Below are 57671 nucleotides of genomic sequence, written 5' to 3' on the forward strand. Positions count from 1 at the left end.
GACCTAGGAGGTCACCGGCCCTCGCGTACGACAGAACACGGCAAGAAGGGCACGGCCTCGTGGCACGGTTTCGGACCTGGGTGGGCATCGCGGTGGCGGGGGCGCTCTGCGCGTCCCTCGCCGGGTGCAGCAGCACCGGCGGCAAACGGGCGGAGGACGCCCGCAAGGCCGCGGCGGCCCAGGGCAGGGCGGCGGTGGACACGCCCCGCTGGACCTTCGCGATGATCACGCACTCGGGCGACGGCGACACCTTCTGGGACATCGTCCAGAGCGGCGCCGAGCAGGCCGCCGTCAAGGACAACATCAACTTCCTCTACTCGCACGACGACGAGGCGCAGCAGCAGGCCCAGCTCGTGGACGCGGCCGTCGACAAGAAGGTCGACGGGATCATCGTCACGCTCGCCAAGCCCGACGCGATGAAGGCCGCCGTGGCCCGCGCCCGCGAGGCCGGCATCCCGGTGGTCACGGTCAACTCCGGCTCGGCCGAGTCCAAGGACTTCGGCGCGCTGACCCACATCGGCCAGGACGAGACGATCGCCGGCGAGGCGGTCGGCGAGGAGCTGAACGAGCGGGGCAGGAAGAAGGTCCTGTGCGTCCTGCACGAGCAGGGCAACGTCGGCCACGAGCAGCGCTGCGACGGCCTGGCCGAGACCTTCGACGGCACGGTCGCCCGGCTCTACGTCAACGGCACGAGCATGCCGGACGTGCAGTCCGCGCTGGAGGCGAGGCTCCAGTCGGACCGAACCGTCGACGCGGTCGTCACGCTCGGCGCCCCGTACGCCGACACGGCCGTCAAGGCCCGCGAGGGCGCCGGCAGCGACGCCGAGATCGACACCTTCGACCTCAACGCCAAGGTGGCCGCCGGACTGAAGGACGGCACCCTGGGCTTCGCCGTCGACCAGCAGCCCTACCTCCAGGGCTACCAGGCCGTCGACCTGCTGTGGCTCTACCGGTACAACGCCGACGTCCTCGGCGGCGGCCGGCCGGTGCTCACCGGGCCGCAGATCATCACCAAGGCCGACGCGGCCGCGCTGGAGGAGTACACGAAGCGGGGCACCCGATGAGCGCGACCACCGACACCACCTTTGACGAAAGGTTTCTGCGGAGCTCTCCGCTCCGGACCCTGCTGAGCCGTCCCGAGCTGGGCTCGGTGGTCGGCGCGCTCGCGGTCTTCGTCTTCTTCGCGCTCGCCGCCGACAGCTTCCTGCGCGCCTCCAGCCTCGGCACCGTCCTGTACGCGTCCTCCACGATCGGCATCATGGCCGTCCCGGTGGCGCTGCTGATGATCGGCGGCGAGTTCGACCTGTCGGCGGGCGTCCTGGTGACGTCCTCCGCGCTGGTCTCGTCGATGTTCAGCTACCAGATGACCGCGAACGTCTGGGTCGGCGTGGCCGTGTCCCTGCTGGTCACCCTGGCGATCGGCGCCTTCAACGGCTTCGTGCTGACCCGCACCAAACTGCCGAGCTTCATCGTCACCCTCGGCACGTTCCTGATGCTGACCGGCATGAACCTCGGCCTCACCAAGCTGATCGGCGGCACCGTCTCCACCAAGACGATCGCCGACATGGAGGGCTTCCCGAGCGCCCGGGCGCTGTTCGCCTCGACGCTCACCCTCGGCGGCGTCGACATCAAGATCACCGTCGTGTGGTGGCTCGCCCTGGTCGCCCTCGCCAGCTGGATCCTGCTGCGCACCCGCGCGGGCAACTGGATCTTCGCCGTCGGCGGCAACCAGGCCGCGGCCCGCGCGGTCGGCGTCCCCGTCGCGAAGACCAGGATCGGCCTGTACATGGGCGTGGCGCTGGGCGCCTGGATCTCCGGCCAGCACCTGCTCTTCAGCTACGACGTCGTCCAGTCCGGCGAGGGCGTCGGCAACGAGCTGATCTACATCATCGCGGCCGTCATCGGCGGCTGCCTGATCACCGGCGGGTACGGCAGCGCCGTCGGCTCGGCGGTCGGCGCCCTGCTGTTCGGCATGACCAGCAAGGGCATCGTCTTCGCCGAGTGGAACCCCGACTGGTTCAAGTTCTTCCTCGGAGCGATGCTGCTCCTCGCGACCCTGCTCAACGCCTGGGTCCGCAAGCGGGCGGAGGCCGCCGAGTGACCGGTACGCAGGAACGCACGGCGCTCGTGGAGCTCTCCGGCGTCGGCAAGCACTACGGGCGGGTCCGCGCCCTGGAGGGCGTCTCCCTGGAGGTCCACGCCGGGGAGATCACCTGCGTCCTCGGGGACAACGGCGCCGGCAAGTCCACCCTCATCAAGATCATCGCCGGTCTGCACGGGCACGACGGCGGCACCCTGCGCATCGACGGCGAGGAGACCCGCCTGACGTCCCCGCGCGAGGCCCTGGACCGCGGCATCGCGACGGTCCACCAGGACCTGGCCGTCGTCCCGCTCATGCCGGTGTGGCGGAACTTCTTCCTCGGCTCCGAACCCCGCAAGGGCGTCCTCAAGCGCCTGGACGTCGACTTCATGCGCCGGACCACGCGCGAGGAACTCCTGCGCATGGGCATCGACCTGCGCGACGTCGACCAGCCCATCGGCACGCTCTCCGGCGGCGAACGGCAGTGCGTGGCGATCGCGCGGGCGGTGTACTTCGGCGCGAAGGTGCTCGTCCTGGACGAGCCGACGGCGGCGCTGGGCGTCAAGCAGTCCGGCGTGGTCCTGAAGTACGTGGCGGCGGCCCGTGACCGAGGGCTGGGCGTGGTCCTCATCACCCACAACCCGCATCACGCGTACCTGGTCGGCGACCGCTTCGTGCTGCTGAAACGGGGCACGATGGCCGGCAGCCACACCCGCGCCGACATCACCCTCGAGGAACTGACCCGCCAGATGGCAGGCGGAAACGAACTGGACGACCTCCGCCACGAACTGGAACGAACCGAAACCCACTGACCGACCGAGGGACAACGAGCCCGCGCGGGGGCGCGGGGAACTGCGCGAACGACGTCCGGCGTGCTCTGGGGGCGCGGGGAACTGCGCGAACGACGCCCGGCGTGCTCCGGGGGCGCGGGGAACCGCGCAATAACCCCCCACGCTCCCGCACCCGGCTATGTTCCGCACACGGCCGGGGGCGCGGGGAACTGCGCGATAACCCCCACGCTCCCGCACCCGGCAACGCTCCGCACACGGCCGGGGGCGCGGGGAACTGCGCGAACGACGCCCGGCGTGCTCCGGGGCCGCGGGGAACCGCGCGATCACCCCACCCCCGCCCCCGGCGACGAACGGCACACCCCGCTTCCCCATTCGGCACCCACCCCACCCGTGCGGCACAATCGGCGGCGATGAGCACCTACCGCGACCTCACCGCCCCCATCGGCTCCCGCAGGGCTCCCGTGCTCCGCACGGTGGGCACCCGGGAGCGCCGTTCCCACCTCACGGCACCCCGCGTGCCCACCGTGGGCATCGACATCGGCGGCACCAAGGTGATGGCGGGCGTCGTGGACGCCGACGGCAACATCCTGGAGAAGCTCCGCACGGAGACCCCGGACAAGTCCAAGAGCCCGAAGGTCGTCGAGGACACCATCGTCGAACTCGTCCTGGACCTCTCCGACCGGCACGACGTGCACGCGGTCGGCATCGGCGCGGCCGGCTGGGTCGACGCCGACCGCAACCGGGTGCTGTTCGCCCCGCACCTGTCCTGGCGCAACGAACCCCTGCGGGACCGCCTCGCGAGCCGCCTGTCGGTCCCCGTCCTGGTGGACAACGACGCCAACACCGCTGCCTGGGCCGAGTGGCGCTTCGGCGCCGGCCGCGGCGAGGACCACCTGGTCATGATCACGCTCGGCACCGGCATCGGCGGCGCCATCCTGGAGGACGGCCAGGTCAAGCGCGGCAAGTACGGCGTCGCCGGTGAGTTCGGCCACATGCAGGTGGTGCCCGGCGGCCACCGCTGCCCGTGCGGCAACCGCGGCTGCTGGGAGCAGTACAGCTCCGGCAACGCCCTGGTCCGCGAGGCCCGCGAGCTCGCCGCGGCCGACTCGCCGGTGGCGTACGGGATCATCGAGCACGTCAAGGGCAACATCTCCGACATCAGCGGCCCGATGATCACCGAGCTGGCCCGCGAGGGCGACGCCATGTGCGTCGAACTGCTCCAGGACATCGGCCAGTGGCTCGGCGTCGGCATCGCCAACCTCGCCGCCGCCCTGGACCCCTCCTGCTTCGTCATCGGCGGCGGCGTCTCGGCCGCCGACGACCTGCTCATCGGCCCCGCACGGGACGCCTTCAAACGCCACCTGACCGGCCGGGGCTACCGCCCCGAGGCGCGCCTGGTCCGCGCCCAGCTCGGTCCCGAGGCCGGCATGGTCGGCGCCGCCGACCTCGCCCGGCTGGTCGCCCGCCGCTTCCGCCGCGCCAAGCGCCGCCGGGTGGAGCGGTACGAGCGCTACGAACGGTTCACCCAAGCCCGCCGCAGCACCCAGGAGACCCTGTGACGGACGCCCTGTCAGGACAGCCCCGGCCCTCCGGGCCGCAGCCGCCCGCCGAGGACCGCGGCCACATGATCCGCCGCAGGGCGCTCACCCTGCTGATCATCGTGCTGCTCATCGGCATCCCTGCCGGCTACCTGGTGATCTCCGCCAACCAGAGCCGCGCCAGCGGCAAGGACAAGGAGGCGAAGTACTCGGCGACCGGCCTGACCGAGGGCTGGCCGTCGAAGCTGCAACGCCGCCTGTACCAGGTGCCCGTCCCGCACCCGGCCTGGCACCTGGCGTACTACGAGACCAACAACTGGAAGACCAGCCGCCTCTACGTCCAGTTCGAGACCAACGCGGCGGGCCTGGACGCCTTCCTGGCGGGCGTGGGCACGAGCCGGCAGGAGCTGAGGAAGGACCACATCACGATCGGCGCCCGCGACCGGCGGGTCAGCGGCTGGACGTTCTCCGGCGCGGGCGACTGGCGGGGCCTGGTGCACCGGCAGGAGAACCCGGCACCCACCCACGACATCGTGGTGAACCTGGCCGACCCCGCCTATCCGATGGTGTACCTGGTCTCCCGCACGGTGCCCTGACGCCCCGACCGGACGGCGGACCGGCCGCCGGAGCCGATTGTCAGACCCCGCCCGTAGAGTCGAAGACGTCTGATCCGACAGGCGGGCGGGAGGTGACAGGACGCATGAGCGAGACGGCCGCGGCGGCCGGGGCGACGGAGCGCGGGGCGGGCGAGGCGGCGGGGGACACCCCGGTCCCCGTACGCCTCGCCGCCGTCTTCCTGCCCGCCCCCCTCCCGCGCCACGGGCGGATCGCCTTCTGGGACCCCGAGGGCGGGGACCCGCCCGCCGGGGACACCGAGCTCACCGTCGTACGGCGGCACGGCTCCGGCGTACGGCGGCGCACCGCCCCGGCGCTGTCGCTCCCGCTCGACGAGGCCCTGCCGGTGCTGGTGCGGGCCCGGCACGACCCTGCGGCCCACCCCGCCACCGCCTGCTGGGGCGCCGCCGCCCTGCACGCGCTGCGGCTGACCGCCCGCGGCCGGCTGCTGCCCGGCCTCACGGCCACCGGCCACGACGCGTGGCGCGCGGGCCCGCTGGAGCCGGCCGACATCGCGCACCTGCGCGCGGTGGCCGCCGCCCTGCCGTACGAGGGCCACGCCGTCCCGCTGCCCGGCCCCGGCCCCCTCCGGCTGCCCGAGCCGGAAGCACTGGTGCGCGCCTTCCTCGACGCGGTCGCCGACACCCTGCCCCGCACCCCGGCCGCGCCGCACGCCTCGGGCCGGCCCTTCGCCGCACGCGAGGCGCAGCGGCTGCCCGGCGCCCACGACTGGGCCGCCGAGGTCGCCGCCGGCATGGACGCGGGGGTGCGGATCTCCCTGCGCCTGGACCTGTCGGCGTACGACCTGTTCGACGGCTCCGGCGAGGACCTGCGCAGCGCGGGCGCGGCGGTCGTCCAGGTGCACAGCCTCGCCGACCCCACCCTCGTCGCCGACGCGGCGGCCCTGTGGGCGGGGGAGGCGGACGACGCGTTCGGCCCCCGCGCGCGCGTGGACGCCGCCCTCGCGGTGCGCCGCGCGGCCCGCGTCTGGCCGCCGCTGGAGCGGCTCGGCGACCAGGACGTGCCCGACGTCCTGGCGCTGTCCGAGGACGAGCTGGGCGACCTGCTCGGCGTCGCGGCCACCCGCCTCGCGTCGGCCGGGGTCGCCGTGCACTGGCCCAGGGACCTCGCCCAGGACCTCTCCGCCCGGGCGGAGGTGCGCCCGGCCCCCGGCTCGGCGACCGACGGCAGCGGCTTCTTCGAGAGCGAGGACCTGCTGCAGTTCCGCTGGCGGCTGGCGCTGGGCGGCGACCCGCTCACCGAGGCCGAGATGGACGCCCTCGCCGAGGCCCACCGCCCGGTCGTCCGGCTGCGCGACCAGTGGGTGCTGGTCGACCCGGCCCTCGTCCGCAAGGCCCGCAAACGCGACCTCGGCCTGCTCGACCCGGTCGACGCGCTGTCCGTCGCGCTCACCGGCACCGCGGAGGTCGACGGCGAGACCGTCGAGGCCGTGCCGGCCGGCGCGCTGGCCGTCCTGCGCGACCGCCTGACCGCCGGGGTGCGCCCCGCCGACCCCCCGCCGGGCCTGCGCGCCACCCTGCGCGACTACCAGCTGCGGGGCCTGGCCTGGCTCGACCTCATGACCTCCCTCGGCCTCGGCGGCTGCCTCGCCGACGACATGGGCCTCGGCAAGACCGTCACCGTCATCGCCCTGCACCTCAAGCGCGCCCGCCCCGAGCCGACCCTGGTGGTCTGCCCGGCCTCCCTGCTCGGCAACTGGCAGCGGGAGATCACCCGGTTCGCGCCCGGCGTGCCCGTCCGCCGCTTCCACGGACCCGACCGCGGCCTGGACGACCTGGACGGCGGTTTCGTCCTCACCACCTACGGCACCATGCGCTCGGCCGCCCCGGCCCTGGCCGCACAGTCCTGGGGCATGGTCGTCGCCGACGAGGCCCAGCACGTGAAGAACCCGTACTCGACCACCGCCAAGGCCCTGCGCACGATCCCGTCGCCCGCGCGCGTGGCCCTGACCGGCACACCGGTCGAGAACAACCTCTCCGAACTCTGGGCGCTCCTCGACTGGACGACCCCCGGACTGCTCGGCCCGCTGAAGTCCTTCCGCGCCCGGCACGCCCGCGCGGTGGAGAACGGCGAGGACGAGGAGGCGGTGCAGCGCCTCGCCCGCCTGGTCCGGCCCTTCCTGCTGCGCCGCAAGAAGTCCGACCCGGGCATCGTGCCCGAGCTGCCGCCCAAGACGGAGACCGACCACCCGGTCCCGCTCACCCGCGAGCAGACCGCGCTGTACGAGGCGGTGGTGCGCGAGTCGATGCTCGCCATCGAGACCTCGCGGGGCATGGCCCGCAGGGGCCTGGTGCTCAAGCTCCTCACCTCGCTGAAGCAGATCTGCGACCACCCGGCGCTGTTCCTCAAGGAGGAGCACCCGCGCGGCGCGGGCGACCGGCTGGCCGCCCGCTCCGGCAAACTCGCCCTGCTGGACGAGCTGTTGGACACCCTGCTGGCCGAGGACGGCTCCGCCCTGGTCTTCACGCAGTACGTCGGCATGGCCCGCCTGATCACCGGGCACCTCGCCGCCCGCGCGGTGCCGGCCGACCTGCTGCACGGCGGCACCCCGGTCCCGGAGCGCGAGCGCATGGTCGACCGCTTCCAGGACGGTGCCGTGCCGGTCCTGGTGCTGTCCCTGAAGGCCGCCGGGACCGGCCTCAACCTCACCCGCGCGGGCCACGTGGTCCACTTCGACCGCTGGTGGAACCCGGCCGTCGAGGAGCAGGCCACCGACCGGGCCTACCGCATCGGCCAGACCCAGCCCGTCCAGGTCCACCGCCTCATCACCGAGGGCACGGTCGAGGACCGCATCGCCGAGATGCTCCAGGCCAAGCGCGCCCTGGCCGACGCCGTCCTCGGCTCCGGCGAGGCGGCCCTCACCGAGCTGACCGACCGCGAGCTGTCCGACCTGGTCTCCCTGCGGAGGACGTCATGACCCCCCGCCCCGCCGACGAGGCACGCCGCGCCCTGCGGGAGGCACGGGAGCGGGCCGGCCGCGAGACCGACCCGGCGGACACCCGCCAGGCCGTGCGATCCGCCGAGCCGGACACGGACACGCGGGCCCCCGAGCCCTCCGAAGCCGGGTCCCCCCACCCGCACACCCGCCCCGCCGACGTGGCCCGCGAGGCCCTGCGCAGGGCGGTCGCGGCGCGGCGCGCGGCGGGGGCGCCGGAGGACGCCTCCGCTGGTCTTCCGCCCGGGGCGGCCGCCGACGGGGCTACGGATGACGTGCCGCAGGAGGACGCGGCCGCTCACGGCGCTCCCGGCGGTGGGCCGGCGGACGCGGGCGTGGACCGTGTCGCCGACGGTGGGCCGGTGGACGTTTCCGGCGACGCGCCGCGGACCGGCGCAGCCGGTGCGGAAGCAGTGCCGGCCGACGGGTCCCGCCGCGTGCCGGACCGGCCCGATGACCGGCCCGTACGGCGGCCGGCGACCGGCCCGGGCAGCAGGGGCGCGACCGCTGCGACCACTGCGACCGTGACCGCCACGGACCGGCCTGCCGCGGGCCCTGCGGACGAGGACGCCGAGGACCCGCCCCACAGCGACACGCGGAACGCGACCCGGAGGGAGGAGACCCCCGGCGACGCGGCCTCCCAGGATCCGGCCCCGGCCGCCCCGGCCCCGGCCGCCCCGACCCCTTCGACCCTCGCCGACCCCACACCCAGCGGCACCCCCGGCGCACCCGACACCCCCGGCACCTCCCACCCCGCCAAGCCCCGCCCCGCGGACCTCGCGCGTGAGGCGCTGCGCGCGGCGCGCCGGGCCCGTACGGACCTCGCGGGGCAGGACGACGGGGCGGCCGCCGCTGCGCGACCGCCCGCGGGACCGGTGACGCCGGCCACCGCCGCCCCGGCCGGAGGACGGACCGAGCACGATCTCCCGGCCGGGCTCCCCGGCACCGGGGACAAGGCGCCGCCTTCCACCGCGGCCGCTGCCCGGTCCGCCGTGGCCGCGACGCGGTCCGGCCGCGGCTCCCGGGACCGCGTGGCCGGCCCCCGCGCGCGGGACGTACGCGCGTTGCTCGCCGACGCGTTCCGCATGCCCGCCTCGGCGGACGAGCCGGAGGAGGCACCCGCCGGCCGCGACGGGTCGGGACGGGGAAGCGTGCCGGAGCGCACGCCCCGCTCCGCGTCCCCAGCCACGGCAGCCCCCGGAGACCCCGCGTTCACCGGCACGCACCCGCACCCGCACTCGCGCCCGCACCCCGCGGCCCACGACGCACGCGAGACCGCCACCCCGGGCACGACGGGGGCCTCCCACCGTCCCGCTCCGGCCGAACCGGGCCCGCCCCCACCGGCGACCCCCCGGATGCCCCGCACCATGGCCACCCCCGACCGCGACAACGACCTGCGCCGCACCTTCCCCGCCTTCCCGCCCCGCGCCTCGGACGACCGCGGCTTCGCGGAGACCTGGTGGGGGAACGCGTGGGTCGCCGCGCTGGAGGAGGGCGCGCTGGACGCCAAGCGCCTGGCCCGCGGACGCGGCTATGCCGAGCAGGGCAACGTCGACGCCATCACCGTGACGCCGGGGCTGGTCCTGGCGTACGTCAAGGGCAGCCGCCCGCGGCCGTACCGCGTGCAGGTGCGGCTGCGCACGCTCGACGACACCGACTGGGAGCGGTTCCTGGACGCCGCCGCCGACCGGCCGGGGGACATCGCCGCCCTGCTGGACAAGGAGATGCCGCAGTCCCTCGCGGACTGCGGTGTCCCGCTGCTGCCCGGCCCCGGCGACCTCGCCCCGCGGTGCAGCTGCCCGGACTCCGGCCACCCCTGCAAGCACGCCGCCGCCCTCTGCTACCAGGCCGCCCGCCTGCTCGACGCCGACCCGTTCGTGCTGTTCCTGCTGCGCGGCCGCGGCGAACGCGAGGTGCTCGACACCCTGTCCCGCCGCAGCGCCGCCCGCGCGGCCCGTGCCGCGCGGGAGAGGGAACCCGCGCCGCTGCCCGGCGTCCGGGCCACCGAGGTCCTGGCCCGTGGCGCGCTGCCGCCCCTGCCGGCGCCGCTGCCCGTGCCGCCGCACCCGGAACAGCCCCCGGTGTACCCGGCGGCCCCCGGCGGCCCGGACCCCTTCGCGCTGGACCAGCTCGCCACCGACGCCGCCGCCCGGGCGCACGCCCTGCTCACCACCGGCCGCGACCCGGTGGGGCGGTTCACACTCTGGCAGGACGCGGTCCGCCTGGCCGCGGGCCGCCCCGGCTCGGGGCTCACCGCCGCGACACGCGCCCTGTACGCCTCCCTGGCCTCCGCCGCCGGCCGCACCCCGGCCGAGCTGGCGCGCGCGGTCGCGGCCTGGCGGCAGGGCGGGCCCGAGGGCCTGACCGTCCTGGAGGAGGCCTGGGACCCGCCGGCCGGGCGTTTCGACCGCGCCCGCCCGCTGCTGCTCGCCGCGGACCTGCCCGCCTTCCGGCCCTGGCGCAACCGCCTCACCCATCCCCGGGGCCACCTCCAGCTCCGCCTCGGCCGCGACGGCCTGTGGTACGCGTACGAGTCCGAGCCGGGCCACGACGACTGGTGGCCCCGCGGCACCCCCGACCTCGACCCGGTGGGCGCCCTGACCGGCCTCGGCGTCACCGGCGACCTCTGAGGCCCGCCGCACCCGCGAGGCTGGACGTCCGGGGATCAACTCCCTTGTGTGCGCCCGTCGTTGGTCCGCGCCGTACCTGGGCGGTGCCGGCAACGGCCGGGGGCGACCCCATGACACGCGTCGCCGTCCCCACCGCGCCGAACACCGGACACGGCAGCACGGGGCACGCTGACCGTCGACCCGGCGTTCGAGTCGCGGCGCCGGCGCGCGGGCACCACGACGACGCCACCCGGTGCGCGCCGCACCCGCCACGGACCGTGCCCCGCGCGCGGGACGCACGGCACCGGCCCGCCGTTCCGGCGGACCCCGGATCGCCCTCGCCGCCGAGCCGCACATCGTGCGCGATCCCCTCGCCCGGGGCGCGGCAGCCGGCACGGCCGCGGCCCTTGGGCAACCGCACCGGTTCACCTCCCTCGGGCAGTCACGCCAGGGCCGGTCTGGCATGGGGCGTGGCACCGCTGATCGGAGTCCGAGGACTCCGCGGCGACATCGCGGAGCGCGGGTCACCGGTGTCCGGGCGTCACCGGCGGCGCCGGGATTCAGGGGCAGCGGCCGGTGGTGCCGGCGTGGTCGGGCGCCGCGAAGGTGGTCCAGGCGGTGCGGGCGGGCAGCGGATGGACGGTGCGGCCGGCGACGGCGTTGAGGATCACGGCGGCCCGGTGGGCACCGAGGCCGAGGTCGGGCGTGCCGACGCCGTGGGTGTGCAGCTCGGCGTTCTGCACGTACAGGCCGCCGGTGAGGGCGGGCCGGGTGGCGACCCGGTGGTCCAGGTCGACTCGGTAGCGGCCCCGCTCGTCCCAGTCGATCAGGTGGGCGATCGGATCGAGGACCGCGGGGCGGACCGCGCGGTAGCCGGTGGCGAGGACCACCGCGCCGGTGCGCAGGACGCTTTCGGTCCCGGAGTCGATGTGCCGGCAGTGCAGTTCGACGGTGTCGCCCGGACCGGCGGTGGCGGCCACCACCGCCGTGCCGGGAACGATCTCGACCGGCTCGGCGTCGACCGGCCGCCCGACGGTGGCCTGGTAGAGGTGGTCGTGGATCTCGGCGAGGGTCTCGGCGCTGGCCGCCTTGTACAGCTGCCACTGCTCGCCGACCAGCCGGTCGCGTACGGCGGCGGGGAGGGCGTGGAAGTAGCGGGTGTAGTCGGGGGTGAAGTGTTCCAGGCCGAGCTTGGAGTACTCCATCGGGGCGAACGCGCGGGTCCGGGTGAGCCAGCGCAGCCGGGTGCCGTCGCCGGCGCGGGTGCGCAGCAGGTCGAGGAAGACCTCGGCGCCGGACTGGCCGGAGCCGAGGACGGTGATGTCCTGGGCGCCGTCGAGAGCGGAGCGCCGGTCCAGGTACTGGGCGCAGTGCCAGACCCGAAGGTGGCCGTCCAGGGCGGCGAACGCGGACGGCCGGTACGGCTCGGTGCCGACCCCGAGGACGACGTTGCGGGCGGAGAACTCCCGGCCGCCCGCGACGACACGGAACAGCCGCTCGGCGGTGTCCCAGTGGACCGAGCTGACCTGGAGGCCGAAGCGGCAGCTGGTCAGGCGTTCGGCCGCCCAGCGGCAGTAGTCCTCGTACTCGCGCCGCGGCAGGTGGAACCGCTCGGAGAAGTAGAACGGGAAGAGCCGCTGCCGGTGCCGCAGGTAGTTGAGGAACGACCAGGGGCTGGTCGGGTCGACCAGGGAGACGAGGTCGGCCAGGAACGGGACCTGCATCCTCGCCCCGTCGACCAGCAGGCCGGGGTGCCAGCGGAACTCCGCGCCGGCCTCGCAGAACAGCGTGCTCAGATCGGGCACCTGGTCGCACAGCGCGGCGAGCGAGAGGTTGAACGGGCCGATGCCGACGCCGAGCAGGTCGTACGGTGCGGTCGGTGGCTGGCTCATGATGTCGCGGGCCTCCTGGCGGGTGGGGCCGGTCGGCGGATCATCAGGACGGCACGCTTGTCGGGCAGGTCGAGTTCGGCCTCGCGACGGAAGCCGGCGTTGCGGAACGCCCGGACGGACGGGACGTTGCGCACGTCCGGCTCTCCGACCAGCCGGGGAACGTACCGCAGCAGGTGGTCGGCGAGGGCGGTGAGCAGGATGCTGCCGAGCCCTCTGCCGCGCGCGTCGGGCGGCCCGAGCAGCAGATGGATCCCGGTGTCGTCCGGCCGGGCACGGTAGTGGCGGGCGAGCGGGTCGAGGTCGGCGCGGTAGACCTCCCAGTAGCTCATCGGCGTGCCGTCGAGCAGGCCCAGGCACGGGGTGCTGCGGCCGTCGCCGGCCAGCTGGGCGCTGACGTGGTGCTCGGTGCGCTCGGCCGGCCCGTCGAGCGACCAGTACGCCGCGACCGCCGGGTCGTTCATCCATTCCGTGAGCAGCGGCAGGTCGGCGGTCCGGACGGGGCGCAGCCGGAACTCGCCGCCGGCGGTGGCCAGCGTGCAGGGGAGGGCCGGGGTGGTCACGGGGCGGCCACCGGGTTGGGCAGGGTGACGTACACCGACTGGGTGGCCACCGGGCCGACCAGCTCGTCGAGGCCGTCGAGACGGGTGAGCAGGTTGGCCTTGCAGCGCAGGGTCGGCGCGTCGAGCAGGTGGGCGGGCAGGCCGGAGCCGGTCGCCGCGGCGGCGGGGCCGGCGAGGAAACGGCGCAGCAGGGTGAGCAGCTGCTGCTCGTCCGCCAGGCGCTGGGCGCCGAACGCGCCGGCCAGGCCGAGCACGTGGTTGATGCCCAGGTAGTAGCAGAACCGCTCGTCGGCGACCTCGTCCGGGACGAAGGTGTCGCTGTCGGCACCGATACCGGGCAGGCGGGCGGAGAGTTCGTCGGCCTTCGACCGGCGGAAGTAGTAGCCCTGGTTGTCGCGGTAGCGGCCGCCGGCGGGCCAGCCGTCGGCGTCGAGCAGGACGAGGGTGTTCTGCTGGTGCGCTTCCAGGGCGATGCCGCCGCGGCCGTCCAACCAGAGGACGGGCAGCACCACGGCGTCGAGGTAGCGCTGGAACCATTCGGCGGCCACGGTGCGCACCGGCCGGTGGGTACGGGCGGCGAGGCCGCGCACCACCCCGGCCAGGGCGGAGTCGAGGGTGTCGCCGAGCGGCTGCTCGGCGACCAGTCCGGCCACGCAGTGCACCCGGGTGTCCGGGCCGAACGGCTGGCGGCGCACCACCGTGTCCAGGCCGGAAGGATCGGGCAGGCCGGGGGCGTCCAGGCCGATCCACGCCGGGTCGCGGACGATGTCGAAGCCGGGGTGCGCGGCCCGCCATTCGGCGGCCAGGCCCGCCTCCAGCAGCCGGTGCACCTCCAGGCCGCGGTGCATCTCCTTGCGGAGGTTCTCCCGGCGGGAGTTGGTGATGCGCAGGCCCAGCGAGAGCTTGAGCATCCACGGGGTGCCGGGGCAGAGGACGGTGCGGACCGAGGAGGTCGGGTGCCACAGCCCGCCGCGCGCGCCGAGGTGGCGCAGTCGGCCCTGCTCCAGCAGCGCCGCGACGGCCGGGCGCAGGGCGAGTTCGGCGGCCTGCCAGGGGTGCACCGGCAGCGCGGCGGTGCCCGGCGGAAGGGCGTCCGGGTCGCCGAGCAGGCGCGCGGTGATCTGGTCGGCGGTGAGCGGCTCGGCGGAGTCGGCGGCGAGCAACTCCCGGTCGACGGCATACCAGTGCAGGCGGAAGGCCCCGTGGGTTTCCGGGGAGTAGGCGGCGCTCTGGGCGGGGGCGAGACCGTCGCGGCCCTTGGGCGCGGGGTGCTGCGGGTGGCCGAGCAGCAGGGACTGCTCGGACCGGAGGAACGGGGAGTGCTCCGGGCCGGCCGTGGTGCGGCGGTGGGCGAGGATGCCGGCCGTGCGGGTGACCGAGTCGGCGACCTGGGCGACCAGGGCGGCAAGGTGACCGGGCGCGCCGCGCCCGGAGCTCGCGCCGATCAGGGCCGCGACGGTGACCGCGTCCACGGGGGTGGACGACCGGCCGGCCTCGGGTGTGCCGCCGGTGCCGAGGGTGACCGGCCCGAAGCGGTGCCAGCCGCAGGGCGACCAGTACCGTACGGGCGCCGTGAGCCGGGCGGCACCGCCCAGCACCGGCACGTGCAGGACGTGGCCGGGGCCGGGGGCGGCACCGGTCTCGCGCGTCCAGCAGCGCAGCAGGTTCTCCGTGGCGGCGTGCTCGGCGGCGACGGCGGGGTCCGGATGGAGCAGCGGATCGGTGCCTGGCTGGCGGGGCGTGCCGGGCGGGGTACCGGTGAGGGCGGTGCTCATGGCTGCTGGCTGCTCCTTCGGGCGGTCGGGCGGCCCTGACAGGCGCATGGCTATCGGTGCCCGGCCGTGTGACACAACATCTGTTGCTCCTGACGGCTGATTACCTCACTCGTAGGACTGATCAGAGGGCCTGGACCGGTTTCGGTGCCGGAGGACCGTTGCCGTGCTGCCGGTGGCCGGCACCCCACCGGCTCACCGCATCGCGCCGCGTCCCGTCGGCTGCTCCGAGGTGACCGATGCGAAGGCGCCTCGTTGGTCCGGCCATGAAGAAGATCATGACCCTCTCGGCCACGGCCATGGCCGCTCCCGCTCACGTCGGCGGCGGGGGCGTCGACCCCGCCGCCGACGGGGACTTCGGTGCCTCCGCCGTCTGCCTGCACGAGCCGGCCGTGGTGCCCGTGGGCGGCCGGCTCCCCGAGGACGTTGCCCGCGAGGCCGGGAACGTACGGGGCAAGGGCCTGTAGCAGGGCTCGTCGCTTCCCGGCGGTGATGCGGCGTCACCGGCCTCCGCGGACCGGGGACGGCGAGGAAGCGCGGGCGGCGCACGCCGCCCGCACGGAACGCTCCTCGTCGGCAGCGGTGGCCTTCCTGCCCCCTCACGGCCTCGGCAGCCCGACCGCACAGCCCCTGTCACCGATCCCGCCGCCCTGACCTCCGCCGGGCTGCGGAAGCACCCCGAGGACCTGGCGGCCCGGCTGTCGCCGGCAATCCGCCCCCTCCCCGTCCTACGGGCGGGATCCGCATCGGCGGCGCCCCGATCATGAGCGCCTCCCCTCCCGCGTCTGCCCGGACCGCCCTCCGACCGCGACGACAGGACCGACCACGGCGGCTTCGCGCTCGCCCGTCCCGGTCGTCGCCGGCGGGAACCGACGGACCACCTCACCCGGCCGCCCGGTGCCGGCGGGCACGACGCCCCATGCCGTGTGCCGGCCCGGCCGGGCCCCCGCCGGACCGGACCGCACCCCGATGACCGGCCGCGCTCCGTGGCCCCGGAACGAGCCCGTCGCGTCCGCGCTCGTGCTCCGTCGGCGCCGGTGACGCCGTGTTCCACCGGCCCCGTTCCGCCTCGAGCCCCGTCAGCACCCCCGCCCCCACGTCAGACAGGGACGAACATGAGCGTCTTCGCCACCATGGAATCCGAGGTCCGCAGCTACAGCCGGGCTTGGCCCGCCGTCTTCACCACCGCCCGCGGTGCCGAACTGCGTGACACGAACGGCCATGCCTACCTCGACTTCTTCGCGGGCGCGGGAGCCCTCAACTACGGTCACAATCCGCCCGAGCTGAAGTCGGCCCTGCTGGAGTACCTGACCGGGGACGGCATCACCCACGGGCTCGACATGCACACCACCGCCAAGGGTGCCTTCCTGGAGCGCCTGCGCGACCTGGTGCTCATCCCGCGCGGTCTGGACTACCGCGTCCAGTTCCCCGGGCCCGGCGGCACCAACGCCGTCGAGGCGGCACTCAAGCTGGCCCGCAAGGCCACCGGACGGCACACCGTCGGCTACTTCGAGCGCGGCTTTCACGGCATGACGCTCGGTGCGCTCGCCGTCACCGCCAACCCGGCCAAGCGCGCCGGGGCCGGTGTCCCGCTGCCGCACACCGTGCCGTTGCCCTTCGACGACCCCGCCGACGAGGACGAGGGAGCCGTCACCCGGCTGGTGGAGGCGTTGGAGACCGCGGCCGCCGACGGGCCGCTCGCCGCCGTGGTGGTGGAGACCGTGCAGGGCGAGGGCGGCGTCAACCCGGCCCGTCCGGCCTGGCTGAAGGCCCTCGCCTCCTGGGCCCGGGCGCACGGCACCCTGCTGGTGGCCGACGACATCCAGATGGGCTGCGGGCGCACCGGCCCGTTCTTCTCCTTCGAGACATCCGGAGTGGTGCCCGACATCGTCTGCCTGTCCAAATCGATCAGTGGTTACGGGACGCCCATGGCCCTCACCCTGATGCGCCCGGAGTACGACGTGTGGCGTCCCGGCGAGCACAACGGCACCTTCCGGGGCTACAACCCGGCGTTCGTCACGGCCACCCGCGCACTGGAGGTCTTCTGGTCCGACGGCGCGCTCCAGGCCAGGACCGCCGTGCTGGGCGAACGGATGCGCCGCTCCCTGACCGGGACGGCCCGCCGTCATGGGCTCCCCGCCCCGCGCGGACGGGGTCTGGTCTGGGGACTGCCCCTCGACCGCCCGGGTGCGGCCCAGGAGGTCTGCGACGCCGCCTACCGGGCGGGACTGCTGCTGGAGACCGCCAGCCTCCAGGGGGAGGTGGTCAAGCTGCTGCCACCGCTCACCGTGACGGACGGGCAGCTGGAGCGGGGCCTGGGCGTTCTCGACGAGGCGATCGCGGCGGTGGCCGGCGTCCGGGGCCCGGCGTCCTGACCGGGACCCCTGCGTCGGACCCGGGGTTGCCACGCGGCGCCCCCGTTGTCCTGTCAGCCCGCCGCGGCAGGCCGGTCGCCGGGACCGGCGCACCCACCGGGGAGGCCGGGGCGCAGGAGCGTCCGCGGCCCCCTCACATGCTTCTCGTCGGCCGCCCCCGACGCGGCGCCGCGCGCGTGGCGGCAACCGGGACGCCCCGCCGCCCACGGCCTCCTGGAGCGCACCGGGACACGACACGCGCCGGGCGCCGCCCCGCGAGAACGGGAAAAAGGCCAGGTGGGACATCGGTGGGGATCGACCGTCGAGCCGGTTCGGGGTCTCCTCACCGTGCCGCGCACGCAATCACCCGGAAGTGATCTTGTCTCCCTGACGTACGTGTGACTTTCTGGAATCGATCGGCAACCGCCTGTGACGGGCGGTCGGTGACGGCGAAGGGATGACGATGAGCACTCCCCATGGGGCGGACACGGGTGGCGACGGTTCCGCCCCTCCGGTCAAGACGATCGCAGGAACCGGGGCCGCGGGGTTTGCGGGGGACAACGAGAGTGCCGTTTCGGCTCAGTTGAACCGCCCGTACGGAATCGCGGTGGACGGCACCGGCACCCTCTACTTCTCCGACTACAACAACCACCGGGTCCGGAAGATCACCACGGACGGGAAGATCAGCACGGTCGCGGGGGCCGGGACCGCGGGCTACCGGGGCGACGGCGGCCCTGCCGTCGCGGCCCAGCTGAACGGTCCGCGCGAGGTGGCGGTGGACGGCGCCGGCACCGTCTACATCGCCGATTCCAACAACCACCGGATCCGGAAGGTCACCGCCGACGGCACGATCAGCACGGTCGCCGGCACGGGCGCCGCGGGCTTCAGGGGTGACGGCGGTCCCGCCACCGCCGCCCAGCTGAATCTCCCGCTGAGCGTCGCGGTGGACCGCACCGGCGACCTCTACATCGTCGACTACCGCAACCAGCGGGTCCGGAAGATCTCGACCGACGGCACGATCAGCACGGTCGCGGGGACCGGGACCGCGGGCTACCGGGGCGACGGCGGTCCAGCGGTCTCGGCCCAGCTGAACAACCTGCACGGAGTGGCGGTGGACGGCGCGGGCGATCTCTACATCGCCGATTACGGCAACCACCGGGTCCGGAAGGTCACCGCCGACGGCACGATCAGCACGGTCGCCGGCACGGGCGTCGCGGGCTACGGCGGTGACGACGGCCCTGCTGTCTCGGCCAAGCTGAACGGCCCGGTAGGGGTGGTGGTGGACAGCGCCGGCATCCTCTACATCACCGACCACCTCAACCACCGGGTCCGGAAGGTCACGGCGGACGGCACGATCAGCACGGTCGCCGGCACGGGCGTCGCGGGCTACGGCGGTGACGGCGGCCCGGCCGCCTCGGCCCAGCTGAACGGCCCGCGCAAGGTGACGGTGGACAGCGTCGACACCCTCTACATCACCGACCACCTCAACCACCGGATCCGGAAGATCGCGTCGGCGAAAATGGCCGGCCTGCCCGAGTCGGGCACGGTGGTCTCCTGGGCCAACGCCCGCAGCAGGCTGCGGATGGGGGTCCTGCGGGAGTCCCTCAAGGACGGGGCGGAGATCCACCAGACCCTGGCGGCGCCCAGGAACCACCAGCGGTGGCGGCTGGTCGCGGCGGGCCAGGACGACGGCGACGTGCTGTACAGGATCGAGAACGTGCGCAGCGGCAAGGTCCTGGAGGTCGTCGGAGCGCAGGAGAACGCCGGGGCGCTGGTCGTGCAGCGCGCCTACGAGGGCGGCGACGCACACCACCAGCACTGGAAGCTGATTCCGGTGGGCCCGGTGAACGGCACCCCGCGGGTGTACGAGATCGCGAACCGCAACAGCGGGCTGCTGCTGCGGGTGGACACCAATGCCCGCGCGGCGGTCAGGCAGGACGGAGCGGACGGCGACCACCGTGGGCGTCAGTGGCAGTTGCTTCCCGTGTGACGCGCGAGGGGTCAGGGGCGGCCTCGCCCCTGACCCCTCGGCATCGGTGCGTCAGTCGGAAGCAGGCGGCTTGTCGGCAGCCGACTTGGGGGCCTCCGGAGTCTCCGGGGTCTTCGGGGGTTTGGCGAAGTCGTTCTTCTTGGGCCGGTTCTCCAGGTCGGGGTCCTTCTGCAGGTCGCCGTGCTGCGTCACCGTCGTGCTCGCGTCCTGCATGCCGGCGGCCGCCGCCTGCGACACCGAGCCGGGATCCTGGGCGTACTGGGCCTGTGTACCGGCCGACGCCTGGGTGGCCTGGATGAAGGAGCCGAGGAAGCCCAGGACGGCCCGTGCCTCGGGCGACTGCTCCTGCACGACGCTCGCGCGGGCGGAGGCCCCGTGGATCGCGCTGTTGAACAGGCTCGTGCTCGTGTCGTCGTACGTGTCGTCGTCGGCGTCCTCGAAGTCGACGCCGGCACCCGGCTGGGGCTTGGTGCCGTCGGTGGTCACGGAGAAGAGGCCCGCGCCCTTGCCCGCGGAGTTGAAGATGTTGTCGAACACCATGGTCGTCACCTCTGGTCGTCGTGGCGGCGGTGCCGCGCGGTCAGGGCTGCTTGTGCAGGGTCTGCTGGCTGACGTCGAGGGTCTCGCCGTCGAGCATCGTGTGGTGGACCTCCAGGGCGGAGACGACCTCGGCCAGTCCCTTCATGCGGAAGCCGCCGGGTGCCAGGTCGAGGTCGCCGATGTCGCGGGCGACCACATGGTCGAGGCCGGGGTAGGTCCTGGGCTGCGGGGGAGACAGGACCGCCACCGGCACGGCGTACTGCACCGCGATCAGTCCGGAAAAGGTCACCGGGATCTCGTAGGTGTACTGCTTGCGGGTGCGCCGCTGCGTGACGATGGTCTGCACGCGGGAGTTCGGCGGAACCTTGCCGCTGATCTGCGACTTCGAGGCCCAGCTGGTGGTCAGGGAGCCGCCCACCGTCGCTGCGATGCCCAGGGCCAGCTGGGCGTTGAGCGACGCGTTGCCGGTGGCGCTGCCCGAGGTGGTGAACCCCACCGAGTTCGTCATCCCGTTCGACGAGGAGTTCGTCGCGGAGTTCCTCGTGGACGTCTCGGTGGCGGTGGCGACGTCCGTGCCGATGCTGTCCTTGCTGTTCTTCTTGGTGACGGTCTCCCCGTTCCGGTTCGCCGTCTCGTTCTGGCACGACGCCTGGAGCTGGGACTGGAGGTCCAGGCGGAGCTGGTTCTGCAGCTGCAGTTGCAGCGACGCGCCGACGCTGCCGCCGAAGGTGAGCTTGGCGTCCCCGTGGAGCGACCAGGTGACCCCGTTCGACACGGTGAAGTCGACCGAGTCGGTGAAGGTCATCTCGGATTGGCTGCGGTTGACGTACGTGCGCGAGGAGAACGTGTCGGGCGGAGGCTGGCCGATGTCGCCGCGCACCTCGATCAGCGGCTCCCCGAGGTTCATGTAGGCGAGCCAGCCCAGCTGGAACGCGCTCCCGGGGAAGGTGCCGAAGCTCGACTTGTTCACGGAGAACCCGACGGGCTTGTGCTTCACGCCGGAGGAGTCGACGTAGACCAGGTTGGGGTGGTTCAAGAGGGACTGCCAGGTCTGCTCGATGTTGAGTTCCCGCAGGTTCTTCTTCGTCAGGGGCTGACGCTTGGCCTGTACCAGGCTGTACGCGTTGGAAGGCATCTACCCGTCCTCGACTAATTCCGGCAGAACCGCGTCCGGTGAAATGAAAACAGAGCTGTCCGCACGTTTCGGCAGCCGAAATTATCACGCTCCGCATTTCCTGTGGAGGGGTATATGTGCATTGCACTCAATCGAGTGGTCAAGGTTTGCGGACGTCCCTTTCATTTCAGAAGGGCCGGGCTCGAATTACCTCTCGTCACCCGATCGATGACTTTTTGGCGGCCCTGCCCTTGGGTAGTGTGACCTCGGCCGTTGTCATGGATCAGGTCTTCGCTTCGGTCGTCCGTATGCGTCCGGACGCGCTCTTGACCGAGAAGGGCCGAGTCAGCGGTGATGCGGCGTGATGAGTCGCCGCATCAAGCGTCCGAAACATTGTTCTCCCCATCCAGCACAGGTGAGGATTCCGCGATGTACACCCAAGAACGCACGACGATGTCCAATTTGGTGGTCGGCGGCCCGGTGGCGGTGAACAGCTACGACAACGCGATCGTGGCGGCATTGGTCGAGAACCGGCCGGTCATGCTCGTCCACGCCTTCAACGGCGGCTATCTGCGGCCCGTCGAGCTGAAGGAGGAGAGCCACGACAAGGGGGTCAAACTGGCCACCGCGCTCGACCCGGCCACCAAGGAGGCCAAGGGCCACCTCTGGTACCTCACCCCCGCCGGCTTCTTCGGGCAGCGACCGCTGTACGTCATCGAGAGCGCCGCGGGCCAGGTGTCGCCCAAACCCGCGGCCGCGGGGGCGGCCGATGCCGGCCGCGGCGACGACGGCACGCCCAAGCCGCAGCGCAGGCGCATCACCGTCCACCAGGAGGCACCCAAGAGCACGGCCGACAGCGTCCAGGTCGGCCTGCCCGACAAGGTCGGCGACAAGTGGCGCGGGAAGAACGGCGCGCCCGAGGACACCCAGCTCTGGGTCGTCACGGTGACGCCGTGGGGCGGGATCACCTTCGTGCCGATCACCCACCCGGACACCATCCTCGGGTTCAAGGACCACGCGGTGACGGCCGACAGCGAGGTACGCGTCACCTACAACTGGGGCGGGGACTTCACCGGGACGGTCATCAACACCTTCTATCCGCGGCTGCCCAGCGAGTGGGACGTCCCCTACCACCACGTCTTCACGTGATCCGCGGCCACCACCGCGCCACACCCGTCCCGAGCCGACGCCCCCACCGCCTGGGAGAGGCACCACGATGCACGTGCCCACGGAAGAACTGAAACTGGAGATCGTCAACGCCGCCACGGGGAAGGCCCTGGACGCCGGGACCGCGCCGGGCGCGGGCGGAGCCCTCGTCGTCCGCGCCTTCCCCGACGGCGGCCCGCTCCCCCGGAGGTGGCAGCTCGCCCCCGTACCGGCCGCGCCGAGCGGGCAACCCGAGGACGGCCCCGCGTACGTGATCCGTGACGCGGTCAGCGGCAAGGTGCTCGACAACCCCGGCGCCGCGGACCACGGCGTACACCAGGGGAACGCCGCCGCGGGCAAGAAGAGCCAGCAGTGGCGCGTCGTCCCCGTCGAGGGCGAAGCGGGCCTCTACTTCATCGAGACCGCGACCGACGACACCGTTCTCGACCTCGCCGACCCCGGTGAGGACGAGACACGGGTGGTCCTGCGCGAGCACGACGACGGCGCGGCGAGCCAGCGCTGGCGGTTCGTGACCGCCGAACCCGAGCGCACCGGCGACCCCGTGCTGCGCTGGGCAGCACTGAGCCACTGGAACGGCCGCCGGTCCTGGCACCTGGACCGTTCGGCCGCGGTGCGCCCGGCACCCGGCGCGGCGCCCTCCTTCAGCGACATGCTGCTGGTCCTCGAAGGCTTCGGCAGCGACCCGGACGCCGGCGGCTGGAAGAGCGACGGGGCCGGCCTCTCTCCCGGCGGGCAGCCGGGCGGGTGGGCCGGGCCCGGTGCGCGGTTCCTCGCCGACACCACGGGAGCGGGACGGGCGGACATCGTGGGACTCAAACCCGCGAAGGGGGCGGTGACGGCGTCCGGCAGAGGCGACGGCACGTTCGACGACGAACGTGTCCTGCACCAGCCCACGCCTTCCCTGAGTCCCGCGGACCTGTGGACCCTCGCGGACATGACGGGCGACGGCAAGCCCGATGCCGTCGTGCTGTGCGCCGACGGCGTCCGCGTGTTCCCTCAGGACGAGAACGGGACTTTCGCGGCCGCGGGCGGCAATCCGGTCGTGAAGGGGTTCGGCCACGACGGGAAGGCCGGCGGGTGGCTCGCCGACCGGCATCCCCGCTTCCTCGTGGACACCACCGGCGACGGGCGCACCGACATCGTCGGCTGCCACGACGACGGCGTCTGGATCTCGCTCCAGGACGAGGAAGGAAAGTTCGCGCCGCTCTCCGGGGAACCGGCCCTCCGGGCGTTCGGCCACGGCGAGAAGGCCGGCGGGTGGCTCGTCGACCGGCATCCCCGCTTCCTCGTGGACACCACCGGCGACGGGCGTACCGACATCGTCGGCTGCCACGACGACGGGGTGTGGGTGTCACTCCAGGACGAGGACGGCACCTTCGCCGAACCCCTGTACGTCCTCGACGACTTCGGGACGGACCAGGGCTGGGACTCGGTCGAGGAGCACCCTCGGTTCCTGATCCGCACCGTCGGCGACGGAGCGATGGACATCATCGGGTTCGGCCCCCAGGGCGTCGTCGTCTCCCGCGGACGCGGCGACGGCACGTTCGACCCCCCGCAGCTCGTCCTGAACGACTTCGGGCACGCCCAGGGCTGGACGGGCAGCAGGCACCTGCGGTTCCTCACCGACGTCACCGGCGACGGCAACCCGGACATCGTCGGCTTCGGTGACGAAGGAGTCTGGGTGTCGCACAACCGCGGCGACGGCCGGTTCGACCAGGCCCGGCTGGTGTGCCGCGGCTTCGGGTACAACGACGACGCGGGCGCCTGGCGGGTCGACCGCCACCCCCGCTTCCTCGCCGACGTCACCGGCGACGGACGCCTCGACATCGTCGGCTTCGGCGGCCCGGGCGTGTACGTGGCCCGCAACCTCTTCCGCCGCTTCAGGACCCGATGACCCTTCGGTGACCTCCGCGACCGGGCGGCGCCGCGCGAAGGACCGTCGCGCGGTGCCGCCCGGCTCACCGTCCACCGGGCGCCCAGGGCGGCGCCCGGCGACGTGACGGCCACGACGGCCGGCCGCCGTCGGCTGCTCGTCCGGGCCCGCAAGCCGGGGGCGGTCCCGCCGAGGACGCCGCGGTCAAGGCTCGGACCCGGGCGACCGACCGGCTCAGGACTGTCCCGGTCGTCGCCGGCCCGGCCCCGCGGGAACGACCGTCCGGCCTGGACGACCACGAGTCGTTCCGCACCCGCGCGCCCGGGCCCGGACGGCGGGGAGGCCGTGGCCCGGGCCACCCGCGTCACCCCGAGCCTGCCGGTCCGGCACATCGAGCACTCCACAGGCCGTGGGAGCCCGCGCCGGCTCCACCGGGGGCGGCGACCGGCAGACGAACGCCGCCCCGCCCGCACCGTGTTCACCCGGCTGCGCCGCGCCCCTCCCACACCCAGGCGTCCCCCCGCACAGCGGCGTCGTGATACGTGAGAAGGTCTGGGGCGTGAGCGAGACACCACCGAACACACTGCAATACCGCTTCGACGGGCCGGACGAGGCCCCCGTCCTGATCCTGGGTCCCTCACTGGGCACGACCTGGCACATGTGGGACCGGCAGGTCCCCGAGCTGGCCCAGCAGTGGCGCGTCTTCCGCTTCGACCTGCCGGGGCACGGCGGCGCACCGGCGTATCCGGCGGGCTCGGTCACCGACCTCACCGCACGGCTGCTCGCCACCCTCGACGGGCTGGGCGTGCAGCGCTTCGGCTACGCGGGCTGCGCGCTGGGCGGCGCGATCGGCATCGAGCTGGCGCTGCGCCACCCCGAGCGGCTCGCCTCGCTGGCGCTGATCGCCGCCTCGCCCCGCTTCGGCACCGCCGACGAGTTCCGGCAGCGCGGGGTGATCGTGCGGACCAACGGCCTCGACCCGATCGCCCGGACCTCGCCCGACCGCTGGTTCACCACCGGTTTCGCGGCCGCGCAGCCGGCGATCACCGAGTGGGCCGTGCAGATGGTGCGCACCACGGACCCGGGCTGCTACATCGCCGCCTGCGAGGCGCTCGCCTCCTTCGACGTGCGCCACGAACTGGCCCGGGTCGGCGTGCCGACGCTGGTCCTGGTCGGCTCGGAGGACCAGGTCACCGGCCCCGCCGAGGCCCGCACCCTGGTCGCCGGCATCCCGGACGCCCGCCTCGCCGTCGTGCCCGGCGCCTCCCACCTGGTGCCCGTCGAGCAGCCCGCCGCGGTCACCGACCTCCTGGTGCGGCACTTCTCCACCGCCTGGCAGCCCGCCTTCGACTCCGCCACCGGCCAGACCGCCCTGCCCGCCGCCGTCGCCAAGCCCGTCCTGGCCGCGGCGCCCCCGCAGGCCGGACCCGTCGCCGAGATCGCCCCGGCCGCGGTGCCCGCCCCGGCCGCGGGGCGGCCCGACCCGTACGACGCGGGGGCCAAGGTCCGCCGCGAGGTGCTGGGCGACGCGCACGTGGACCGGGCGCTGGCCGAGGCCGACGCGTTCTCGGGCGACTTCCAGGAGTTCGTCACCCGCTACGCCTGGGGCGAGGTCTGGGACCGGCCCGGCCTGGACCGGCGCACCCGCAGCTGCATCACGCTCACCGCCCTGGTCGCCGGCGGCCACCTGGAGGAGCTCGCGTCCCACACCCGGGCCGCCCTGCGCAACGGCCTCACCCCGGGCGAGATCAAGGAGGTCCTGCTCCAGGCCGCCGTCTACTGCGGCGTACCCGCGGCCGGCCGCGCCTTCAAGGTGGCCCAGCAGGTGATCCGCGAGGAGACCACCCCCGAGGAGTGACCCCGGCGCCGCGCGTCGTGAGCGGCCCCGGCGGTACGCGCCGCCGGGAGCCACGGGCCAGGATGGAACCATGAAGCTCACGAAGATGTCGCACGCCTGCGTCCGCCTGGAGAAGGACGGCCGGACCCTCGTCCTGGACCCCGGGGTGTTCAGCGAGGAGGAGGCCGCGCTCGGCGCGGACGCGATCCTCGTCACCCACGAGCACCCCGACCACTTCGACGAGTCCCGGCTGCGCGCGGCGATGGAACACAACCCGGCCGCGCGGATCTGGACCCTGAGGTCCGTCGCGGAGAAGATCTCCGCGGCCTTCCCGGGCCGCGTCCACACCGTCGGCCACGGCGACACCTTCACCGCCGCGGGCTTCGACGTCCAGGTCCACGGCGAACTGCACGCGGTGATCCACCCGGACATCCCGCGCGTCACCAACGTCGGCTACCTGGTGGACGGCGGCAAGGTCTTCCACCCCGGCGACGCCCTCACCGTCCCCGACCACCCGGTGGAGACGCTGATGCTCCCGGTCCAGGCGCCGTGGAGCAAGATCTCCGAGGTCATCGACTACGTCCGCGAGGTCCGGCCGCAGCGCGCCTACGACGTCCACGACGCCCTCCTCACCGACCTCGCCCGCCCGGTCTACGACCGCCAGATCGGCGCCCTGGGCGGCTCCCGGCACCTGCGGCTGGCGCCGGGGGAGTCGGCCGACGTGTGAGGCGGCCGGGCGGGACCGCGTTGTCGGTGCCGCCCGGTAAGTTGTGGGACATGCGCATCGCCACGTGGAACGTGAACTCGATCACCGCCCGTCTGCCGAGGCTGCTGGCCTGGCTGGAGACCAGCGGCACGGACGTGCTGTGCCTCCAGGAGGCCAAGGTCGCCGAGGAGCAGTTCCCGTTCGACGAGCTGCGCGAGCGGGGCTACGAGGCGGCCGTCCACGCGACCGGCCGGTGGAACGGCGTGGCGGTGCTCTCCCGCGTGGGCGTCGAGGACGTCGTCAAGGGGCTGCCCGGCGACCCCGGTTTCGAGGGCGTGCAGGAGCCCCGCGCGATCTCGGCGACCTGCGGCCCGGTCCGCGTCTGGTCGGTGTACGTGCCGAACGGCCGGGCGGTGGACCACCCGCACTACGCCTACAAGCTCCAGTGGTTCGAGGCCCTGAAGGCCGCCGTGGCCGGCGACGCGGGCGGCAGCCGTCCCTTCGCGGTGATGGGCGACTACAACGTGGCGCCGACCGACGACGACGTCTTCGACCGGGCCGTCTTCGAGGGCTCCACCCACGTCACCGCCGCGGAGCGGGCCGCCCTGGCCGCCCTGCGCGGGACCGGCCTGTCCGACGTGGTGCCGCGCCCCCTGAAGTACGACCACCCGTTCACGTACTGGGACTACCGGCAGCTGGGCTTCCCCAAGAACCGCGGCATGCGCATCGACCTGGTGTACGGCAACCAGCCGTTCGCGTCGGCGGTCAAGGACGCGTACGTCGACCGCGAGGAGCGCAAGGGCAAGGGCGCCTCCGACCACGCCCCGGTCGTGGTGGACCTGGACGTGTAGGGCCCGCGGCGCCCGCCAGGGGGACGCCCCGGCTCCGGCCGGGGCGTCACAGCAGCCCGAGGTCGACCGACCGGGCCAGGGCCGCCAGCCCCGCGTCCCCCGGATGCAGGTGGTCCCCGCTGTCGTACGCGGGGAGCATCCGCGCCGGCCGCCGCGGGTCCCGTACCACCGCGTCGAAGTCGAGGACCGCGTCGAAGACCCCGGCGGACTCCTCGCGGATCCAGGTGTTCACCGCGACCCGCTCGGCGTCCACGGCGGCCGTGCAGCGGCCCTCGCCCTCGCACGGCAGGATCGTCGCCACCAGCATCCGCAGTCCCCGGGCGTGCCCCCGCCCGGCCAGCTCCCGCAGTCCGGCGATCACCCGCGGGGCCGGCGTCCCCCACCGCAGGTCGTTGACGCCCTCGAACACCACCGCCGTCCGCGCCGACGTCTGGGCGAGGACGTCCCGGTCGAAGCGGTGCAGCGCCCCGACCCCGGCCGCGTCCGTGGAGATCCCGTCGCCGGGACAGCGGTCGGTGACCACCCGGTTCCCGGAGATCCCCTGGTTGAGCACGCCGTAGCGGGGGACGGCGCGCTGCCCGAGCAGGCGGGCGGCCAGCACGTCCGGCCACCGGCGGTTCGCGTCCGCCGTGGACTTCTCGCCGTCGGTGACCGAGTCCCCGAGCAGCACCACGGACCCCGGCCCGCCGCCCACGTCGACCCCGGTCAGCAGCGGCCAGGCCGTCAGCACCGAGGTGTACGGCGCCGTCGAGCCGTCCGCCGTGTGGTCCCCCGGCCCGCTCAGGTACGAGCGCTGCGCCGCGAGCCGGTGCACGGGCGCCGCCGCCACCGGGCCGGGCAGGTGGAAGCTGACCAGCAGATCGGCGTCCGCCGGCACCGCGAACCGCAGCGGATCGCTGTACGCCTGTGCCCCCGCCGCGATCTCCGTGCCCGCCGCGCCCCGGAAGGACAGCGGCACCGGCGCCCCGTGCGCCGCCGCGCCCGCGGCCCGTACCGCCACGCTCGCCGCGCCGATCCGCACCGGCGCCGCGGCGAACGTGTTGTCGAAGCGCAGCCGGACGCGGGGCCCGCCGGCCGACGTGTGCACCACCAGCCGCAGCGTCCGGTCGGTCCACGGCCCGACCGCCGGGTACCCGGACGTCGCGGCCGCCCAGCTGCCCGTCCAGCCGGACCCGGCGGCCCGCACCGACAGCGCGAACACGTGCAGGCCGGCCGCCCGGGGCAGCCGCACCGAGACGACCTCGCGGCCCTTCGCCAGCGGCACGGTGACGACGTACAGCCGGGCTTGCCCGGCGAGGCGGCCGCCGGGCGTGTTGACGTGCGGCAGCGCCACCGCCTTCGTGGCGAGCGGGCCGGTGCGCCAGTCGGGCGCGGTCAGGCGGTACGCGGAGCCCGTGCCGTCCGCGTACGTCACCCGGCCCGAGCCGCTCACCCCGGCGCACTCCCGCGCCCCCGCCGCGCACCGGCGCGCCCCCGCGGCCCCGCCGGTGCCCGCCACCAGGAACGCCAGGGCGTCGCCGCGCCCGGTGACCCGCACCTCCTGCCCGGCGGCCCGCACGTTGTCCGGCTCGCCCGGCTGCCGCTGCGGCCAGGTCAGCCGCGCGCCCTGCACGGTGAGCGTCCGTCCGGGCGTCCAGCCCGCCGCCGCGAGGTCCCGCGCCGACAGGGAGGCGCCCGCACCGTCGAAGTCGGCCGCACCGGGCCGGGCGTCGTCGCTGACGGCCCTGTTGTCGAACAGCCGCTCCAGCGGCAGCGGCCCCGGCCGCTCCCCGCCGGCGGCGCGGGCCGGCCCCGCCGGCCCCAGGGAGGCCGCCAGGGCCAGCACGGCCGCGATCCTCCGGACACATCGGCGCACGGCCGGCTCCTCCCGCTCGTCGACGAGGCACCACCACGGGACCCGGCGGCGGAGCCCGGGACGCACGGCGCACCGCGAAGCCAGGGAGGCACCGGTGGCCCGTCAACGAGCCATGCGTGTACGCGGCGTGAACTCGCCCGGAAGTGACGGCCCGCGCGCCTGTGGTGCGTACGGCGGTACGAATGACACGCTGGAGATATGAACATCCCTTTCCTGGGCAATCGGCGCCGGAAGTTCGGGGTCCCCGCCGCGGAGGGCATCGCGGAGCTCCTCGCCGAGTGCGAGCTGCTGCGCTCCCAGGCGTACCGGGCGGGCGTGCAACTGGACGACTCCGCGGCCTCGTTGGAGGCGCTGGACCAGCTGGTGCCGCGCTGGCGGGACGACGAGGAGATCCTGCCCTGGCTCGGCAACGACGCCGGGCTGTACCTGGGCACCGTGCTCGTGCGCAGCGTGCCGGGCACCGCCTGGGAGATCCGGGCCGACGGCCAGCCGGTGGTGCGGCTCGGCTCCGGCCGCCGGTTCGACGTCGTGGCCTCCGGGCACGAGTGGGCCGTCAGCGGCGTCCCCGAGCTGTCGCAGCTGTACGCGGAGCTCGCCGAGGAGTGACCGCCGGACCCACGGCGCCCGTGGCGCGCGGCGGATACGGCTGATCCCGGGGGAGTGCGTGCCGGGGGACCGCGTCGGTCACCCCTCGATACGGTGCGGCCACCGCACAGCCGGGAGGGAGGGGGGCCGGGCACGGCCATCGGTCCGCTGATCGGGCTGCGTGACGCCGACAAGTACTTCGCTGCGTGACGCCGAGAAGTACTTCGGGGAACCGCACGTCCTGCGGGACGTCAGCCTCGGCGTCGGCAGGGGAGAGGTGGTCGTGGCCATCGGCCCGTCGGGCTCGGGGAGTCGCCCCTGTGCCGGGTGATCAGCCGGCTGGAGAACGTCCCGCCGGGCCGGGCCGAGGTCCGCGGACGCGGCGGGGAGGAGGCCGACGAGCGCTCCCGGGACGTCCTGGACCGCGTCGGCGTCGCCGACCTGGCGGACGAGTACCCCGCCCGGCTCTCCGGCGGCCGGCGGCAGCGCGCCGCCGTCGCCCGCGCCCTGCCCCTGAGCCCCGAGGCCGTGCTGTTCGACGAGCCGGCCTCCGTCCTCGACCCGGAGACGGCCGGCGGGGTCCTGGAGGTGATGCGGCAGCTCGCCCGCGAGGCTATGACGACGATCGTCGTCACCCACGGGACGGGCTTCGCCCGCTCGGCCGCCGACCGGGTCGTGTTCACGGCCGGCGGCCGCGTCGCCGGGGACCGCACGCCCGAGGAGTTCCTCACCGACCAGCACGGCGACCACGCCCGCGACTTCCTCCCCGAGATCCTCGGGCGCTGAACGGACCGCCGCCCGGCGGAGGGCCGCGGCGGGCCTCGACTACGATGTTTCCTTCATCCTGTCGGACGGGGCCGAAGCGGCCGGTCCGGCGGGGTGAGAGGGCCGCTGGCCCGGTCCCCGGACCGGGACGCGGCGGAAGCGGAGATGCCGTCGCCGGGACGGGCGCCCCACGGGTGTCCGGCCACGGGGGCGGCGGATCACATCGGGCCAGTCCCGTCCGGCGGCAGCCGCGGATCACTGCTCGCGCAGCGGAACCGACACGTACGACGGGTCGCTCGCCGGCGAGGAGAAGGTCAGCTGCGCGCCGGACGGGTCGTGCTCGGTGCGCAGCGCCCTCGGTGTCCCGCCGGTGCGTCGCGCGCCCGTACCGGCCGGGGCCGTCAGGAGGTCCGGTGGGACGGGCGGGGCGCCGGGGCGGGCAGCGGGCTCCGTGCCGTGCGGGTCACGTCCGCGACGAGCTCGACCACGTCCGGGCCGTACGCCTGGGAGCTGACGACCTTCAGCAGCAGCACGAAGGGGCGGGAGCCGTACGTGCGGGCCAGGCGCTCGTGGTGCCGGGCCAGGTAGCGGGTGGCGGCCTGGTTGGTGATGGCGGTCTGCCCGCAGAAGAGGAACACCGGCCGGCTGTCGTCGTTCTGACCCGCGGTGAGCCGGGCGAGCAGGACGTACTCCTCCTTGCCGGGATCCAGACGGTACCGCTCCGCACCGATCTGGAAGGCGCCGCGGTCGGGGCCGGGTTCGGGGTCCGCGTTCACCCGGACCCCGGGGAGCAGGGAGGCGAGGTGCGCCGTCATGCGCCGGTTCGAGGCGGGACCGCCCACGCAGAACTCCGTGCGCTCGCCGAAGCCCTGACGGGCCGTGTCGTGGGGGAGCACTTGGGCGTGCGCGCGGCAGTCCTTGATCAGCGCGGCGAGTTCGAGCAGGGCGAACACGTCGTAGCGCATCACCGACAGCTCCGGTCCGCCCGCGCCGCGGTTCACCACGAGCAGCGACTCGGAGTGGTCGGGCAGCCCGAAGAACGCCTGCTTGCGCCGGAGTCTGCGCTTCCACAGGTAGGTGCGGGCCACCCAGCCCAGCGCGGCGCTGATGCCCGCCGCCACCACGCCCAGGACGATGTTGCGCACGTCGTCAGTCATGGGCGCGCATGGTAGCGGGCGGGCGCAAACCCGTGTTCGACACGCCCGCCCGACCGTACTGACGAGGCCATGACGATCGATTAGGCTGCGCTGACGGCCTTTCAGTGGAGGTGCGGATGCGTCGTCCTGTCGCTCGGAATCTGGCGGTCCTGGCGGTCTCGGCCGCCGTGGTGTCGGTGGGGGCGGCGGCGCCGCCCGCCGCGCCGGGCAGACCCGCCGAGAAGGTCCCCGTCGCCGTCGGGTACGGCGGGGCGGTCGCGAGCGTCGACGCCGACGCCTCCGCGGCCGGCATCGAGGTCCTGCGCAAGGGCGGCAACGCCGTCGACGCGGCCGTCGCCACCGCCGCCGCGCTCGGCGTCACCGAGCCGTACTCGGCGGGCATCGGCGGAGGCGGCTACTTCGTCTACTACGACGCGAAGTCCCGTACGGTGCACACCGTCGACGGCCGCGAGACCGCGCCGCTGACCGCCGACCGGAACCTCTTCCTGGAGAACGGCAAGCCGCTGCCGTTCGCCGACGTGGTCAGCAGCGGCCTGAGCGTCGGCACCCCGGGCACGCCCGCCACCTGGCGCACCGTACTGGACAAGTGGGGCAGCCGCACGCTCGGTCCGCTCCTGAAGCCCGCCGAGCGGCTCGCCCGGGACGGCTTCACGGTCGACGCCACCTTCCGGGAGCAGACCGCGGCCAACGAGACCCGGTTCCGCCACTTCCCGGACACCGCCGAGCTGTTCCTGCCGGACGGCGAACTCCCCGTCGTCGGCTCCACGTTCAAGAACCCCGACCTGGCCCGCACCTACGCGCGGCTGGCCCGCGAGGGCGTCGGCGCGCTGTACCGCGGGGACCTCGCCGAGGACATCGTCGACACGGTCAACAAGCCCCCGGTGGACCCGGCGTCCGGCTGGAACGCCCGCCCCGGCCGGCTGTCCGCCCAGGACCTCGCCGCCTACCGCACCAGGCTCCAGGCCCCGACCCGGACCTCGTACCGCGGCCTCGACGTCTACTCCATGGCGCCGTCGTCCTCCGGCGGCACCACGGTGGGCGAGGCGCTGAACATCCTGGAGCGGACCGACCTGGCCGGCGCGAGCCCGGCGCGGTACCTGCACCGCTTCATCGAGGCGAGCCGGATCGCCTTCGCGGACCGCGGGCGCTGGGTCGGCGACCCCGCCTTCGAGGACGTACCGACGAAGCAGCTGCTGTCCCAGCGGTACGCCGACACGCGGGAGTGCCTGATCGAGGACGACGCGGTGCTCACCAGCCCGCTCGCGCCCGGCGACCCGCGCCACCCGGCGCCCTGCGCCCAGGGCGGCACCGCGGCCCCGACGACGTACGAGGGCGACAGCACCACCCACCTGACGGTCGCCGACCGGTGGGGCAACGTCGTCGCCTACACCCTCACCATCGAGCAGACCGGCGGCAGCGGCATCACCGTGCCCGGCCGCGGGTTCCTGCTCAACAACGAGCTGACCGACTTCTCCTTCGCCCCGGCCAACCCGGCCGTGCACGACCCGAACCTGCCGGGCCCGGGCAAGCGGCCCCGGTCGTCGATGTCGCCGACGATCGTGCTCGACCGGCACGACCGGCCGGTGGTGGCGCTCGGCTCGCCGGGCGGGGCGACCATCATCACCACCGTGCTCCAGACCCTGACCGGGTTCCTCGACCGGGGCCTGCCGCTGGTCGACGCGATCGCCGCGCCGCGCGCCAGCCAGCGCAACGCGGCCCAGACGGAACTCGAACCGGGGCTGTACGACAGCGCCCTGCGCGGGCAGCTGGAGGCCGTCGGGCACGCCTTCCGGCGCAACCCGGAGATCGGCGCCGCCACGGCCGTGCAGCGGCTGCCCGGCGGGAAGTGGCTCGCCGCGGCGGAGAAGACCCGCCGCGGCGGCGGCTCGGCGATGGTGGCGCGCCCGGCGAAGTGAGCTGACCCGCGGACGCGGTGCGCCCCGGAGACCTCCGGGGCGCACCGCGTCTCACAGTTCGGGAGCGGGCGTCTCCTGCGTGCGGAACGCCAGGCGCCCGTCGGCGACGTCCACCGTCACCCGGCCGCCCTCCTTGACCCGGCCGTCCAGGAGCAGCCGGGACAGCTCGTTGTCGACCTCCCGCTGGATGGTGCGGCGCAGCGGGCGGGCACCGTACTCCGGCTGGTAGCCGCGCCGCGCCAGCCAGCCCACGGCCGCGTCGGTGAAGTCGACCGCGACGTCCTGGGCGCGCAGCAGCCGGCGGGTGCGCTCCAGCAGCAGCTCGGTGATCTGCCGCAGCTGCTCCTCCGTCAGCTGACGGAAGATCACGATCTCGTCGATGCGGTTGAGGAACTCGGGCCGGAAGTGCTCGCGCAGGGGCCGCAGGATCTGCTCGCGCCGCGCCTCCTCGTCCGCGTCGCTGCCGCCGGCCGCGAAGCCGAGCGAGGCGCCGCGCCGCGTGATGGCCTCCGAACCCAGGTTGCTGGTCATCACGATGACCGTGTTGGTGAAGTCCACGGTGCGGCCCTGGGAGTCGGTGAGCCGGCCGTCGTCGAGGACCTGGAGCAGGATGTTGAAGACGTCCGGGTGCGCCTTCTCCACCTCGTCGAGCAGGAGCAGCGAGTACGGGTGCCGGCGCACCACCTCGGTGAGCTGCCCGGCCTCCTCGTGGCCGACGTACCCGGGCGGGGCGCCGACCAGCCGGCTGACCGTGTGCCGCTCCTGGTACTCGCTCATGTCCAGCCGGACCATGCGGTCCTCGCTGCCGAACAGGGCCTCGGCCAGCGCGCGGGCCAGCTCGGTCTTGCCGACGCCGGTCGGCCCCAGGAAGAGGAAGCTGCCGATGGGCCGGTCCGGGCTGGCGAGCCCGGCGCGCGAGCGCAGCACCGCGTCGGAGACGACGCGCACCGCCTCCTCCTGGCCGACCACGCGTTCGTGCAGGTGCTGCTCCAGGCCGAGCAGCCGGTCCTTCTCCTCCTCGGTGAGGCTGCTGACCGGGATGCCGGTCTGCCGGGACACCACCTCGGCGATCGCCTCGGCGTCGACGACCAGGTCCTGCCCCTCGTCGACCTCGCCGGCTCCGCCGGCCTCCGTGATCCGCTGCTTGAGCTCGACGATGCGGTCCCGCAACTGCGTGGCCTGCTCGTACTGCTCGTCCGCGACGGCCTGGTCCTTGTCCCGGACCAGCTGCTCCAGCTCGCGCTCCATGGACCGCACGTCCGAGCCCTTCGTCCGGGCCCGCAGCCGCACCCGGGCGCCCGCCTGGTCGATCAGGTCGATGGCCTTGTCGGGCAGGCGGCGGTCGGTGAGGTAGCGGTCGGACAGCTCCACGGCCGCCACCAGCGCCCCGTCGGTGTAGCGGACCTGGTGGTGGGCCTCGTAGCGGTCCTCCAGACCGCGCAGGATCTCGATCGCGTCCGCGGGCGTCGGCTCCGGCACCATGATGGGCTGGAAGCGGCGGGCCAGCGCCGCGTCCTTCTCGATGCGGCGGTACTCCTCCAGCGTGGTGGCGCCCACCACGTGCAGCTCGCCGCGGGCCAGGGCCGGCTTGAGGATGTTCCCGGCGTCCATGGACCCGCCGTCACCGCCGCCGCCCCCGGCGCCCACCACGGTGTGCAGCTCGTCGATGAAGACGACCAGCCGGTCGGAGTGGCCGCGGATCTCCTCGACGATGTTGTTCATCCGCTCCTCGAAGTCGCCCCGGAAGCGGGTGCCCGCGACGACGCCCGTCAGGTCCAGGGCCACCACGCGGCGCCCGGCGAGCACGTCCGGCACGTCCCCGTCGGCGATGCGCTGGGCGAGTCCCTCGACCACGGCGGTCTTGCCGACGCCGGCGTCGCCGATCAGCACCGGGTTGTTCTTGCCGCGCCGGGACAGCACCTCGACGGTCTGCTCGATCTCCTGCTCCCGGCCGATCACCGGGTCGATCCGGCCCTGCCGGGCCAGTTCGGTGAGGTCGCGGCCGTACTTGTCCAGGGTCGGGGTGTTCGTCGCGCGCGGCCGCTCGGCACGCGGCGGGGCCGCCTCCGGTGTCTCCGGCGGCAGGCTGGACGGGGCGAAGCGGGCCGCGTTCAGGATGTGGCCGGCGGCCGAGTCCGGGTTGGCGGCCAGCGCGCTGAGGACGTGCTCCGGGCCGATGTAGCCGTACCCCCGCGCCCGGGCCAGGTCGTGCGCGTCCAGCAGGGCGCGCTTGGCGGCCGGGGTCAGCGAGAGCGAGGTCGGCGGCGGTGCCTCGCCCGGGCCGTGCTGGGCGGGACCCGACCGCTCGTCGATCGCCGAGGCCATCGAGTCGGGGTCCGCGCCCGCCCGGCTGAGCAGGCTGCGGGTCGGCTCGGTGACCAGCGCGGCGCGCAGCAGGTGCTCGGTGTCCAGGTCGCGGCTGCCGTGTTCGGCGGCGTACTGGGCGGCGCCCCGGACCAGCTCCCGCGCCGGCTGGCTGAGCAGTCGGCCGATGTCTATCTGACGGGGGCGGGGGCCGCCGAAGAACCGGGCGAGGAAATCTGCGAAGGGGTCGCCCTCCGGGCCGATGAAACCACTCGTCATCGCTATCCGTTCCTTCGCTGTCGACGTGCCGGGGCCGGGTAACCCGGTCTGGGCTCGCTCATGCCACGATGACACGTTCCGTACCGGGGAGCATGTCCAGCACGACGGGCGCGGGCCGCCGGTGAGCGGCGGCCCCACTGAGCGGTCGAGCGGCGGACCCGCCGAGCGGTCGAGCGGCGGGGCTTCGGGTGTTCCGCGCGGTCGGGTGCCGGACGTTCCGTGCGGTCGCGCCCCGGACACTCCGTGCGGTCGGGGAGGGCCGGCCGGAGCCGGACCCGCCCCGGACGGCGTCGCGTGCCGTGAGGGCACGCGGACCCGCCTCGGTGAGCGCCGCCGTGTGCTCCGCGCGGGCCGCGCGCGAGCCGTCGTCCGTGCACGGGGTCCGGCCGTCCGGGGCCGCGTGGGAACCGCCCGTGCCGCCGCCGTCCGCGTCACCGCCCGTCCGCCCGGAAACGGAGGCGCCCGCGTCCGCTCGGAAAACTCCCTGTAGCCGCGCTGTAACACGACTGGTGTTGCCTACCGACCGGAGTGATCCGGTCTGGCGGGGAGCTGAGCGATGACGGTGGATCAACTCGCGGTGTCGGTCCGGGAGTTCGCGCACTACCTGGACGGCCTGCTGGCGCGCCTCGACCAGGGCGGCGGCTGGTGCGGGGTGTTCTGGCAGCGCGACCCCGACGGCATGCGGGCCTGCCTGGACGGGCGCGAGGTGCCGCCCTGGGACGTGGTGGAGGCCCTGCTGCAGGATCTCGCCGCGGCGTACGGCCCCTCGGCCGCCGGGCCGGAGCAGGCACGGGCCCGCCGCCTGCACGCCGCCGCGCTCGCCGCGTACGACGCCCGGCCCGGCGGCCGGGACGCCCTCGGCGACCGGCTCGACGTCATGCTCCGCGAGCAGCGCCACGCGGCCGGACGGCAGGCGGAGCTCGGCCGCGCGCTCGCCTCCGCCGTCACCCGCGAGGAGGCCGACGCCCTGCGCGTCGACCTCGCCTGGGCCCGCGACGACCACCTCCGCGCGACGGCGCGGTGCGCGGAGCTGCGGGCCCGGATGGCGGCCCTGGACGACCCGGCCGTGCGCCCGGACGGCACGGTCCCGGACGGCACGGGCTTCGGCGGTACGGGCGCGGTCTCGCCCGGCACGGGCCCGGGCGGTACCGGCTCGCCCGGCACGGTCATGGGCCCGCCCGACGTGGGCCCGGACGGCACGGACGCACCCGGCCCGGTCATGCGCGTACCGGCCACGGACACGGACCCGGGCGGCACCGGTCCCGCCGCCGGCGCACCGTCCGCCGGACCCGGGACCCCGCCCTCCGCACCCCCGGCTCCCGCCCCCCGGCCCCGCAAACGCCGCCGCGGCAGCGCCCGCTTCGCGGGGATGGCCGAGGAGGACACCACCGCTCCCGTCGTCGAGCCGCAGGCCCCCGCCCCGGCCGCTCCCGTCCCCGCCCCGGCGCCCGGCCGCACCCCGCGCGGCGCCCGGTTCGCCGGGGCCGCCGAGACGGCGGGACAGGCGGCCCCCGCCACGCAGCCCGCCGAGACGGTGGACACCGAGGGCCGGCGCGAGGTCGCCCGGGCCGTCGACACGCTCGCCCGGCTGCGCGGCGAGGGCCGCAGCGGCCAGGCCCACGCCCTGCTGGCGGAGGTCGCGTACTGGCCGGCCGCCCGGTTCCCCCTGCTCGCGGCCGCGCTGCAGCACGCCGGGCTCGGCGCGGACTGGGCGACGCTGCTGTGGGAGGCCGCCTCGCTGCCCGTGGACCGGCTGGTCGCCGCCGCCGACGCGCTGGCCGCGGCGGGGCGCGCGCCGGACGGGCAGCAGATCCTGCGGCAGGGCGTGGTGCGGCCCGCCCACGAGATCGGCCGGGCCGTCCTCGGCCTGACGGCCGGGGGCCGCGACCGCGAGACCGGTGCCCTGCTCGACGCGTACGTCAGGATGCGCGCCCCGGAGGAGGCGGCCCGCAGCGCCGAGCCGGACCCGGGCCGGCTCGTCCCGCTGCTCCTGGAGGCCGCCCGGGGGGTGTCGCGGGAGCGGCACCGGGACCTCCTGCACGCGCTGCGCGTCGCCGGGTTCCCGGTCTGAACCCCGTCACGGCAGCCCCTCCGGCCCCACCACTCACCCACAGGAGTGCGAAACGCCAACGACTCCGCGGGTTGCGGACGATGGTCTTGGCAAGCCCGTCCCGGAGGCTTACGTTCGTCCCTCTACGACCTGTTTCTACGGGCGTAGAGGCTGGGACGCCGCGTCGAAGGAGCAGCTCATGGCCAACGTCGTCCGTGCCGCTCTGGTCCAGGCCACCTGGACCGGCGACACCGAGTCCATGGTGGCGAAACACGAGGAGCACGCGCGCGAGGCGGCCCGGCGGGGCGCGCGGATCATCGGGTTCCAGGAAGTCTTCAACAGTCCCTACTTCTGCCAGGTGCAGGAGCCGGAGCACTACCGCTGGGCCGAGCCGGTGCCCGACGGGCCGACCGTCCGCCGGATGCGGGAGCTCGCGCGCGAGACCGGCATGGTGATCGTCGTCCCGGTGTTCGAGGTCGAGCAGCCGGGCCTGTACTACAACACCGCGGCCGTGATCGACGCGGACGGCACGTACCTCGGCAAGTACCGCAAGCACCACATCCCGCAGATCAAGGGCTTCTACGAGAAGTACTACTTCCGGCCCGGCAACCTCGGCTGGCCCGTCTTCGACACGGCCGCCGGCAGGGTCGGCGTCTACATCTGCTACGACCGGCACTTCCCGGAGGGCTGGCGCGAACTCGGCCTGAACGGGGCCCAGCTGGTCTACAACCCGTCGGCCACCCACCGCGGGCTGTCGGCCCACCTGTGGCGCCTGGAGCAGCCGGCCGCGGCCGTCGCCAACGCGTACTACGTCGCCGCGATCAACCGGGTCGGCACCGAGGCGTACGGCGCCAACGACTTCTACGGCACGAGCTACTTCGTCGACCCGCGCGGGCAGTTCGTGGGGGACGTCGCCAGTGACGGCAAGGAGGAACTCGTGGTCCGCGACCTGGACCTGGACCTGATCGACGAGGTGCGGCAGACGTGGGCCTTCTACCGCGACCGCCGCCCCGACGCCTACGAAGGGCTGGTGCGGCCGTGACCGACGACCTGCTGGGCCGGCACCGGTCCGTGCTCCCCGACTGGCTCGCCCTGTACTACGAGGAGCCCATCGAGATCACCCACGGCGAGGGCCGCCACGTCTGGGACGCGGACGGCAACCGCTACCTCGACTTCTTCGGCGGCATCCTCACCACGATGACCGCGCACGCGCTGCCCGAGGTGACCAAGGCGATCAGCGAGCAGGCCGGCCGGATCGTGCACTCCTCGACCCTGTACCTCAACCGGCCGATGGTCGAACTCGCCGAGCGCATCGCCCAGTTGAGCGGCATCCCGGACGCCCGGGTGTTCTTCACCACCTCCGGCACCGAGGCCAACGACACCGCCCTGCTGCTGGCCACGACGTACCGGCGCAGCAACACGGTCCTGGCGATGCGCAACAGCTACCACGGCCGTTCCTTCAGCTCGGTCGGCATCACCGGCAACCGCGGCTGGTCCCCGACCTCGCTCTCCCCGCTGCAGACGCTGTACGTGCACGGCGGCGTGCGCACCCGCGGCCCCTACGCCGCCCTGGACGACCACGACTTCATCGCGGCCTGCGTCGACGACCTGAAGGACCTGCTCGGCCACACCCGCCCGCCGGCCGCGCTGATCGCCGAGCCGATCCAGGGGGTCGGCGGCTTCACCTCCCCGCCGGACGGGCTGTACGCGGCGTTCCGGGACGTGCTGCACGAGCGCGGCATCCTGTGGATCTCCGACGAGGTGCAGACCGGCTGGGGCCGCACCGGCGAGCACTTCTGGGGCTGGCAGGCGCACGGCCGGCACGGGCCGCCGGACATCATGACCTTCGCCAAGGGCATCGGCAACGGGATGTCCATCGGCGGGGTCGTCGCCCGCGCCGAGATCATGAACTGCCTGGACGCCCACAGCATCTCCACCTTCGGCGGCACCCAGATCACCATGGCCGCCGGGCTCGCCAACCTCACCTACCTGCTGGAGCACGACCTGCAGGGCAACGCGCGGCGGGTCGGCGGGATGCTCATCGAGCGGGTGCGGGCCGCCGCCGCGGGGGTGCCCGCGGTGCGGGAGGTGCGCGGCCGGGGCCTGATGATCGGCATCGAGCTGACGCGACCCGGCACCGACACGGCCGACCCGCAGGCCGCGGCCGCCGTGCTGGAGGAGGCCCGCGCGGGCGGCCTGCTCATCGGCAAGGGCGGCGGCCACGACACCAGCGCGCTGCGCATCGCCCCGCCGCTGTCCCTTAACGTCGCCGAGGCGGAGGAGGGCGCCGCCATCCTCGAACGCGCCCTGCGGAGCATCCAGTAGCAGCCAGGTGAGTCGAGGGACGGCCGCCATGACCACCGCCTCGCGGATCGGGAGCACCCGGAACCGGCCCTGTCGGTCCGGCGGGCCCTCACCCCGGGGCTGGTCCTCGCGGGGGAGTCCGAGGCGGTGGCCGGTGCCGGGCGGCTCGGCGGGCCGGTGCGCCGGGTGCCCGCCGCCGAGGCCGCCGACGCCGGCGTGCTGCCCAGCGGCGGCGAGACGGTCCTCACCACCGGCGTGCTGTTCGCCGGCGACGAGGACCGGCAGGCCGCGCACGTCCGCTCCCCGCACCGCGCGGAGGCCGCCGCCGTCCGCGGCCCGGACACGGCCGAGCCGCGCGAGGCCCGCGACCGCCGGCGGTTCCACCGGGACCGGGCGCCGGGGGGGGGGGCGTACGGGCCGCTGACGGCTTCGTGGACGCCCCGGCAGGGGCGCGGGGAACGGCGCGGCCGGCCCCACACAACCGGTACGACCGAACGGCGAGGAGCGACAGAACATGAGCACCCGAACCGTCATCCGCGGTGGCCTGGTCATCACCGCCTCCGACGAACTGCACGCCGACGTCCTGATCGAGGACAACCGCATCGCCGCCCTCGCGGCCACCGGGACACCCGCCGCCGGCACCTTCACGGCGGACCGGGTCGTCGACGCCACCGGGAAGTACGTCATCCCCGGCGGCGTCGACGTCCACACGCACATGGAGCTCCCCTTCGGCGGCACCTTCGCCTCCGACACCTTCGAGACCGGCACCCGGGCCGCCGCCTGGGGCGGCACGACCACCATCGTCGACTTCGCGGTGCAGAGCGTCGGGCACACCCTGCGCGAGGGCCTGGACGCCTGGCACGCCAAGGCCGAGGGCAACTGCGCGATCGACTACGGCTTCCACATGATCGTCTCCGACGTCGGCCAGGAGACGCTCAAGGAGATGGACCTGCTGGTGGAGGAGGGCGTGACCTCCTTCAAGCAGTTCATGGCCTACCCGGGCGTCTTCTACTCCGACGACGGCCAGATCCTGCGCGCCATGCAGCGCTCCGCCGCCAACGGCGGGCTGATCATGATGCACGCCGAGAACGGCATCGCGATCGACGTGCTGGTCGAGCAGGCCCTGGCCCGGGGCGAGACCGACCCGCGCCACCACGGCGAGGTCCGCAAGGCCCTGCTGGAGGCCGAGGCCACCCACCGCGCCATCCGGCTCGCCCAGGTCGCCGGCGCGCCCCTGTACGTCGTGCACGTCTCGGCGATGGAGGCCGTCGCCGAGCTGGCCCGGGCCCGCGACGAGGGGCTCAACGTCTTCGGCGAGACCTGCCCCCAGTACCTGTTCCTGTCCACCGACAACCTCGCCGAGCCGGACTTCGAGGGCGCCAAGTACGTGTGCAGCACGCCGCTCAGGCCCCGCGAACACCAGGCCCGGCTGTGGCGGGGGCTGCGGACCAACGACCTCCAGGTCGTCTCCACCGACCACTGCCCGTTCTGCTTCACCGGGCAGAAGGAGCTCGGCCGGGGCGACTTCTCCAAGATCCCCAACGGCCTGCCGGGTGTGGAGAACCGCATGGACCTGCTCCACCAGGCCGTCGTGGACGGGCACATCTCCCGGCGCCGCTGGATCGAGATCGCCTGCGCCACCCCGGCCCGCATGTTCGGCCTGTACCCGCAGAAGGGCACCATCGCGCCGGGCGCCGACGCCGACGTCGTGATCTACGACCCGCACGCCGAGCAGGTGATGTCCGCCGAGACCCACCACATGAACGTCGACTACTCGGCGTACGAGGGCAAGCGCGTCACCGGCCGCGTCGAGACGGTGCTCTCGCGCGGCGCGTTCGTCATCACCGAGCGGGAGTACACCGGACGCAAGGGTCACGGCGTCTACACCCCGCGCTCCACCTGTCAGTACCTCGTCTAGGAGCGGCCCCCGATGGACTTCGGACTCGTCCTGCAGACCGACCCGCCGGCCTCGCGGGTCGTCAGCCTCATGAAGCGCGCCGAACGCAACGGCTTCACCCACGGCTGGACCTTCGACTCCGCCGTGCTGTGGCAGGAGCCCTTCGTCATCCACAGCCAGATCCTGGCGAACACCACGACGCTGAAGGTCGGCACGATGGTCACCAACCCGGGCACCCGCACCTGGGAGGTCACCGCCTCCACCTTCGCCACCCTCAACGACATGTTCGGCAACCGCACGGTCTGCGGCATCGGCCGCGGCGACTCCGCGATGCGCGTGGCCGGCCGCAAGCCCAACACGCTCGCCCGCATCAGCGAGGCCATGAAGGTCATCCGGGCGCTGGGCAGCGGCCGGGAGGCCGACCTCGGCGGCGGCACGGTCGTCCGCTTCCCGTGGATCCGGCAGGGCGCCGAACTCCCGGTGTGGATGGCCGCGTACGGGCCGAAGGCGCTGAAGATGGCCGGCGAGGAGGCCGACGGGTTCATCCTCCAGCTCGCAGACCTCTACCTCACCGAGTACATGGTCGGGGCCGTCAAGGACGCGGCGGCCGCCGCGGGCCGCGACCCCGCCGAGGTGACCGTCTGCGTCGCCGCCCCGGCCTACGTCACCGAGGACGACTCGCCCGGGGCGCTCGCCCACGCGCGCGAGCAGTGCCGGTGGTTCGGCGGCATGGTCGGCAACCACGTCGCCGACCTGGTCGCCAGGTACGGCGAGCACTCCGCCGCCGTACCCGACGCGCTCACCGACTACATCAAGGCACGGCAGGGCTACGACTACGCCCACCACGGGCGCAGCGGGAACCCGGACACGCGGTTCGTGCCGGACGAGATCGTCGACCGGTTCTGCCTGATCGGCCCGGTGGAGCGGCACGTCGAGAAGCTGGACGCGCTGCGCGCGCTGGGCGTCGACCAGTTCGCGGTGTACGACATGCACGACGCGCAGGAGGCGGTGATCGACGCGTACGGATCGCGGGTCATCCCCGCGGTCAACGGCTGACCCCGCCCCGCGGGTTCCCTCCGCGCCCCTTCCCGCCGCCCCGGGAAGGGGGCCGGGACGCTCCCGCCCTCACGTCCTCCGGAGCGCGCCCCTCGGCGCCGCCCGCACGGCCCTTCCCGTCCCGTCTCCCCGGCGCGCCGGGCTCCGGGCCCCGGCGGGGGGACGGTCAGCCCCGCGGGCCGTCCCCCAGCGCCGCCACCGCCTCCTTGGCGGCCTTGATGGCGCCCTTGTTGATCTCGTCCGTACCGGGCGCCTTCTTCGACTCGAAGTCGCTGCCGTTGTAGGTGACGACCACCAGCGCGTTGGAGGCGCGCGCGACCACCACGCCCTCCCGGGTCTCCTGCTTGTCCTCCGTGGTCAGGTTCACCACCGAGTACCCCGCGTCGCCCAGGCCGGGGACCGCGCCTCCGCCGCTCCTCTCCCGGGTGCGCTGCTCGTAGGCCGTGCGGGCCCTGTCGTCCGACTCGAAGACCTCGAAGGACACGTCGAGCCAGCGGTACTCGTACCCCTGGAGCGCGTTCCAGGAGCAGGTGCGGCGCAGCTCGGAGTCCGTCGACGGGATCTCCTTCCCGCCCGTCCCGGCACCCGGAACCAGGGCCTTGACCGTCTTCGCGGCCAGGCTCCCGCAGGGCGCGGGCGCGGCGGTGTACGTCTTGGGCGCCGCGGTCTCCGAGGGGGCGGCGGCGGACCGGGTTCCGGTGCGCCCGGCCGGCTCCTGCTCGGCGGCCCGCGGCGCGGCGAGCGGACCGGACGACAGCGCCCAGCCCATCGCGGCGAGCACGGCGACGGGGGACAGGCGCGCGGTCAGAGCGAGCGGCAGGGGAAGATCACGCACGGCGCACTCTCGTGGGGGACGGACGGTGCGGAGGGGGTCCGCACTGCGGACGGGACGACAGTGTCACACGACTCCCGGTGGGGCGGAAGGGCGAACTCGCTGCGTACCGGCGCGGTCACGGTGACCCACCGAGGCGGGGGGCGGATTGCCGGCGGTTCGCCGGGTGTGGGCGGTTCGCGTCGCGTCAAGGGGGGCGCGGCCGGAGGGACACGGCGGCCGCGGGAGCGGACGGTCTCCCGGTCAACTCGCCCTCTCCGCCCACGAGTCGGGGCACGTGATGGCCCGCGGCGGCACCCCCGGACCGCTTCCCGGCTCCCCGGACGCCCGCGTACGATCCCGGAGGCCGCCGCCCGGAGCCCGGACGGGGCAGCCGCCCGGGGCCCGTACGGGGCCGCAGCCCGCACGGCCCGCCGCGCACAGCCGCCTCGCACGACCCGGCCCGCACAGCCGTCCGGCACGACCGTCCCCCACCGCCGTCCTCCACCGCCGTTCCGCACCCGAGGAGCACTCGTGTTCACCACCCGCCCCACCCTCCAGGGCACCTTCGGCATGGTCTCCTCCACCCACTGGCTGGCCTCCCAGTCGGCGATGGCGGTCCTGGAGGACGGCGGCAACGCCTACGACGCGGCCGTCGCCGGGGCGTTCGTGCTGCACGTCGTCGAGCCGCACCTCAACGGCCCGGCCGGCGAGGTGCCGATCCTGCTGGCCCCGGCCGGCGGCGCGGTCCGGGTGCTGTGCGGGCAGGGCGTCGCGCCCGCCGGGGCGACGACCGGGCACTACCGGGGCCTCGGACTCGACCTCGTGCCCGGCACCGGCCCGCTCGCCGCCGCCGTCCCCGGCGCGTTCGACGCGTGGCTGCTCCTGCTGCGCGACCACGGCACCAAGCCGCTGGCCGACGTCCTGAGGTACGCCATCGGCTACGCCGAGCACGGGCACCCGCCCGTGGAGCGCGTCGGCGAGACCGTGGAGACCGTGCGCGCGCTCTTCGAGACGGAGTGGACCACCTCGGCGGAGGTCTACCTGCCCGGCGGCCGGGCACCGCGGCCCGGCGAGCCGTTCCGCAACCCCGCGCTCGCGGCCACCTGGAAGCGGCTGCTCGCGGAGGCCGCCGGGGCGGGGGACCGGGAGGCGCAGATCGACGCGGCCCGCGAGGTCTGGCGCACCGGCTTCATCGCCGAGGCCCTCGTCCGGCAGGCCGGGCGCCCCACCCTGGACACCAGCGGCAGGCGCCACACCGGCACGCTGACGGCCGGCGACCTCGCCGCCTGGTCCGCGACGTACGAGACCCCGGTGACGTACGACTGGAACGGCTGGACCATGTGCAAGGCCGGCCCGTGGAGCCAGGGCCCGGTCCTGCTCCAGCAGCTCGCCCTGCTCCCGCCCGAGCTGCCCCGCCACGGCACCGCCGACCACCTGCACCTGCTGATCGAGGGCTGCAAGCTCGCCATGGCCGACCGGGAGGCCTGGTACGGCGACGCGGCCGAGGTGCCGCTCGACGACCTGCTGTCGGCGCCCTACAACACGGCCCGGCGCGCCCTCGTCGGCGAGACGGCCTCCCGGGAGCTGCGGCCGGGCAGTCCCGGCGGACGCGTCCCGCGGCTGCCCGCCCACGCGCGCGCGGCGGCCACCGCGGGCCCCGGCGCCCCCGGCCCCGGCGCCCCGGGCACCGGCGAGCCGACCGTCGCCAAGGGGCCCGCGTCCCCCGTGCCGGGCGAACCGGCCGTGGCCGCCGACGGCACCACCCGCGGCGACACCTGCCACCTCGACGTCGTCGACCGGTGGGGCAACATGGTCGCGGCCACGCCCAGCGGCGGCTGGCTCCAGTCCAACCCCGTCGTGCCCGAACTCGGCTTCCCGCTCGGCACCCGGCTGCAGATGACCTGGCTGGAGGAGGGCCTGCCGAACTCGCTGACCCCCGGCCGCCGCCCCCGGACGACGCTCACGCCCTCCCTCGCCCTGCGCGACGGCGTCCCGGTGCTGGCGTTCGGCACGCCCGGCGGGGACCAGCAGGACCAGTGGCAGCTGCACTTCTTCCTGGGGGTGGCGCTGCGCGCCCCGGTGCGCGGCGGCCTCGACCTCCAGGGCGCGATCGACGCCCCGAACTGGCACAACGACAGCTTTCCCGGCTCCTTCTACCCGCGCGGCATGCGCCCCGGCAGCGTCACCGTCGAGTCCCGCACGGACCCCGGGGTCGTCGCGGAGCTGCGCCGGCGCGGCCACGACGTGACCGTCGGCGGCCCCTGGTCGGAGGGCCGGCTGTGCGCCGTCGCCCGCGACCCGGAGACCGGCGTCCTGTCGGCGGCGGCGAACCCGCGCGGGACGCAGGGGTACGCGGTCGGCCGCTGAGCGCCCGGCGGAGGGCCGGCCCGCGCGGTCCCGGGAACCGCACGCCGGCCGCCGGTCATGGGCGCGCGGCAGCCGGCCACCGGCGCGCGTGCGTGCGCCCGCCCGCCCGCCCGGTGTTCACGGCGATTCCACCCGCCGTGCACCGGCCGGGTGGGGTTTGTCAGCGGCGCGTGCTGTGATGGGGGAGTGATCGACAGCAGCGAAACCATCGAAGAGTTTCTCACCCGCCACGCCTCCGACGTCGAGGAGGCGATCCGCACGGCGGCCGGCACCGAGATCATGCCGCGCTGGCGCCGCCTCGCCGCGCACGACGTCGACCAGAAGAGCGGCCCGCACGACCTGGTGACGGACGCCGACCGCAAGGCCGAGCTGTACCTGACCGAGGTGCTCCCCGCCCTGCTGCCCGGCTCGGTCGTCGTCGGCGAGGAGGCGGTGCACGCCAACCCCGCGTCCTACGAGGCGGTCCGGGGCGGCGCGCCGGTCTGGATCGTCGACCCGGTCGACGGCACCCGTCAGTTCGTGCACGGCGACTCCGGCTTCTGCACCCTCGTCGCCCTCGCGCAGGCCGGCGTCCTGCTCGCCTCCTGGACCTACGCGCCCGCCCGGGACCAACTCGCCACGGCGGTACGGGGCCGGGGCGCCTTCCTCGACGGCCGGCCGCTGCGCGCCGGCGCGCCGGAGCCCGGCCGGGACCTGCGCGTGGCCACCTCCCACCCCGACTACACGACGGAGGAGCAGAAGCGCGCCCTGCTCGGCCTGCGCACCCCGGGCGTGGCGCCCCGCTCCTGCGGCTCGGCCGGACTGGAGTATCTGGCCGTCGCCCGCGGCGAGATGGACGCCACCGCCTTCTCCTGGGAGGCCGCCTGGGACCACGCGGCGGGCCTGCTGCTCGTGGAGGAGACCGGGGGTGCCCACCTGACCCGCACGGGCGAGCCGTTCCGCATCACCGGTGGCAACGCCCTGCCGTTCACGGCGGCCCGCGACGCGGCCACCGCGCGCCGGGTGGCCGGGCTGCTGCAGAGCCCCCTGGCGCACCCGGCCGACTGAGGCTCCGCCGCGCGGCCCGGGGCGGCCCCGGCCCGGGCCGCCCCGCCGCCGGGCGCTGTCGTACCCCCGGCATATCCTGATCCCCAGTGGCCATCGGCTGACGAAGGGGTCCGAAGGTGCCGTCGATGCTCGATGCGGTCGTGGTGGGTGCGGGACCGAACGGACTGACCGCGGCCGTGGAGCTGGCCCGCCGCGGCTTCTCCGTCGCCGTGTTCGAGGCGCGGGACACCGTGGGCGGCGGGGCCCGCACCGAGGAGCTCACCCTCCCCGGCTTCCGGCACGACCCGTGCTCCGCGGCGCACCCCCTCGGCGTCAACTCCCCGGCCTTCCGCGACCTGCCCCTCCAGCGGTACGGCCTGGAGTGGCTGCACGCCGAGCTGCCCATGGCGCACCCCTTCACCGACGGCACGGCGGCCGTGCTGTCCCGGTCGGTCGGCGCCACGGCCGCCTCGTTCGGACCGCGCGACGCGGGCACGTACCGCAGGCTCGTCGCGCCCTTCCTGCCCCGGTGGGACACGCTCGTCCGCGACTTCATGTCCCTGCCGCTCACCGCGCTGCCCCGTGACCCGGTGACCCTCGCCCGCTTCGGCCTGGCCGGCCTGCCGCCGTCCACGTGGCTGATGCGCCGCTTCCGCGACGAGCGGGCCAGGACCCTGTTCGCCGGTCTCGTCGCCCACGTGATGGCCCCGCTGGGCGGCCTCGCCACCGGCGCCGTCGGCCTGGTCTTCGCCCTCGCCGCCCACGCCCGCGGCTGGCCCGTCGCCCGCGGCGGCTCCCAGGCCGTCTCCGACGCGCTGACGTCGTACCTGACGGACCTGGGCGGCAGCGTCCACACGGACTACGAGGTCAAGCGCCTCGACGACCTGCCGCCCGCCCGCGCGTACGTCTTCGACACCTCGCCCACCGCCCTGGCCCGTATCGCGGGCTTCGGCGGCCACTACGACCGCTTCCGCTACGGCCCCGGCGTCTTCAAGGTCGACTACGCGCTGGACGGCCCGGTGCCGTGGACCGCCAGGGAGGCCCGGGTCGCCGGCACCGTGCAGATCGGCGCCGACAGCGCGGAGATCGGCACCGCGCTGCGCGCGGCGGCGCGCGACGGCCGGGCACCCGACCGGCCCTTCCTGATCACGGTCCAGCCGAGCGTCGCCGACCCCACCCGGGCCCCGGCCGGCAAACAGGTCTTCTGGGTCTACGGGCACGTCCCGAACGGCTGGACCGGCGACCTCACCGACGCGATCGAGCGCCAGCTGGAGCGCTTCGCGCCCGGTTTCCGCGACCGGGTCCTGGCCCGCGCGACCGCCGGCCCGCCGGAACTCGCCGCCCGCAACGCCAACTACGTCGGCGGCGACATCGCCTCCGGTGCGGCCGCCGGACTCCAGCTCCTGCTGCGGCCCAGACTGTCCCTGTTCCCGTACACCACCCCGCATCCGGCCGTCTTCATCTGTTCGTCCTCGACCCCGCCGGGCCCCGGGGTGCACGGCATGTCGGGACACAACGCCGCCAAGGCCGTCTGGAGGAGGCTGAGGCAGACATGACCACCCTCACGCTGGTGCGGGGCGACATCACCCGCGAGAGCGTCGACGCCCTCGTCAACGCGGCCAACTCCTCGCTGCTGGGCGGCGGAGGCGTCGACGGGGCGATCCACCGCCGCGGCGGCCCCGCCATCCTGGCCGAGTGCCGCGAGCTCCGCGCCGGGCACTACGGCAAGGGCCTCCCCACGGGCCGCGCCGTCGCCACCACCGCGGGCGACCTGGACGCCCGCTGGGTCATCCACACCGTCGGCCCGGTCTGGTCGGACACCGAGGACCGGTCCGCCCTCCTCGCCTCCTGCTACCGCGAATCCCTGCGCGTCGCCGACGAGTTGGGCGCGCGGACGGTCGCCTTCCCCGCGATCTCGACGGGCGTCTACGGCTGGCCGATCGACGACGGCGCCCGGATCGCCGTACGGACGGTGCGGGAGACGGCCACGGCGGTCGAGGAGGTCCGGTTCGTCCTCTTCGACGAGCGGGCATACGAGGCGTTCGCGGCACAGCTCCGCTGACACCGCCGCCGAGGGCGGCCCGGCGGGCGGCCGGGCACGCCACAGGACCGGCCCTCGCCCCGGCTCCCGAAGTCCCAAAACCGCACACAGACCGACGGGGTCATTGCTTCGGTTGTGTGCGAGTCCTAGGGTGTGCCTGGCTCAGCAGTCGCCCCGTCACCCTCCGTCGTGTTCCGTCCCCTCGGCAACGCCTGCGCCCGCACGGTGCGTTGGGGAGCGGACCTGACGTTCCCTCAGTCCGCGCAGCACCCTGTCGCACCGAGGAAGGCCACGGTCATGCCGCACCCCCACGTGTCATCCGCCGACCGGTCCGCCCGTCCCGGACCGCCGGTCGTCAGCCGCCGCCGGCTCCTGGAGGGCGGCGCCGCCCTCCTCGGCGCGTTCGCCCTGAACGCGCCGCCCACCGCGGCGCACGCGGCCGGCCCGCGCCTCGCGGCGGCCGACGCCCCGGAGTGGAACGGCCGGATCTCCGTGTTCCGCCTGGGCGCCGAGCCGCCCCACACCACCCTGATGCCGTACGAGAACGTCGAGCAGGCGCTGGCCGCCGACCGCACCCGCTCGCCGTACCGGCTGAGCCTGGACGGCACCTGGAGGTTCGCCCACGCGGAGAACCCCGGCGACCGGGACGCCGACTTCCACCGCACCGACGTCGACGACAGCACCTGGGACACCATCCCGGTGCCGTCCGTCTGGCAGCTGCACGGCTACGACCGCCCGATCTACCTGAACATCACCTACCCGTACTGGGGCCCCAACGGCCTGGGCGAGGAACCGCGGCCCCCCGCCGCCCCGACCCGCTACAACCCCGTCGGCCAGTACCGGCGCACCTTCACCGTGCCCCGCGGCTGGGCGGGCCGGCGCACCTTCCTGCACTTCGAGGGCGTCAAGTCCGCCCACTACGTGTGGATCAACGGCCACCTGGCCGGCTACCACGAGGACTCCTACGCGCCCGCCGAGTACGACGTCACCGAGCACCTCCGGCCCGGCACCAACCAGATCGCGGTCGAGGTGTACCGCTACTCCGACGGCGACTGGCTGGAGGACCAGGACATGATCCGGCTGAGCGGCATCTTCCGCTCGGTCTACCTGTACTCCACCCCGCCCGTGCACCTGCGCGACTTCAAGCTGGGCACCCCGCTCGGCGACGACTACCGGACCGCCGGGCTGGAGGTCACCGCGCACGTGCGCGACCACGGCGGCGAGGGCGGGCGCTACACCGTCGACACGCAGTTGTACGACGCCGACGGCCACCCCGTCTGGTCCCGGCCCCTGCGGCAGGACGCCGACATCCCGCCCGGCGGGGAGGCCACCGTCGAGGCCGCCCGGTCCGTCCCCGCCCCCGAGCTCTGGTCGGCCGAGCACCCCTACCTCTACACCGCCGTCCTCCGGCTGCGCGACCCGTCCGGCACGGTCGTCGAGACGCTGTCGCACCGGGTCGGCCTGCGGGAGTTCGCCCTCAAGGACGGCCTGATGCGCATCAACGGCCGGCCCGTCTCCTTCCGCGGCACCAACCGGCACGAGATGCACCCCGACCGCGGCACCGCGCTCACCCGCGCCGACATGGTCGAGGACATCACCGTCATCAAGCGGATGAACATCAACTCCGTCCGCACCTCGCACTACCCCGGCAACCCGCTGTGGTACGAACTCGCCGACGAGTACGGCCTGTACCTCGTCGACGAGACCAACCTGGAGACCCACGGCATCCGCGACACCTACCCGGGCGACCACCCCGAGTGGACCGAGGCCTGCGTGGCCCGCGCCCAGAACATGGTCCACCGCGACAAGAACCACGCCTCGGTGGTCGTCTGGTCGCTCGGCAACGAGGCGGGCGGCGGCACCACCTTCCGCGCCATGTACGACTGGATCCGCTCCTACGACCCGACCCGCGTCATCCAGTACGAGGGCGACGACCGGCCCGGCATCAGCGACATCCGCTCGGAGATGTACGAGACCCCCGCACGCGTCGAGGCCCGCGCCGGGGACACGTCCGACACCCGCCCGTACGTGATGATCGAGTACTCCCACGCGATGGGGAACTCCAACGGCAACTTCCGCGAGTACTGGGACGTCGTCCGCCGCCACGACGTGCTGCAGGGCGGCTGGATCTGGGACTTCGCCGACCAGTCCCTGCGCTGGCCCACCCCGGCGCGCAAGCGGTTCACCGAGTCCGGTCCCGGGAGGCTGCGCGGCGAGATCCTCGCGGCGGGCGGCACCTTCGACCGCGCCGAGGGCGTGTCCGGCGGCACCGTCTTCGCCCGCGACGACCGCCTCGACCTCACCGGCTCCCTGACCCTGGAGGCGTGGGTCACCCCGCACGTGACGGGGTACCACCAGCCCATCCTCGCCAAGGGCGACACCCAGTACGCGCTGAAGCAGACCGGCCGGAACCTGGAGTTCTTCATCCACTCCGGCGGCCAGTGGACCACCGCGAGCTGGGCGCTGCCGGACGACTGGACCGGCCGCGAGCACCACGTCGCCGGCGTCTTCGACGCGGCCGCGGGCACCCTGACCCTGTACGTCGACGGTGCCGTGCGGGCCGTCCGGACCACCACCCGGCGGCCCGGCAGCACCACCGCGCCGCTCGCGCTCGCCACCGACGCCGACCAGCAGACACGGGAGTTCAGCGGCACGATCCGCCGGGCCCGCGTCTACGCCCGCGCCCTGTCCGCCGCCGAACTGGCCTCCGACGGCCGCGGGCCCGGCGACGACGGCGTGCGCTTCTGGTTCGACGCGGCCACCGTCGCCTTCACCGAGCAGCGGCCGCGCGAGAAGACCTTCCTCGCGTACGGCGGCGACTGGGGCGACAACCCCAACGACGGCAACTTCGTCGCGGACGGCATCGTCACCGCCGACCGCGGCCACACCGGCAAGGCCGCGGAGGTCAAGCGGGTCTACCAGGCGGTGCAGGTGCTCCCGCGCCCGGGCGGACCCGGCGAGGTCACCCTCGTCAACGAGTACCTGTTCACCAACCTGCGTGAGTTCCACGGCAGTTGGGTGCTGCGGGCCGACGGCGAGGTCGTCCGGCGCGGCCGCCTGACCCGCGGCCAGCTCGACGTCCCCCCGCTCGGCCGCAAGGACGTCACGGTGCCCGTGCGGCTCCCGGCGGACCCGGCGCCCGGCACCGAGTTCTTCCTCGAACTCTCCTTCACCACCAAGGAAGACGCGCCGTGGGCGAAGGCGGGCTTCGAGGTGGCCCGGCAGCAACTCCCGCTCGACGCGGGCGTCCCGGCCGTACGGCCCGTGCCGCTGCGCAGCGTGCCCGCCCTGCGCCACGACGACACCCCGGACGCCGTCACCGTGCGGGGCAGGGACTTCTCCGTCACCGTGGACAAGGCCACCGGCACCCTCACCTCGTACGAGGCGGCGGGCACCCGTCTGCTGACCGGCGGGCCGGTGCCGAACTTCTGGCGGGCGCCCACCGACAACGACAAGGGCAACGGCCAGCACATCCGCAACCAGATCTGGCGCGACGCCGGCGCCCGGCGGACGGTGACGGACGTGCTCGTGCGCCCGCTGGGCGACCGGGCCGTCGTGGTCGAGGTCGGCGGCACCCTGCCGACCGGCGTGGCGTCGGCGTACTCCCTGACGTACACGGTCTTCGGCAACGGCGAGATCAAGGTCGAGCACACCCTGCGCCCCGGGGCGCCGGACCTGCCCTACATCCCCGAGGTCGGCACCCTGCTGTTCCTGCCGCGCGGCCTGGACCGCCTGCACTACTACGGCCGCGGCCCGGAGGAGAACCACTGGGACCGCAGCACCGGCACCGACGTCGGCCTGCACTCCGGGACCGTCGCCGGGCAGTGGACGCCCTACATCCGCCCCCAGGAGAACGGCAACAGGACCGACGTCCGCTGGGCCGCGCTGACCGGCCGCGACGGCACCGGGCTGCTGGTCTCGGGCGAACCCCTGCTGGAGATCAACGCCTCCCGCTTCACCCCGGAGGACCTGTCGTGCGGGGTCCGCCACGACTACCAGCTCACCCCGCGCGAGGCGGTCGTGCTGCGCGTGAACCACCGGCAGATGGGCGTGGGCGGCGACAACAGCTGGGGCGCGCACACCCACGACGCGTACAAGCTCTTCGCCGACCGCACCTACGCGTACACCTACCGGCTGCGTCCGCTGACCGACGTCCGCCGGGCGACGGCGGCCTCACGGCGGCCGACCGCCGTCGAATAGGGGGAAGCGGCCATTCGGCCGGGAGGCGGCCGCCCCGCGTCCGGGAGGCGCCGCCCGCCTCCCGGCCCGGGGCTCACTCGGCGGCGTCGCTGAGGCCCAGGCGCAGGTGCTCCACGTGGTACACCGCCTGGTCGAGCAGCTCGGCGACGTGGTGGTCGTGCAGCGCGTACACCACCGACCGGCCGCGGCGCTCGCCCACCACCAGGCCGAGGTTGCGCAGCAGCCGCAGCTGGTGCGAGCAGGCCGACTGCTCCATCCCGACCTCCGCCGCCAGTTCCGTGGCGGGCAGCGGTCCTTCGCGCAGCCGGGCGAGGATCAGCAGCCGGGAGGGGGTGGACAGGGCCTGGAGCGTGGTGGCGACCTTGGCGACGTTGTCCGCGTCCAGCCGGACGCGCTCGGTGGCGTCCCGCGCGGGGACGACGGCTCCATGACCCATGGCCCCATCCTACCGATCACATATGAACACATGAATCGGTCTTCATGTGTTCCTGTATGGTGGCGGGGTGTCCGTGACTCTCGCACCCGCACCCGTCCCCCCGGCCGCCCCCGCGGCCCGCCGGCGCACCCGCGTCCTGGCCCTGCCCGAGGCCCGCTGGGCCCTCGTCTCGCTGCTGGCGTTCCTGCTGGGCCTCGCCCTGGACCTCGGCGGCGCCCCGGTCTGGGCGTACGGCGTCCCGTACGTGATCGCCTACGCCGCCGGCGGCTGGGAACCCGCCCTGGAAGGCCTGCGGGCGCTGCGCGAGAAGACCCTCGACGTGGACCTGCTGATGATCGTCGCGGCGCTCGGCGCGGCCTCGATCGGCCAGGTCCTCGACGGCGCCCTGCTCATCGTCATCTTCGCCACCTCCGGCGCCCTGGAGGCCCTCGCCACCGCCCGCACCGCCGACTCCGTACGCGGACTGCTCGACCTCGCGCCCACCACCGCCACCCGGCTGACCGGCGACGGCGAGGAGACCGTCCCGACCGCCGCGCTCGCCGTCGGCGACGTGCTCCTCGTCCGCCCCGGCGAGCGCATCGGCGCCGACGGGACCGTCCTGGACGGCACCAGCGAGGCCGACCAGGCGACCATCACCGGCGAGTCCCTGCCGGTGCTCAAGCGCCCCGGCGACGAGGTCTTCGCCGGCACCCTCAACGGCACCGGCGCCCTGCGCGTGCGCGTCGGCCGCGACCCGGCCGACTCGGTGATCGCCCGGATCGTGGCCCTGGTCGAGGAGGCGTCCCGCACCAAGGCGCCGACCCAGCTGTTCATCGAGAAGGTCGAGCAGCGCTACGCGGTCGGCGTGGTCGCCGCCACCCTCGCCGTGTTCGGCGTCCCGCTCGCCTTCGGCGAGGACCTCACGGCCGCCCTGCTGCGGGCCATGACCTTCATGATCGTCGCCTCGCCGTGCGCGGTCGTCCTCGCGACCATGCCGCCGCTGCTGTCCGCCATCGCCAACGCCGGCCGCCACGGCGTCCTGGTCAAGTCGGCCGTCGCGATGGAACGCCTCGGCGAGATCGACACCACCGCCCTCGACAAGACCGGCACCCTCACCGAGGGCGAGCCCGAGGTGACGGCCGTGCGGCCGCTGCCGGACTCCGGCCTCGACGAGGACGCCCTGCTCGCGCTGGCGGCCTCCGCCGAGCACCCCAGCGAGCACCCCCTGGCCCGCGCCGTCGTCGCCGCGGCCCGCGCCCGGGACCTGCCGCTGGAGCCCGCCGAGGACTTCTCCGCCGCGCCCGGCCGGGGCGTCACCGCCACCGTCGGCGGACGCGTGGTGACGGTCGGCCGTGCCGGGGCCGCCGAGGCCACCGGCGGCGAGACCGTCGTCCGCGTCACCCGCGACGGCGTCGCCGTCGGCACCCTCGCCCTCACCGACCGCCTGCGCCCCGACGCGGCCGCCGCCACCGCCGCCCTCACCGCCCTGACCGGCACCGCCCCCGTCCTGCTCACCGGCGACACCGCCTCCGCCGCCGCCCGCGTCGCCACCGCCACCGGCCTCACCGACGTCCGCGCGGACCTGCTGCCGCAGGACAAGGTGAGCGCCGTGCGCGCCGTCCAGGACGGCGGCGGCAAGGTGCTCTTCGTCGGCGACGGCGTCAACGACGCGCCCGCCCTGGCCGCCGCCCACTCCGGGATCGCCATGGGCCGCGCGGGCTCCGACCTGGCCCTGGAGACGGCCGACGCGGTGATCGTGCGCGACGAGCTGGCGGCCGTGCCGGCCGTGGTCCGGCTGTCGCGCACCGCCCGCCGCCTGGTCGTGCAGAACCTGGTGATCGCGGGCACGTTCATCACCGTCCTCGTGCTGTGGGACCTGATCGGCCACCTGCCCCTGCCGCTCGGCGTCGCCGGCCACGAGGGCTCCACCGTGCTGGTCGGCCTGAACGGGCTGCGGCTGCTGCGCGAGTCGGCCTGGCGATCCGGACCGGCGCAGGACGGCTGAGGTCGATGTCGGATTCTCGCCAGACCCGGCGCCGCCGGTGCCCGATGCTGGACGCATGCAGATCGGGATGCACACCGACACCGAGCGCTGCGTGCGCGCCGTCCGGTCCAAGGACGCCCGTTTCGACGGCTGGTTCTTCACCGCCGTCCTGACCACCGGCATCTACTGCCGGCCCAGCTGCCCGGTCGTCCCGCCCAAGCCGCAGAACATGGTCTTCCACCCGAGCGCGGCGGCCTGCCAGCAGGCCGGGTTCCGGGCCTGCAAGCGCTGCCGGCCCGACACCAGCCCCGGCTCGCCGGAGTGGAACCGGCGCGCCGACCTCGTGGCCCGCGCCATGCGGCTGATCGCCGACGGCGTCGTCGACCGCGAGGGCGTGCCCGGCCTCGCCGCCCGGCTCGGCTACAGCACCCGGCAGATAGAACGCCAGCTGCTCGCCGAGCTGGGCGCGGGCCCCCTCGCGCTCGCCCGCGCCCAGCGCGCCCAGACCGCCCGGCTGCTCGTCGAGACGACCGGCCTGTCGATGGCGCAGATCGCCTTCGCCGCCGGCTTCTCCTCCGTCCGCACCTTCAACGACACCGTCCGCGAGGTCTTCGCCCTCGCCCCGAGCGAGCTGCGCGCCCGCGCCCCGCGGGGCACCTCGCCGGGGACCTCCGGGGCCCTGTCGCTCCGGCTGCCGTTCCGCGCCCCGCTCAACCCCGACAACCTCTTCGGGCACCTCGCCGCCACCGCCGTACCCGGGGTCGAGGAATGGCGGGACGGCGCCTACCGCCGCACGCTCCGCCTCCCGTACGGCCACGGCATCGCGGCCCTCGCCCCCCGCCCCGACCACATCGCCTGCCGCCTCACCCTCACCGACCTGCGCGACCTGCCCGTCGCCATCAGCCGCTGCCGCCGCCTGCTCGACCTGGACGCCGACCCGGTCGCGGTCGACGACCAGCTGCGCACGGACCCCGTGCTCGCGCCCCTGGTCGACAAGGCGCCGGGCCGGCGGGTGCCGCGCACGGTCGACGAGGCGGAGTTCGCGATCCGTGCCGTGCTCGGCCAGCAGGTCTCCACGGCCGCCGCCCGCACCCACGCCGCCCGCCTGGTCACCGCGCACGGCGAACCGGTCGACGACCCCGAGGGCGGCCTCACCCACCTCTTCCCGTCCCCGCGGGCCCTCGCCTCGGTCGACCCCGAGTCGCTGGCGATGCCCCGCACCCGCCGCACGACCCTCACCACCCTCGTCCGCCACCTCGCCGACGGCACCCTCCGCCTCGGCGTCGAGAGCGACTGGCCGGACACCCGAGCCCGGCTGCTCGCCCTGCCCGGCTTCGGCCCCTGGACCGCCGACGTCATCGCGATGCGCGCCCTCGGCGACCCCGACGCCTTCCTCCCCACCGACCTCGGC

39 protein-coding genes and 2 pseudogenes (1 of these 41 only partly in view) are annotated in these 57671 nt (G+C 74.6%); 31 read left to right on the top strand and 10 right to left on the bottom strand.

From position 1 onward, the window contains the following. Positions 1–59: 59 nt before the first annotated feature. The 7 genes from ACIF8T_RS28625 (at position 60) to ACIF8T_RS28655 (ending at position 10610) form a co-directional block, all read left to right on the top strand. The gene (locus tag ACIF8T_RS28625; RefSeq protein ID WP_400038993.1) at positions 60–1064 is read left to right on the top strand and encodes a sugar ABC transporter substrate-binding protein; all 1005 of its coding nucleotides are present in this window, start codon (positions 60–62) and stop codon (positions 1062–1064) included. Continuing rightward, positions 1061–2101 (top strand): ABC transporter permease, encoded by a 1041-nt coding sequence (locus ACIF8T_RS28630; RefSeq protein ID WP_400038994.1) that lies wholly within the window; start codon positions 1061–1063, stop codon positions 2099–2101. Before ACIF8T_RS28625 ends, ACIF8T_RS28630 begins: the two co-directional genes overlap by 4 nt. Beyond that, the gene (locus ACIF8T_RS28635) at positions 2068–2892 is read left to right on the top strand and encodes an ATP-binding cassette domain-containing protein (protein ID WP_400039088.1); all 825 of its coding nucleotides are present in this window, start codon (positions 2068–2070) and stop codon (positions 2890–2892) included. Before ACIF8T_RS28630 ends, ACIF8T_RS28635 begins: the two co-directional genes overlap by 34 nt. Positions 2893–3281: 389 nt before the next feature. Further along, complete coding sequence (locus ACIF8T_RS28640) at positions 3282–4430, top strand: ROK family glucokinase (protein ID WP_400038995.1); 1149 nt, start codon at positions 3282–3284, stop codon at positions 4428–4430. 65 nt (positions 4431–4495) lie between these two features. Beyond that, positions 4496–5005, top strand: a complete 510-nt coding sequence (locus tag ACIF8T_RS28645; protein WP_400039089.1) for a sugar kinase — start codon at positions 4496–4498, stop codon at positions 5003–5005. 104 nt (positions 5006–5109) lie between these two features. Continuing rightward, on the top strand, positions 5110–7962 hold the full coding sequence (locus tag ACIF8T_RS28650) for a DEAD/DEAH box helicase (protein WP_400038996.1): 2853 nt from the start codon (positions 5110–5112) through the stop codon (positions 7960–7962). A gap of 455 nt (positions 7963–8417) precedes the next feature. Beyond that, positions 8418–10610: an SWIM zinc finger family protein gene (locus tag ACIF8T_RS28655; protein WP_400039090.1), complete on the top strand. Its 2193-nt coding sequence runs from the start codon at positions 8418–8420 to the stop codon at positions 10608–10610. A 539-nt stretch (positions 10611–11149) separates the two neighbouring features. Here ACIF8T_RS28655 and ACIF8T_RS28660 read toward each other — a convergent pair. The 3 genes from ACIF8T_RS28660 to ACIF8T_RS28670 are packed head-to-tail and all read right to left on the bottom strand — an operon-like array spanning position 11150 to position 14864. Beyond that, complete coding sequence (locus ACIF8T_RS28660) at positions 11150–12481, bottom strand: lysine N(6)-hydroxylase/L-ornithine N(5)-oxygenase family protein (RefSeq protein ID WP_400038997.1); 1332 nt, start codon at positions 12479–12481, stop codon at positions 11150–11152. Further along, positions 12478–13146: a GNAT family N-acetyltransferase gene (locus tag ACIF8T_RS28665; protein WP_400039091.1), complete on the bottom strand. Its 669-nt coding sequence runs from the start codon at positions 13144–13146 to the stop codon at positions 12478–12480. The genes ACIF8T_RS28660 and ACIF8T_RS28665 overlap by 4 nt, the downstream gene beginning before the upstream one ends. Next, on the bottom strand, positions 13038–14864 hold the full coding sequence (locus ACIF8T_RS28670) for an IucA/IucC family protein (RefSeq protein WP_400038998.1): 1827 nt from the start codon (positions 14862–14864) through the stop codon (positions 13038–13040). The genes ACIF8T_RS28665 and ACIF8T_RS28670 overlap by 109 nt, the downstream gene beginning before the upstream one ends. Positions 14865–15079: 215 nt before the next feature. Here ACIF8T_RS28670 and ACIF8T_RS28675 point away from each other — a divergent pair, with 215 nt between their 5' ends. The 3 genes from ACIF8T_RS28675 (at position 15080) to ACIF8T_RS28685 (ending at position 19157) form a co-directional block, all read left to right on the top strand. Then, positions 15080–15280 (top strand): hypothetical protein, encoded by a 201-nt coding sequence (locus tag ACIF8T_RS28675; protein ID WP_400038999.1) that lies wholly within the window; start codon positions 15080–15082, stop codon positions 15278–15280. A gap of 648 nt (positions 15281–15928) precedes the next feature. Further along, positions 15929–17188, top strand: a complete 1260-nt coding sequence (locus ACIF8T_RS28680) for an aspartate aminotransferase family protein (RefSeq protein ID WP_400039000.1) — start codon at positions 15929–15931, stop codon at positions 17186–17188. 442 nt (positions 17189–17630) lie between these two features. Then, complete coding sequence (locus ACIF8T_RS28685; protein WP_400039001.1) at positions 17631–19157, top strand: RICIN domain-containing protein; 1527 nt, start codon at positions 17631–17633, stop codon at positions 19155–19157. A 51-nt stretch (positions 19158–19208) separates the two neighbouring features. Here the strand turns inward: ACIF8T_RS28685 and ACIF8T_RS28690 are convergent, their stop codons facing one another. Both ACIF8T_RS28690 and ACIF8T_RS28695 read right to left on the bottom strand, forming a co-directional pair. Further along, positions 19209–19697, bottom strand: coding sequence for a hypothetical protein (locus ACIF8T_RS28690; protein ID WP_400039002.1), 489 nt, complete (start codon positions 19695–19697; stop codon positions 19209–19211). A gap of 40 nt (positions 19698–19737) precedes the next feature. Then, positions 19738–20832 carry a hypothetical protein gene (locus tag ACIF8T_RS28695; RefSeq protein WP_400039003.1) on the bottom strand — a complete coding sequence of 365 codons (1095 nt, stop codon included), beginning with the start codon at positions 20830–20832 and terminating at the stop codon, positions 19738–19740. A 408-nt stretch (positions 20833–21240) separates the two neighbouring features. On the opposite strand from ACIF8T_RS28695, the gene ACIF8T_RS28700 reads away from it, so the two are divergent. The 5 genes from ACIF8T_RS28700 to ACIF8T_RS28720 all read left to right on the top strand — a co-directional run bounded on the left by ACIF8T_RS28700 (position 21241) and on the right by ACIF8T_RS28720 (position 27245). Beyond that, complete coding sequence (locus tag ACIF8T_RS28700) at positions 21241–21960, top strand: hypothetical protein (protein WP_400039004.1); 720 nt, start codon at positions 21241–21243, stop codon at positions 21958–21960. Positions 21961–22027: 67 nt separating this feature from the next. After that, the gene (locus ACIF8T_RS28705) at positions 22028–23872 is read left to right on the top strand and encodes an FG-GAP-like repeat-containing protein (RefSeq protein ID WP_400039005.1); all 1845 of its coding nucleotides are present in this window, start codon (positions 22028–22030) and stop codon (positions 23870–23872) included. Between the two features lie 538 nt (positions 23873–24410). Next, a complete protein-coding gene (pcaC, locus tag ACIF8T_RS28710) occupies positions 24411–25709 on the top strand; it encodes a 4-carboxymuconolactone decarboxylase (RefSeq protein ID WP_400039006.1) in 1299 nt (432 codons plus the stop codon). Between the two features lie 70 nt (positions 25710–25779). Beyond that, positions 25780–26415: an MBL fold metallo-hydrolase gene (locus ACIF8T_RS28715; RefSeq protein WP_400039007.1), complete on the top strand. Its 636-nt coding sequence runs from the start codon at positions 25780–25782 to the stop codon at positions 26413–26415. Positions 26416–26465: 50 nt separating this feature from the next. Beyond that, a complete protein-coding gene (locus ACIF8T_RS28720) occupies positions 26466–27245 on the top strand; it encodes an exodeoxyribonuclease III (RefSeq protein ID WP_400039008.1) in 780 nt (259 codons plus the stop codon). A 46-nt stretch (positions 27246–27291) separates the two neighbouring features. Here ACIF8T_RS28720 and ACIF8T_RS28725 read toward each other — a convergent pair whose 3' ends face one another. Then, a complete protein-coding gene (locus ACIF8T_RS28725) occupies positions 27292–29100 on the bottom strand; it encodes an SGNH/GDSL hydrolase family protein (protein WP_400039009.1) in 1809 nt (602 codons plus the stop codon). Positions 29101–29298: 198 nt separating this feature from the next. Between ACIF8T_RS28725 and ACIF8T_RS28730 the strand changes: the two genes are divergently transcribed. Together ACIF8T_RS28730 and ACIF8T_RS28735 are read left to right on the top strand one after the other, a co-directional pair. Beyond that, the gene (locus tag ACIF8T_RS28730; RefSeq protein ID WP_400039010.1) at positions 29299–29706 is read left to right on the top strand and encodes a DUF6278 family protein; all 408 of its coding nucleotides are present in this window, start codon (positions 29299–29301) and stop codon (positions 29704–29706) included. A gap of 160 nt (positions 29707–29866) precedes the next feature. Then, a pseudogene (locus ACIF8T_RS28735) lies at positions 29867–30471 on the top strand (ATP-binding cassette domain-containing protein). A gap of 380 nt (positions 30472–30851) precedes the next feature. Here the strand turns inward: ACIF8T_RS28735 and ACIF8T_RS28740 are convergent. After that, positions 30852–31607 (bottom strand): hypothetical protein, encoded by a 756-nt coding sequence (locus ACIF8T_RS28740; RefSeq protein ID WP_400039011.1) that lies wholly within the window; start codon positions 31605–31607, stop codon positions 30852–30854. Positions 31608–31723: 116 nt separating this feature from the next. On the opposite strand from ACIF8T_RS28740, the gene ggt reads away from it, so the two are divergent. Continuing rightward, the gene (gene ggt / locus ACIF8T_RS28745) at positions 31724–33523 is read left to right on the top strand and encodes a gamma-glutamyltransferase (protein WP_400039012.1); all 1800 of its coding nucleotides are present in this window, start codon (positions 31724–31726) and stop codon (positions 33521–33523) included. Positions 33524–33574: 51 nt separating this feature from the next. Here the strand turns inward: ggt and ACIF8T_RS28750 are convergent, their stop codons facing one another. Beyond that, positions 33575–36106, bottom strand: a complete 2532-nt coding sequence (locus ACIF8T_RS28750) for an ATP-dependent Clp protease ATP-binding subunit (RefSeq protein WP_400039013.1) — start codon at positions 36104–36106, stop codon at positions 33575–33577. A 556-nt stretch (positions 36107–36662) separates the two neighbouring features. Here ACIF8T_RS28750 and ACIF8T_RS28755 point away from each other — a divergent pair. The 6 genes and pseudogenes from ACIF8T_RS28755 (at position 36663) to ACIF8T_RS28780 (ending at position 43413) form a co-directional block, all read left to right on the top strand. After that, positions 36663–38177, top strand: a complete 1515-nt coding sequence (locus ACIF8T_RS28755; protein ID WP_400039014.1) for a hypothetical protein — start codon at positions 36663–36665, stop codon at positions 38175–38177. 178 nt (positions 38178–38355) lie between these two features. Then, the gene (locus tag ACIF8T_RS28760) at positions 38356–39198 is read left to right on the top strand and encodes a nitrilase-related carbon-nitrogen hydrolase (protein WP_400039015.1); all 843 of its coding nucleotides are present in this window, start codon (positions 38356–38358) and stop codon (positions 39196–39198) included. Beyond that, positions 39195–40481, top strand: coding sequence for an aspartate aminotransferase family protein (locus tag ACIF8T_RS28765; protein WP_400039016.1), 1287 nt, complete (start codon positions 39195–39197; stop codon positions 40479–40481). The genes ACIF8T_RS28760 and ACIF8T_RS28765 overlap by 4 nt, the downstream gene beginning before the upstream one ends. Before the next feature lie 69 nt (positions 40482–40550). Then, positions 40551–40790: pseudogene (locus ACIF8T_RS28770) on the top strand (PucR family transcriptional regulator ligand-binding domain-containing protein); the annotation flags it as partial. A gap of 184 nt (positions 40791–40974) precedes the next feature. Beyond that, positions 40975–42378 carry a dihydropyrimidinase gene (gene hydA / locus ACIF8T_RS28775; RefSeq protein ID WP_400039017.1) on the top strand — a complete coding sequence of 468 codons (1404 nt, stop codon included), beginning with the start codon at positions 40975–40977 and terminating at the stop codon, positions 42376–42378. A gap of 12 nt (positions 42379–42390) precedes the next feature. Then, complete coding sequence (locus ACIF8T_RS28780) at positions 42391–43413, top strand: TIGR03842 family LLM class F420-dependent oxidoreductase (RefSeq protein WP_400039018.1); 1023 nt, start codon at positions 42391–42393, stop codon at positions 43411–43413. A gap of 166 nt (positions 43414–43579) precedes the next feature. Here ACIF8T_RS28780 and ACIF8T_RS28785 read toward each other — a convergent pair whose 3' ends face one another. Continuing rightward, positions 43580–44248: a hypothetical protein gene (locus tag ACIF8T_RS28785; protein WP_400039019.1), complete on the bottom strand. Its 669-nt coding sequence runs from the start codon at positions 44246–44248 to the stop codon at positions 43580–43582. 510 nt (positions 44249–44758) lie between these two features. Between ACIF8T_RS28785 and ACIF8T_RS28790 the strand changes: the two genes are divergently transcribed. The 5 genes from ACIF8T_RS28790 to ACIF8T_RS28810 all read left to right on the top strand — a co-directional run bounded on the left by ACIF8T_RS28790 (position 44759) and on the right by ACIF8T_RS28810 (position 53861). Next, on the top strand, positions 44759–46594 hold the full coding sequence (locus ACIF8T_RS28790) for a gamma-glutamyltransferase family protein (RefSeq protein ID WP_400039020.1): 1836 nt from the start codon (positions 44759–44761) through the stop codon (positions 46592–46594). A gap of 186 nt (positions 46595–46780) precedes the next feature. Further along, positions 46781–47641, top strand: a complete 861-nt coding sequence (locus ACIF8T_RS28795) for an inositol monophosphatase family protein (RefSeq protein ID WP_400039021.1) — start codon at positions 46781–46783, stop codon at positions 47639–47641. Positions 47642–47766: 125 nt separating this feature from the next. After that, on the top strand, positions 47767–49176 hold the full coding sequence (locus tag ACIF8T_RS28800; RefSeq protein ID WP_400039022.1) for a phytoene desaturase family protein: 1410 nt from the start codon (positions 47767–47769) through the stop codon (positions 49174–49176). Beyond that, complete coding sequence (locus tag ACIF8T_RS28805; RefSeq protein WP_400039023.1) at positions 49173–49682, top strand: O-acetyl-ADP-ribose deacetylase; 510 nt, start codon at positions 49173–49175, stop codon at positions 49680–49682. The genes ACIF8T_RS28800 and ACIF8T_RS28805 overlap by 4 nt, the downstream gene beginning before the upstream one ends. Before the next feature lie 276 nt (positions 49683–49958). Then, the gene (locus tag ACIF8T_RS28810) at positions 49959–53861 is read left to right on the top strand and encodes a glycoside hydrolase family 2 TIM barrel-domain containing protein (RefSeq protein ID WP_400039024.1); all 3903 of its coding nucleotides are present in this window, start codon (positions 49959–49961) and stop codon (positions 53859–53861) included. Between the two features lie 73 nt (positions 53862–53934). Here the strand turns inward: ACIF8T_RS28810 and ACIF8T_RS28815 are convergent, their stop codons facing one another. Beyond that, positions 53935–54297 carry an ArsR/SmtB family transcription factor gene (locus ACIF8T_RS28815; protein ID WP_400039025.1) on the bottom strand — a complete coding sequence of 121 codons (363 nt, stop codon included), beginning with the start codon at positions 54295–54297 and terminating at the stop codon, positions 53935–53937. Between the two features lie 67 nt (positions 54298–54364). On the opposite strand from ACIF8T_RS28815, the gene ACIF8T_RS28820 reads away from it, so the two are divergent. Both ACIF8T_RS28820 and ACIF8T_RS28825 read left to right on the top strand, forming a co-directional pair. Then, a complete protein-coding gene (locus tag ACIF8T_RS28820) occupies positions 54365–56281 on the top strand; it encodes a heavy metal translocating P-type ATPase (protein WP_400039026.1) in 1917 nt (638 codons plus the stop codon). Between the two features lie 67 nt (positions 56282–56348). Beyond that, a protein-coding gene (locus ACIF8T_RS28825; protein ID WP_400039092.1) for an AlkA N-terminal domain-containing protein crosses the window boundary here: on the top strand, positions 56349–57671 show its 5' portion. Its footprint extends 147 nt past the window's final position; only the first 1323 of its 1470 coding nucleotides appear in the window; the start codon lies at positions 56349–56351; its stop codon lies off the right edge, out of view.

Source organism: Streptomyces sp. NPDC085946, assembly GCF_044540485.1.
Lineage (GTDB): Bacteria > Actinomycetota > Actinomycetes > Streptomycetales > Streptomycetaceae > Streptomyces.

Bases quoted from the DNA above. Each gene is read 5' to 3' on its own strand.
- ACIF8T_RS28690 (WP_400039002.1), bottom strand. From the start codon at position 19,697: ATGGTGTTCGACAACATCTTCAACTCCGCGGGCAAGGGCGCGGGCCTC.
- ACIF8T_RS28700 (WP_400039004.1), top strand. From the start codon at position 21,241: ATGTACACCCAAGAACGCACGACGATGTCCAATTTGGTGGTCGGCGGC.
- ACIF8T_RS28730 (WP_400039010.1), top strand. From the start codon at position 29,299: ATGAACATCCCTTTCCTGGGCAATCGGCGCCGGAAGTTCGGGGTCCCC.
- ACIF8T_RS28815 (WP_400039025.1), bottom strand. From the start codon at position 54,297: ATGGGTCATGGAGCCGTCGTCCCCGCGCGGGACGCCACCGAGCGCGTC.
- ACIF8T_RS28645 (WP_400039089.1), top strand. From the start codon at position 4,496: ATGATCCGCCGCAGGGCGCTCACCCTGCTGATCATCGTGCTGCTCATC.
- ACIF8T_RS28755 (WP_400039014.1), top strand. From the start codon at position 36,663: ATGACGGTGGATCAACTCGCGGTGTCGGTCCGGGAGTTCGCGCACTAC.
- ACIF8T_RS28750 (WP_400039013.1), bottom strand. From the start codon at position 36,106: ATGACGAGTGGTTTCATCGGCCCGGAGGGCGACCCCTTCGCAGATTTC.
- ACIF8T_RS28760 (WP_400039015.1), top strand. From the start codon at position 38,356: ATGGCCAACGTCGTCCGTGCCGCTCTGGTCCAGGCCACCTGGACCGGC.
- ggt (WP_400039012.1), top strand. From the start codon at position 31,724: ATGCGTCGTCCTGTCGCTCGGAATCTGGCGGTCCTGGCGGTCTCGGCC.
- ACIF8T_RS28685 (WP_400039001.1), top strand. From the start codon at position 17,631: ATGAGCACTCCCCATGGGGCGGACACGGGTGGCGACGGTTCCGCCCCT.
- ACIF8T_RS28810 (WP_400039024.1), top strand. From the start codon at position 49,959: ATGCCGCACCCCCACGTGTCATCCGCCGACCGGTCCGCCCGTCCCGGA.
- ACIF8T_RS28800 (WP_400039022.1), top strand. From the start codon at position 47,767: ATGCTCGATGCGGTCGTGGTGGGTGCGGGACCGAACGGACTGACCGCG.
- ACIF8T_RS28720 (WP_400039008.1), top strand. From the start codon at position 26,466: ATGCGCATCGCCACGTGGAACGTGAACTCGATCACCGCCCGTCTGCCG.
- ACIF8T_RS28660 (WP_400038997.1), bottom strand. From the start codon at position 12,481: ATGAGCCAGCCACCGACCGCACCGTACGACCTGCTCGGCGTCGGCATC.
- ACIF8T_RS28640 (WP_400038995.1), top strand. From the start codon at position 3,282: ATGAGCACCTACCGCGACCTCACCGCCCCCATCGGCTCCCGCAGGGCT.
- ACIF8T_RS28630 (WP_400038994.1), top strand. From the start codon at position 1,061: ATGAGCGCGACCACCGACACCACCTTTGACGAAAGGTTTCTGCGGAGC.
- ACIF8T_RS28670 (WP_400038998.1), bottom strand. From the start codon at position 14,864: ATGCGCCTGTCAGGGCCGCCCGACCGCCCGAAGGAGCAGCCAGCAGCC.
- ACIF8T_RS28680 (WP_400039000.1), top strand. From the start codon at position 15,929: ATGAGCGTCTTCGCCACCATGGAATCCGAGGTCCGCAGCTACAGCCGG.
- hydA (WP_400039017.1), top strand. From the start codon at position 40,975: ATGAGCACCCGAACCGTCATCCGCGGTGGCCTGGTCATCACCGCCTCC.
- ACIF8T_RS28650 (WP_400038996.1), top strand. From the start codon at position 5,110: ATGAGCGAGACGGCCGCGGCGGCCGGGGCGACGGAGCGCGGGGCGGGC.
- ACIF8T_RS28740 (WP_400039011.1), bottom strand. From the start codon at position 31,607: ATGACTGACGACGTGCGCAACATCGTCCTGGGCGTGGTGGCGGCGGGC.
- ACIF8T_RS28715 (WP_400039007.1), top strand. From the start codon at position 25,780: ATGAAGCTCACGAAGATGTCGCACGCCTGCGTCCGCCTGGAGAAGGAC.
- ACIF8T_RS28805 (WP_400039023.1), top strand. From the start codon at position 49,173: ATGACCACCCTCACGCTGGTGCGGGGCGACATCACCCGCGAGAGCGTC.
- ACIF8T_RS28780 (WP_400039018.1), top strand. From the start codon at position 42,391: ATGGACTTCGGACTCGTCCTGCAGACCGACCCGCCGGCCTCGCGGGTC.
- ACIF8T_RS28675 (WP_400038999.1), top strand. From the start codon at position 15,080: ATGAAGAAGATCATGACCCTCTCGGCCACGGCCATGGCCGCTCCCGCT.
- ACIF8T_RS28695 (WP_400039003.1), bottom strand. From the start codon at position 20,832: ATGCCTTCCAACGCGTACAGCCTGGTACAGGCCAAGCGTCAGCCCCTG.
- ACIF8T_RS28705 (WP_400039005.1), top strand. From the start codon at position 22,028: ATGCACGTGCCCACGGAAGAACTGAAACTGGAGATCGTCAACGCCGCC.